Below are 57,671 nucleotides of genomic sequence, written 5' to 3' on the forward strand. Positions count from 1 at the left end.
CGTTCACCACGGTGGGTACCGGATCGTCCTCTTTCGTGCCGTTGCCGAACGAATTGTCGCCCTGCCCGGTGGGCAGGTCGATGCCACAGCCGCCGGTGGTGGTGGAACAGTCAATGCCGGCGTTGGCCCAGTCCATGGCCTCGTCATTGACCACGAGGTTTCCATCACCGGTGTCGAAGCCGCTCCCGGCCAGGTTCGCCTGGGAGGCGGGGGCGCCGCTGAGGGCAAGTGCCAGGACAGCCACGGCCACGCCGATCTGTGCCCGAATTTTTGTTTGCATGGTTCACTTCCAGAGTCCGGGAGGAGCTTTTCATCGGACCCCCAGTGTCCGGCGGATACTGCCCAGCCAGCGTAATAGGTGCAACTGTGTACGGTGCGCCAGGAAGCGGGTGCCGCGGAGCGAATCGGCATCAGGGATGTGGATCGGCCGGGGACGGGGTCCGGGCGCAAACGCAACAGGTGCGCCTGCACGTTATGGCGCGCATAGGCGCCGGCCCGGCCTGTGGCCGGGTCCCGCGGACCGCTCTGAGTGAAATCCGTGGCGAGGAACAGTCAACCCCCGCGCATATCGTAGCCCCGGCCGGGCCGGACAACAAGCACTATCTGAAGCCCCTCTTATTGCCATCCCGCGCCGGGCGGGAGTGCCGCCGCCCCGGAGGCACACCGCCCACCAGCAGGCGCAACCAACCTATTGCCTGGGCACAGCTACCGGCCGCGCAGCACCGCCAGCCGGGTGTGGTACTCGGACTCGTCGATCTCGCCGCGCGCGAAGCGTTCCGCCAGCAGGTCCTCGGCGCTGCGTGACGGCGGGGCCTGGTAGTTCTGGTGGCCCGGCGAGCGCAGTGAGCGTGCCAGCAGGACAACGCCGGCGATGATCGCACCCCAGAAGATGAGCATGCTGATGGTCATCATGACGTAGCCCCATATGCCCATATCGCCGCTCCAGCCGTACATCATTTCGGGACCTCCGCCCATCGGGGACGGGCCCGCTGCCCGCCGTGTGTACTTCCACTATTGCCGTCAGGGGGGCGGCCGGGCAGGGGCAAAGGTCCCGCGGATCCGCAGGCGTCCGGGGGAACCTGCGGGCAGGGGGCGAAGCCAAATGCCTGCTAAAAGCGGTTGCGCCGGAGCAGCTTCTCCACCCCGACCACTACGGACGCCAGCACGGCAATGCCCAGGATCCGCAGCCACGACTCAGCGCTGATGGGCGCCGTGTGGAAGAGACCGTTCATCGCGGGCGAATAGGTAATGGCGACCTGCCCGGCGGCCTGGGCCAGGACGCCCAGGACGATCCAGCGGTTGCTGAAGAAACCGATGCGCCAGGCGGACCGGGTGAAGGAACGGCAGCTGAACAGGTAGAACAACTCAACCGCGACGAAGAGGTTGACGGCGGCAGTCCGGGCCTCGGCCACGGAAGCCCCGGCGGCCACCTCCAGTCCGAAGATCCACCAGGTGCCGCCCACCAGCAAGGCGGAGACCAGCAGGACGCGGAGGGTCAGCGCCCATGTCAGGAGCGGCCTGGCCGGGTTCCGCGGCGGCCTGGACATCAGCCCGGGTTCCTTCGGCTCGAAAGCGAGCATCAGGCCCAGGGCCACGGCGGTGGTCATGTTAATCCACAGAATCTGTGTGGGCAGGATCGGCAGGGTGGAGCCCAGGAGGATCGCTGCCAGGATCACCAGGCCTTCGCCCATGTTCGTGGGCAGCGTCCAGATGATGAACTTGGTGAGGTTGTCGAAGACGTTGCGCCCCTCTTCCACCGCCGCTTCGATGGTGGCGAAGTCGTCATCGGTCAGGACGATGTCGGCCGCCTCCTTCGCCACCTCCGTCCCGGATCGTCCCATGGCGATTCCCACGTCGGCCTGCCGGAGCGCGGGAGCGTCATTGACGCCGTCGCCCGTCATGGCGGCCACATGGCCGCGCCCCTGCAGCGCCCCGATCAGCCGTAGCTTTTGCTCCGGCGAGACGCGGGCGAACACGCTGGCCTTTTCAACCGCTGCAGGGAGCGCTGCGGGGGACAGCGACTCGATGTCGGCGCCGGTGAGGGCGGTGCCGTCGTCGCGGGAGGCTGTCAGGCCTACGGCTGCGGCGACGGACACCGCCGTGCGCAGATGGTCGCCGGTAATCATCTTCACCGCGATGCCGGCCTGGTGGCAGGCGGCCACTGCAGTGGCGGCCGCCTGGCGCGGCGGGTCGTGCATGGCCTGCAGCCCGGTCAGCGACAGCCGCCCCCGAAGATGTCCATCCGTCAGCGGGCCGGGTGGGCCGTCCGGCAGCAGCGCCGCCGCGGTAGCCAGGACCCTTAGTCCGGTCCCGGCGAGCCGGTGGGCCTCGGCAAGGACCTCCGTGCGCTGGAGGGCTACCTGCCGGCCGCCGGCGTCCAGCTGGCTGCCGCATAAGTCCAGGATCCTTTCCAGTGAGCCCTTGGCCAGGACGGTGGCTCCGCCGTCCGGCGCTCCGCAGTGGACAGTGGCCATGTACTGCCGCTCGGAGGTGAATGCCAGCGTCGCTGTCCGCGGTGCCTCCGCCAGGAACGCCGGGCCGTCCACGCCGCCCTTGCCCGCGGCCACGAGCATGGCGGCCTCCGTGGGGTCGCCCTTGGCAGCCCAGGCGCCATCCTCGTGCACCACGGCGGAATCGTTGCATACGGCACCGGCCAGCAGGGACCAGCGCAGTGCCTCGTCACGCACCCCACGCTGTGCAGCGTCGTCCGGCCCGGCGGCGGGACACACCGCGCCCTCGGGTCCGTAGCCGGAGCCGGTGACCTCATAGCTTCCGGCCGGGGTCCACAGCCGCCGGACTGTCATCTGGTTTTCGGTGAACGTTCCGGTCTTGTCCGAGCAGATCACCGTGGTGCTGCCCAGCGTTTCAACGACCGGAAGGCGCCGCACCACGGCGCGGCGCCGGGCCATGCGCCGTACTCCGATGGCCAGGGTTACAGTCACTGCGGCCGGCAGGCCTTCCGGGATGGCGCCCACGGCGAGCGCGACGGCGGCCGTGAACGTGAGTGCGGCAGGCTGCCCCCGCGCCACGCCGGCGACGAACGCGACGGCGGCGAGCGCCAGGATTGCGACCGTGAGGGTCATGCTGAACCGGGCGAGTTTTTGGGTCAGGGGCGTGGCCAGGGACTTCACCGAACCCATGAGCCGGTGGATTTCGCCGAGCTCCGTCTCCCCTCCGGTGGCCACGGCAACGCCCGCGCCGGTACCGGCCGTGACCAGGGTGCCGCTGTAGGCCATATTCCGGCGGTCAGCCACCGGGGTGCCGGGCGGCAGGGTCACAGGATCCTTGGCCACGGGTTCGGATTCCCCGGTAAGGGCGGATTCGTCCACCTTCAGCCCCGCCAGCCGCACCAGCCTCAGGTCCGCCGGGATCTTGTCGCCCGCCTCCACCAGCACCAGGTCACCGGGTACCAGGTCCCCGGAGGGGACTTCCATTCGGTCCCCGGACCGGATGACGGTGGCCGGCGTGTGGACCAGGGACGCCAGGGCATCGAGGGCGGCTTCCGCCCGGACCTCCTGGACCAGTCCCACCAGGGTATTGATGAGCACCACGGCCAGGATGACGCCCGAATCCAGGTACTCGCCCAGGACCATCGTGACCGCGGCTGCTGCCAGCAGGACGTAGATGAGCGGGTTATTGAACTGGCGGAGGATTTTCCGCAGCAGCCCGCCATCGTCCACCGGAGGCAGCACGTTGGCGCCGAACCGGGCCCGCCGGGCGGTGACCGCTGCGTGGTCCAGTCCGCTTTCGGCATCGGTCTCCAGCAACAGCAGCACTTCGTGCGCCGGCAGGCCGTGGTGGGCCGCCTCGTTGCCATTGAAGTCGCTCAACCGCAGAACTCCGGTTCCATCCCTGCGTCCTCCTTAGCCGCCTTCAGGGCGTCGGCAGATGCGGGCCTACCCGTGCGGGCTTGTTTCCGGGGTATGGACCACCAGCACCGGGCAGTGGGCGTGCGCCACCAGGGCAGATGTGACCGAACCCAGCAGCATGCCGCCAAAGCCGCCGTGGCCCCGCTTGCCCACTACCACCAGGTCTGCGTGGCGGCTCGCTTCGATCAATGCGTCGCGCGGGTGCCCACGCACCAGGTGCGGATGAACATTCGACGGCGTGTCCCCGTCAAACGCAGCGGCCATCGCCTTCCGGAGGACAGCCCGCGCCTCCTCCTCGAATTCTTCGAAGCCCACGGCTACGTAGCCGGCGTACGCCTGCGGGTAGTCCCAGTATGCGGTGGCGTCCACCTCCGCCTGCAAGGCGGCAGCCAGCATGTGGCCCTGCCGCAAGGCCTCAAGGGAGGCATCAGATCCGTCCACGCCCACCAGGATGCGCTGGAACGGCTGTCCGCTACCCATGGCGGCCTATTCGAATCCGGCCCGGGTCACGTCATCGAGCGATGTGTGCCAGGCCATCGGGGCGGTCAGGTTGAAACGCCGTCCGGTGATTGAATCGGGGGTGATGCGGATCAAGTGCTCCTGGCCCACACCCTGCCAGGGGAACAGCCCGCGGCGGATCTGGTTGAGTTCCTCGCCGGTGGAGAGGGTGTCTTCCGCCCTGCCCTTGACCACAACGCTCCACGCGAGCCCAAATTCGGCGCTGAGGGCGTCCGCCTCCAGTGCCACCACGCTGTCCGCGGTTAAGGCCTGCTGCTTGGTGCCGGCGCCGGTACGGAACACGAGCGTGCGGCCGTCCACTGTGAAGTTCACGGGAAAGACGTCCGGATGTCCATCGGCAAGCACCGCCAGGCGGCCAACCTTGGCTTCCGCCAAGAGTTTCCAGCACTCGTCCGGGTCCAGGATTTCCGCTTCGGGAACCAAGTTCTTATTGCTCATGCCGCGAGCCTACGGGGGAGCGCTGTCCGGAAACAGGGCCCAAAGACCCGCATGGCAGTATGCCGGGCGGCTGCGTCTCTCCTAGACTCATCAGAGAGGATCGTTCGGGCTCCGCTGGATGGCGGCAACAGGAGGTCAGGTGTGGGCAACGAACTGCCATGGAGTTCTCCCATGACCAGGAAGGCCGAAGACCTCCTGCGCGAATTCGTGGCCAGGGCAGATGAGCTCCTGGATTCCCAGGAACGGATCAACGGCCTGCTCGCCGCCGTGGTTTCGCTGGCCGAGGACCTCAGCCTGGAGGCAGTGCTGGACCGCGTGGTCCAGTCCGCCTGTGTGCTGGTGGGCGCCAAGTACGGTGCGTTGGGCGTGATCGGGGAGGACCGGAAGCTCAGCCACTTCATCACCGTCGGCATCGACGAGGACGGTATCCGTTCCATCGGGGACTTCCCTACAGGACACGGTGTCCTGGGCCATCTGATCCGCGAACCCCGGCCCCTCCGGCTTCATGACCTCGGGGCCCATCCCATGGCTTCGGGCTTCCCGGCCAACCACCCGCCCATGAATTCGTTCCTGGGTGTCCCGGTGCGGGTACGGGACGCCGTGTTCGGCAACCTCTACCTCACGGAGAAGAGCGGCGGGCAGGATTTCAGCCCCGAGGACGAGGACCTTGCCGTGGCGCTCGCAGCTGCCGCCGGCGTGGCCATCCAGAATGCCCGGCTCTTCGAAGACAGTGGCCGGCGGCAGCGGTGGCTGGAAGCGGGCATGGAGCTCAGCAACCGGCTGATCACCGCCGGCGCCCCGGCAGACGCACGCACGCTGGACCAGGTGGCGGAAGCGGCCCTGAAGGTCTCAGCCTCGGCACTTGCGGTGATCGCCGTCGCCGGGTCCGACGGCGTACTTCGCTGCCGCTCCGCGCTCGGCGAGCAGGGGATGCAGTCCGGGCAGGAAATCGGATCCCCGGATGTAGTGGAAACCGTCATGGCGACGGGGGAGTCGCGGCTGGTCCGGGATCCCCGCATGGTTTTCGGCGAGGGTGCCGCGGAAAAGCTGGGGCCCGTGCTGGTCTGTGGTCTGGGCCACCGGGGAACAAACAACGGGGTGCTGCTCCTGGCCCGGCCCAAAGGCGCCGCCAGCTTCAACCAGGCGGACATCGACTCCAGTTCCCTTTTCGGCAGCAGGATCGGTGTTGCCCTTGACCTGGCTCATGTGAATGCGCTCCGCGAGCAGAACCTCCTGTTCACGGACCGGGAACGCATTGCCCGGGATCTTCACGACCTGGTGATCCAGCGGCTGTTTGCGGCCGGGCTGAGCATCCAGAGCCTGCGCCGCTACACCGCCGATCCGGTGGCGCATGAACGGATCGCCGCCGTCACCGGCGAACTTGATGACACCATTCGGGAACTCCGCGACACCATCTATTCGCTGCGCACCGGTGAGGTGGAGCGGGAGCCCCTGACCCGCCGCGTCCTCCGCGTTGTCCAGGAGGGCTCGCGCGGGCAAGCCGTCCGGCCCCAGGTGGCCTTCGCCGGTCCGGTGGACAGCTCAGTGCCGGAGGACGTGGCCGGCCATCTTCTGTCCGTGCTCTCGGAAGGGCTCAGCAACGCACTGCGGCACTCCGAGGCGGACGCAATCTCCGTTTCGCTCACCGCCGGCGGCGGCGGCGTGGACCTGGTGGTGGAAGATAACGGAAAGGGCTTCGACCCGCCGGAAGGCGAAAGCGGCCTGGCCAACATGCGCAGCCGGGCGGCGCTGCTGGGGGGATCATGCACCATCGACAGCACGCCCGGAGCCGGGACGCGGATCCGTTGGTCCGCTCCCGTCAGCTGACCTGCGGTCCGGTCCTGCCCTATCCGCTGGTCCTGGTGACGTAAACGGCCGCCTGGGTGCGGCGCTCGAAGCCGAGCTTGGCCAGGATGGAGGACACATAGTTCTTGACGGTTTTTTCGGCAAGGAACAGCTCTTCGCCGATCTGGCGGTTGGTCAGTCCGCGGCCGATGAGCGCCAGCACCTTCTTTTCCTGGGCGCTGAGGGCCTCGAGTCGTGGATCGGATGGAGCCTCGGTGAGCCCGTCGATAATCTGTTGCTCGACGCCCGGGGCGAAGAGCGATTCGCCGGCGGCTGCCCGCCGGATGCCGTCCAGGAGCGCGTCGCTCCGGATCTGTTTGAGGATGTAGCCGGATGCGCCGGCCAGGACCGCGCCGCGGAGGGCCTGTTCGTCGTCGTAACTGGTCAGGATCAGGCAGCGGAGACTTGGATCCAGGGACCGGACATCGCGGCAGACCTCGATGCCGGTGCCGTCCGGCAGGCGCCCGTCAAGGACCGCGATGTCGGGCTGGAGGGCCGGGATGCGGCGCGTGGCTTCGGCGGCGGAACCGCTTTCGCCTATCACAGTGAATTCCTCCCCTTCGAGGAGGTCCTTCAGTCCCTGCCGGACGAGCTCGTGGTCATCGAGGATGAACACCCGGATGCCCCCTTGCTGTCCTGCCGGTCCGGCCTGTCCCGCATCCTGCCTGTGCACGTGGTGCTCCCGTTCTTCCTGCCGGTCCATGCACACCGTGTGCACGGCCCTGATGGGCATGCAGTCCATTCTTCCCTTCGGAACGGGCTCCCGGTAGGGACCAAAGACCGCACCTGCGTGTCCAGGCTGCCAGGCGGGCTGCGGCTCCTGCAACCGGCTTCACGGTGCGCTCTTTCCGAGTCTGATCCGTGGCAGGATCAGGTATGCCTGACCGCCTGATGCTTCTGGACACCGCGTCACTGTACTTCCGTGCCTTCCATGGCCTGCCGGACACGCTGCGGCGCTCCGACGGAACTCCCGTGAACGCCGTCCGGGGCCTCCTCGACATGATCGCCCGGCTGGTGGCCGATTTCCGGCCAAACCACCTGGTGGCGTGCTGGGATGACGACTGGAGACCGCAGTGGCGCGTCAACCTGATCCCGTCCTACAAGGCCCACCGGGTGGCCCGGGCCCGGCCAAATGAGCCGGATCTTGAAATTGTCCCGGCGCAGCTGGAACAGCAGCTGCCCATGATCCGCACCGTGCTTGGCGCGGCAGGAATCGCCGTTGTGGGCGCGCCCGGGTTCGAGGCGGACGACGTCGCCGGCACCTATGCCAGCCACGCGGAAATGCCGGTGGACGTGGTCACGGGGGACCGCGACCTGTTTCAGCTTTGCGATGACGAGCGGCAGGTCCGCGTCCTTTACACGGCGCGCGGCATGAAGAACCTGGAGGTCATGACCGAGCTGTCCGTCGTGGAAAAGTACCGGGTGCTGCCCCGCCAGTATGCCGACTTCGCTACCCTGCGCGGCGACGCCTCGGACGGGCTGCCCGGCGTGGCCGGAATCGGCGAGAAAACCGCGGCGTCGCTGCTGCTTCGCTACGGCACGGTCGAGCGGCTGTTGGAAGCGGCCGCCGCGCCGGCAAGTCCGGTTGCGGCTCCCGTGCGGGCCCGGCTGGCTGCCGCGGCCGGGTACCTGAAGGCGGCACCCGCCGTCGTCCGGCTGGCCCGGGACGTGCCACTGCCCGGCCTGGAGGACGCCGGCGCGGCACTCAAGCCCCTTCCGGCGGACCGCCTGCGGGAACTTGAACGCCTTGCTGGAGAATGGAACCTGGGCGGTTCGGCGGGGCGCCTGATTGCAGCCCTGTCGCGGTTGGAGCAATAGGTAGTAAGCTTGCTGATCAATACCGTGGTGGCTGAGTGGCCGGCACGGGGAAACTTACGGACGCAGGGGGACGCCCATGGACCAGGACAGCGCTCCTGCAGTTGTGCCACGGCCTGCCGGCCGGGTGTTGGCGCCGGGCGGCCGGCGGGCCGCCCTCGCCTTTCTCGCCCTTCTCGCAGCGGCCGCCATCGCCATGGCAGCCATTCCGGCGCTGCGCAACGCTGAACCGAACGATACGGCCCTTCGCGGTCTCCAGATCCGCGTCCTTGCCCTCACCCAGGCAGCCGCCGAGAACCGGATAGACGGCGCCCTGGACGCCCTGGCTGCGCTCGAGCGCGACCTTGACGAGGCCGCCAGTTCCGGGCTCATTTCGGATGCCCGCTTCAAGGGCATCGACGCGGCGCTTGAGGCTGTTCGGGCGGACCTGATGCGGGAGGCCGACGCCGGAGCTGCCGCCGCCAAGGCCGCCGTCGCAGCCGTGTCTCCCACCCCCACTCCGACGCCCGCCACAGCACCCCCGGCACCGGCTCCGGTTCCTGAACAGCCGGTAGTGGTGCAGGAACCGGCACCGAACCCGGCAGCCAAGCCGGGGCCCCCTGCCGATGCCCAGGAACCCAAGGGCAAGGCGAAGGGCGCCGGAAAGCCCTGACTGCGTCCCGGGCAGGCAGAATGGACGGATGACTCCCGTGCGCCAGGACAGCCCAGCCCGGGGCGCGGCTCCCTTTGACCTCGACACCATCGGCTCGGGACTCGCCTTCGCCGGTTCCCTGCCTGCGTTGGCTTCCGCGCTGGCGGCGGGAGAGGGGGACGGAACCGGCGCCGCCGCTGTGGTCCAGGCCCCGCCCGGGACCGGAAAGACCACCCTGATCCCGCCGCTCCTGGCTAACCTGTCGCCGGACACGCGGGTGGTGGTCACCCAACCGCGGCGCGTGGCAGCACGGTCGGCGGCCCGGCGGCTCGCCGCCCTGGACGGCAGTACCCTCGGCAGCCGAGTCGGCTACGCGGTGCGCGGCGAGCGCAATGCAGGTCCCCAAACCCGGGTCGAGTTCATCACCCCCGGCATCCTGCTTCGCCGGCTCCTGGCGGATCCCGGCCTGGACGGCGTAGGTGCCGTGGTCCTGGATGAAGTCCACGAACGCGGCCTGGACACTGATCTCCTGATCGGCATGGTGGCCGAGGTCCGCGCCCTCCGCGGCGACCTCGCCGTCGTCGCCATGTCCGCCACCCTGGACGCCGGCCGGTTCGCCGCGCTCCTGGCAGGGGACGACGGCGGCGCCCCGGTCCCAGTCGTCGGCTGCCCTTCCGTCCTGCACCACCTGGAAACCCGCTGGCGTCCTGCACCCGGTCCACGGCTGGACGGCCGCGGCGTGGCGCGCGCGTTCCTGGACCACCTGGCCGCCACCGCCGCGGACGCCCACGCGCAGGCGCTGGCGGCCGACGGCAGCACCGACGCGCTGGTCTTCCTGCCCGGCGCGCGGGAGGTGGCACACGTGGCCTCGGCGCTCCGCGGAAGAACGGGCGGCACCACGGACATCCTGGAACTCCACGGGCAGGCGGGCGCCGCAGAACAGGACCGGGCGGTTTCCGGCCGGACGCCCGGCGGCCGGCCCCGGATCATCGTGTCCACGGACCTGGCGGAATCCTCGCTGACCGTCCCCGGAGTCCGGCTGGTGGTGGACTCCGGCCTCACCCGCGAGCCCCGCCGGGATGCGGCCCGCGGCATGAGCGGGCTGGTGACCGTCTCCTGCTCGCAGGCATCCGCAGTGCAACGGGCCGGCCGTGCGGCGCGGCAGGGTCCGGGCACCGTGGTGCGCTGCTACAGCGACCAGGCGTTCGGCGCGGCTCCCGCCCACGTCACGCCCGAAATCGCGACTGCGGACCTGGCGGGGGCCGCCCTCGTGCTGGCATGCTGGGGCTCCCCGCGCGGTGACGGACTCGCGCTGCCGGATCCGCCGCCGGGACCCGCGATGGACGAGGCCATGGAGCTGCTCCGGGAACTCGGCGCCGTGGACGCCGGCGGGCATGCCACCGCCCACGGCAGGCTCCTGGCCGGCATCCCCGCCGACCCCAGACTCGCCCGTGCCCTCTTGGATGGCACGCCCGTGGCAGGTGCCCTGGCAGCGGAGGTTGTTGCTGTCGTGGCCGGGGACCACAGGGCGGCCGGGGCCGACCTGGTCAGGCTGCTGAGCCGGCTTCGTTCCGACAACGGACCAGAAGGCCGCAGGTGGGCAGATGAAGCGCGCCGCCTCCGCGAAGTGGCGCGGCGGGCGGGGGAGCGTCGGGGGACCGGAGCCTCCGGTGACACCGCCGCCCTGGTGGGTGCCGTCGTCGCGCTTGCCTACCCGGACCGCGTCGCGCGCCGGGTGCCGGGCGACGGGCCCGAACGGTACCTGCTGTCCTCCGGCACGCGCGCGGGGCTGCCGGCCGGCAGCAGCCTTGCCGGGCACGAGTGGCTGGCCGTTGCAGAGGTAGCCCGGGCAGAGGGACGGGACGCGGCAGGTACAGGCGCCGTGATCCGCGCGGCGGCACCCCTCGGTGCGGATGCCGCCGAGTCCTGCGCTGCGCATCTGTTGTCCGAAGAGGTGGAAGCGGAAGTGGTCCAGGGCAAGGTTGCCGCCCGCCGGATCAGGCGCCTTGGCGCCATCGTGCTGGCGTCCACGCCGGTCCGCCCCTCGCCGGAGCAGGGGCGTGCCGCAGTGGCCCGGCTGCTGAGGCGGGACGGCCTGGGGTCACTGGAATGGTCGACGGCGGCAGCGGCCCTTCGCCGCCGGCTCGCCTTGCTGCGCCGCGAACTGGGGAAGCCGTGGCCGGTCGTCTCGGACGAGGCCCTGCTGGCGGATCCCGATGCCTGGCTGGGGCCGGAACTCGAAGCACTGGGCGGCGGTGCGGCTTTCGGATCCGTTGACCTGACTGACCCGCTCCGCCGGCTGCTGCCGTGGCCTGAGGCCGCCGCGTTGGACCAGCTCGCCCCCGAGTGGCTCACCGTCCCCAGCGGCTCACGGATCCGCGTGGACTACCCCGAGGCGGGGGACCTGGACGCCCGTCCCGTGGTGGCCGTCAAGCTGCAGGAATGCTTTGGCCTGGCGGAGACGCCGAGGGTCGCGGGAGGGAAGGTGCCTGTCCTGTTCCATCTCCTGTCGCCCGCGCGGCGGCCGCTGGCGGTCACCGACGACCTGCCGTCCTTCTGGTCCGGCCCCTACGCCCAGGTCCGCGCCGAGATGCGGGGGCGCTATCCGCGGCATCCGTGGCCCGAGGATCCGTGGTCCGCGCCCGCAACGGCCCGGACAAACCGGCGGAGATAGCCTGGTCCTCCTCCCCGCCCACGGGTGCCTCCTGTCCCGCCGGCCAGCGCGGGGTGAAGTCTTCGATACACAGCCGAAACCTGCAATCGATGCGTTGAAACATGCCCCCGTTACGCTCGTTGGCACCCGGACGTTGCCGTCCGGACCCAACATGGAAGGACAACGGAATGTTTCTCTTGAACAGCAGCAACTTCCTGACGGACGCCGGGGCAGGGCGGGACGATCAGCCGGCCGGCAGTGGACAGGCCGGCTCTGCCGAAGGGCGGATCACCTCGGCCGCCTGGGAAGGCTGGTGGTACGACGGCGCAGCCTGACCCCTGGCACGGTGCGCCCGGCTCAGGCTGGACGGGCGATGAACTCCGCCACCGGCGCAGCCAGGGACGCGCCAATTTCTTCGGCCGGCCGTTTCCGGCCGGCTGCCGCAAAGGAGTGGTCGCCGCCGTCGATCCACTGCAGGACGGCGCTGGTCCCGATCCGTGAGACAACGTCCTCGAGGATCTGCGGGGTGGCAAAGGTATCCCGGGTGCCCTGGAGGAAGAGCATGGGCAGCGTGAGCCCGTACAGGTGTTCGTCCCGCAGCTTCCCGGGCTTGCCGGGGGCGTGCAGCGGGTAACCCAGATACACCAGCCCCGCGGCGGGCATCCCTTCGGCCACCGCCATGGAGGCCATCCGCCCGCCGAACGATTTGCCTGCTGCCCACACCGGTCCGGTGTCGCCGTGCTGCTCTGCCTCCTTCGCCGCCGCGGCCATCACCGCACGCCAGGTTGCAACGGCTGCGGGCGGGCGGTCCGGGAAGCGCCGCCCTGCTTCGCGGTACGGAAAGTTGAACCGCAGGGTTGCCAGGCCCAGATCGTTGAGCCCTGCCGTGAATCCGGCCAGGAAAGGATGGTCCATGCCGGCTCCGGCACCGTGGGCCACAACGAGGGTGGCCGTCGGCGCCGCGGGGCGCTCGTAGGCAACGGACACTGTTGCCTCGCCCGCCGGCAGCGGGATGTGCAGTTCGGTCAGGGGCATGCCTCCATCATGCCGGACGGGGCGGGGTGTACGTTGTCCCCATGGCGAGCGAACAGACCACCATCACCGTTCCGGGCCCCAATGGGGAGCGCGAGGTACGCATTTCAAGCCCGGCCCGGGTCCTCTGGCCGGAGCTTGGCATCACCAAGCTTGACCTGGCCCGGTACGTAAGTGACGTCGGCGAAGCCTTCATCGCGGCCAACGGCGGCCGGCCGGTCTCGCTGCAGCGGTTCTCCGACAATGTGGACGGCGAGCAGTTCTTTTCCAAGAACCCGCCCAAGGGTGCACCGGAGTTCATCCGGTCGGTCAAGGTGGTGTACCCCAGCGGCCGGTCGCATCCGCAGCTGGTCATGGACGAACCGGCCGCCGCGGTCTGGGCTGTCCAGATGAACACCATCGTGTTCCATCCGTGGCCGTCCCGCGCCGACAACACGGACAATCCGGACCAGCTGCGGATCGACCTCGATCCCCAGCCCGGCACCGGATTCGAAGAGGCAGTCCCCGCAGCCCTGGTCCTGAAGGATGTCCTGGCGGAGGCCGGGCTCACCGCTTTCATCAAGACCTCAGGGAACCGCGGCCTGCACGTCTACGCGCCCATCCGGCCCGACCGGGAGTTCCTGGACGTCCGGCACGCCGTCATCGCCGCTGCCCGCGAAGTGGAGCGGCGGATGCCGGAGAAGGTCACCACGGCCTGGTGGAAGGAAGAACGCGGCACCAAGGTGTTCCTGGACTACAACCAGGCGAACCGTGACCGCACCATTGCCGGCGCCTACAGTCCCCGTGCCCTGCCGCACGCTCCGGTGTCCTGCCCAATTACGTGGGAGGAACTGCCGGACGCGGACCCCCGCGATTTCACGGTGCAGACCGTCCCCGGGCGGCTAAGGACCGTGGGGGACCCCTGGGCCGGCTTCGGCGATAAACCGGGCAGGATCGACACGCTGCTCGAATGGTGGGAACGCGACAGCAGCAGCGGGCTGGGCGAACTGCCTTTCCCGCCGGACTATCCCAAGATGCCCGGGGAGCCGCCCCGGGTCCAGCCCAGCCGGGCCAGGAAGCAGGACTAGCAGGACCTCACTCGAACCTGGACGGATCTCCCGTGCCACGGCGCACCACATCTGCCACACCGCTGGAGAAGTCCACCACCGTGGTGGGTTCGGCTCCGCAGTCGCCGGCGTCGATGACGGCGTCCACCACGTGGTCCAGGCGTTCCTTGATTTCCCAGCCCTGCGTCAGTGGATCCTCCTCGTCCGGCAGCAGCAGGGTGCTGGAGAGCAGCGGTTCGCCCAGTTCGGCCAGCAGCGCCTGCACCACCCGGTTGTCAGGAATCCGGACGCCCACCGTCTTCTTCTTCGGATGCAGCAGCCGCTTGGGCACTTCGCGGGTGGCCGGCAGGATGAAGGTGTAGCTGCCCGGGGTGACGGACTTGATGCTGCGGAACACGTCGTTGCCGATGTTGACGAACTGGCCCAGCTGTGCGAAATCCCGGCACACAAGTGTGAAGTGGTGCTTGTCATCCAGTTGCCGGATGGCCCGGATGCGGTCCAGCGCATCCTTGTTGCCCATTTGTGCGCCCAGCGCATAGCAGGAATCCGTGGGGTAGGCGATCAGTCCGCCGTCGCGCACTATCTGGACGGCCTGCGCGATGGCGCGAGGCTGCGGGTCCTGGGGGTGAACGTCAAAGTATCTGGCCATGGACAGAGCCTACGTCTCCCGCCCCCTGAAGCGCAGCCCGCCCCTACCCACCGCGTGCATGATGGGGCAGGATGTTGTCTGGTTCCATCAGTGCAGCACCCGTTTCCAGATCAAGGAGATCCGCATGCCCACCACACTGAACCCTTACCTCGGCTTTCGCGACAACGCGCGGGAGGCGATGACGTTTTACCAGTCCGTGTTCGGCGGAGAGCTGACGGTGAGTACCTTTGCGGATTTCCAGGCCAGCAAGGACCCGGCCGAGGCGGACAAGGTGATGCACAGCATGCTGACCACCACCCAGGGCATGGTGCTGATGGGCGCTGACACGCCCAACAGCATGGAACACACGCCGGGGTCAGCAATTTCCATCTCGCTCAGCGGCGACGACGAAGTGGAACTGCGCGGCTACTACGAGAAACTCTGCGCGGACGGCGGCTCGGTCACGGTCCCCATGGAGCGCGCCCCCTGGGGCGACATTTTCGGCATGTGCACGGACCGGTTCGGCATCGCGTGGCTGGTCAATGTCAACAACGGGCAGGCCTCCGCGGGCGCGTCCTGACCCCCGTGACAACCATCCAGTACTTCGTGGGCGCATCCCTCGACGGGTTCATCGCCACGCCCGACGACGGGCTGGACTGGCTCCTGCAGTTCGACGGATTCGACGGCGGCCAGGAAAGTTACGACTCCTTCATGGCCGGCGTCGGCTGCCTCGCCATGGGGCGGAGCACCTATACCTGGCTGCGGAAGCACGGCCCGGAGGTTTGGCCGTATCCCGGCATTCCCTGCTACGTCTTCACCCGGCACGAGCATGCCGCCCCGCCGGATTCGAACATCACCTTCGTGCGCGGTGACGTCCGCGAATTCGTGGATGACCTGAAGCAGGACGCACGCGGGCGGAACGTGTGGGTCATGGGCGGCGGGAACCTCGCTGCGCAGTTTGCCGAGGCCGGCCTGCTTGATGAGCTGATCGTGTCCCTGGTTCCTGTGGTACTGGGCGAGGGCAAGCGCCTCCTGCCCATGGCGGGCCCGACGCCGCCGCTTGAGCTGGCTGCCTCACGCACCATGGGCAGGGGCGTGGTGGAGTTGCGGTACCGCCTGCGGGCGGGCTAACCGGCCGGTCGCTGACCGGTGGGCCTACGTTCACCCGTTGGATTGTCCCGCAGCAGGTTGGTGATCCGCGCCGTCGAGAGCCGCCTGCCGGCGCTGTCCGTCACCACTATCTCGTGCGTGGCCAGGGTGCGGCCCAGGTGGATGGCCCTGCACGTGCCGGTGACGGTGCCCGTGGAGATGGAGCGGTGGTGCGTTGCGTTGACCTCGATGCCGACGGCGTGGCGGTCCGGACCGGCGTGCATGGCGGAGGCGAAGGAACCGAGCGTTTCGGCCAGCACCACGTGGGCGCCGCCGTGCAGGATTCCTGCCACCTGGGTGTTGCCCTCTACCGGCATGGTGGCCACGGAAAGTTCGGGGTCCATTTCCACGAAGCGGATACCCATCTTCACCACCAGCGGGCCGATGCCGTAGCGTCCCAGCCAGCCGTGCAGGTGCTCGGGAACGCCGGCGGCGGCCAGCTCTGCCGCGAAGGGGCCGGGCGTGAAATTGTCCATCATGGCAACTAGGCTGGCACCTGTGAGTGAAACAACCAAACCGGCCCCCTTCCCCTCCCAGACCCTTCAGGAAGAGCCTGCTTCGCAGGGAACTCCGGTTTCAGCGACCGACGCCCCCGTGGTCCCGATGACGGGCCAGCCGCGGCTCCTGGTCCTGGACGGCCACTCCATGGCGTTCCGGGCATTCTTCGCCCTTCCGGCAGAAAAGTTCTCCACCTCGAACGGCCAGCACACCAACGCCATCCACGGTTTCACCTCGATGCTGATCAACCTGATCAAGGAACAGCAGCCCACCCACATCGCGGTGGCATTCGACGTCTCGGATGAGACTACGCACCGCAAGGCCGACTACAGCGAGTACAAGGGCGGCCGGAACGAAACCCCGCGCGAGATGAGCGGGCAGATCGACCTCATCGCCCAGGTCATGGAGGCCTGGGGCATCAAGACCATCAAAATGCCGGGCTACGAGGCGGACGACATCCTGGCCACCCTCGCGGCAATGGGTGAAAAGGCCGGCTTCGAAGTGTTGCTGGTTTCCGGCGACCGGGACGCCTTCCAGCTCATCACCGACAACGTGTTCGTGCTGTACCCCAAGAAGGGCGTCAGCGACATTCCGCGCATGGACGCCGCCGCCATCCACGCCAAATACTTCGTGGGACCCAACCACTACTCGGACCTTGCCGCCCTGGTGGGGGAGACGGCGGACAACCTCCCCGGCGTGCCCGGCGTGGGCCCCAAGACCGCCGCCAAATGGATCAATCTTTACGGCGGGCTGGAAGGGGTGCTGGAAAACCTCGATGCCATTGGCGGGAAAGTGGGCGATGCCCTCCGCGAGAACGTGGAGAACGTCAAGCGCAACCGCCGGCTGAACCAGCTGCACACGGACCTTGAACTGCCGGTCACCCTCGAAGACCTTTACCAGCCCCGCCCGGACCAGGCAGCCCTGGAAGACCTGTTCGATCAGCTGGAATTCAAGACGATCCGCAGCAGGCTTTTCGCCCTTTACGGCGACGACACCGCGCCTGCGGCTGAGCGCGAATCCATCGACACGCCCGCGTACGCCACCCCGGCTTCCGCCGCTGAGCTTCAGGCATTCCTGGCGGCGGGCACAGGGCAACGCTCAGCCCTGGCCGTTGACCTGGTCCCCGGCCGGATCGGCGAGGACGCCGCCGCAGTGGCCATCGTCCGCCCCGACGCGGCGGTGTACCTGGACCTGGCGGCCCAGGACGCGGAGACCGAAAGTGTGCTGGCAGCCTGGCTCCGGGATCCGGAGGCTCCCAAGGTCATGCACGGATTCAAGGCCGCACTGAAGGCACTTACTGCCCGCGGCCTGGAACTCGAAGGCGTTGTGGATGACACCTCCATCTCCGGATACCTGATCCAGCCGGACCGCCGGACGTACGAGCTCGCGGAACTTGCCCAGCACCACCTGAACGTCGGCATCCCGTCCGCAACGGCAAAGGCGGGCCAGTTGGAACTGTCCTTTGACGGGGACGATGCCGCCGCCGCGGACGCGCTGGTCCAGGCAGCCGCCGTCGTACTCTCGCTGAGCCGCTACTTCGAAGCGGAACTGAAGGAACGGCGCGCCGAGGAACTGCTCTCCACGCTGGAACTGCCGGTCAGCCGCGTGCTGGCGGACATGGAGCTGGCGGGTATCGGCATCGACATGGCCCGGATGGACGAACAGCTCGCTGACCTGTCGCGGGTGATCGACCATGCCCAGGAACAGGCGTTCGCCGCGATCGGCCACGAGGTGAACCTGGGTTCGCCCAAGCAGCTGCAGGCCGTCCTGTTCGACGAACTCCAGCTGCCCAAGACCAAAAAGATCAAGTCCGGCTACACCACGGACGCCGCCTCCCTGAAGAACCTCCTGGAAAAGACCGGGCACGAGTTCCTGGTCCAGCTCATGGCGCACCGCGAGGCCGCCAAGCTGCGCCAGATGGTGGAGTCACTGAAGAAGTCCGTGGCCGAGGACGGTCGGATCCACACCACCTACGCCCAGAACGTGGCCGCCACCGGCCGGATCTCCTCCAACAACCCCAACCTGCAGAACATCCCCATCCGCAGCGAGGAGGGCAGGCGGGTCCGCGGCATCTTCGTGGTCAGCGAGGGTTATGAGTGCCTGCTCTCCGCGGACTACTCACAGATCGAAATGCGGATCATGGCCCATCTGTCCGGGGACGAAGGGCTGATCCAGGCGTACAGGGACGGCGAGGACCTGCACCGGTTCGTCGGCTCCAACATCTTCCACGTGCCCACGGACCAGGTCACCAGCGCCATGCGCTCGAAGGTCAAGGCGATGTCCTACGGACTGGCATACGGGCTGACGTCTTTCGGCCTGTCCAAGCAGCTGGAAATCTCGGTGGACGAGGCCCGCACCCTCATGAAGGACTACTTCGACCGGTTTGGCGCCGTCCGCGATTACCTGCGCGGCGTGGTGGACCAGGCGCGGATCGACGGATACACGGCCACCATCGAAGGCCGCCGCCGCTACCTCCCTGACCTGACCAGCACGGACCGCCAGCTGCGGGAGAACGCCGAGCGCATCGCCCTGAACAGTCCCATCCAGGGATCCGCGGCGGACATCATCAAACGCGCCATGCTGGGCGTCCACGCCGAACTGCACGCGCAGGGGCTCAAGTCCCGGATGCTGCTGCAGGTCCATGACGAACTGGTGCTGGAAGTGGCCCCCGGCGAACGGGATGCCGTGGAGCGGCTGGTCACGGAACAGATGGCTGCGGCGGCGGACCTGCGGGTACCGCTCGAGGTGCAGATCGGCGTCGGTCCCAGCTGGTACGACGCCGGCCACTGACCCGACGCTGGCCCTTCCGCGGATCCGTGGCTAGGCTCGGGGCGTGGGAGATCCAGGGGTGGACTACGAAATCCGGCGGTTCGAACCGGCAACCAAGGGCAGTCCCGGCTATGCCGCCGCGGCTGCGTGGATGCAGGCTGTCGCGTTCGGTTTCCATGACGAGCGCCGTACGGACGCCCGCGTGGACCGGGGCCTGGAGATGCATCTTGTGGACCGGCGGATTCTCACGGGTGCTTACCGGACAGGGCCGGCGCCGGCCCATGCCCTGGGGCCGGACGTGCCCGTGGCCACCTTCGGCACCATGGACAAGACGCTCAACGTGGGCTTCGGCAGGCTCCTCGAAACCCGCCTGGTAACGGCCGTGACCGTGCGGACACCGCACCGCCGCCGTGGCCTGCTGCGCCGCATGATGATCGGGGAACTGGCGCTGGCCCAGGAACAGGGGCTGGCCATGGCGGCCCTCACCGCGTCCGAGGCCTCCATCTACGGGCGCTTCGGGTTCGGCGCGGCCACGTCCGAGCAGTCCATCAAGGTGGACACCCGTGCCCGGTTCGCCCTCGACCACGCGCCGATGGGCACCGTGGAAGTAGCCGACCCCAAAGTGCTGCTGGAGCTCGCGCCGCAGATATTTGAGCGTGTTCACCGCCTGACCCCGGGTTCCATCGGGCGGCACGAGTTTTACCGCCAGTTTGTCTCCGGCTCCGTCCGCCGGGAAGGCGAAGACGGGGACCCGAAGGTCCGGGCTGCCTTGCATTACGGGCCCGACGGCGGAGTGGACGGCTATGTGTCCTACCGGTTCTGCGGCTGGGACAAGGAGCCCTACACCATGGAAATCGTGGACCTGGTGGCTGCAACCCGGGACGCTTACCTGGAATTGTGGCAGTACCTTGCCGCGATTGACCTCGTGGAGCGGATCACGTGGGAGGAGGCGCCGGTGGACGACCCCCTGCCCTGGGCGCTGGCGGATTCCCGCTGCGTGGATGCCTCAACGCCCAGGGACATGCTGTGGCTGCGCATCCTGGACGTGGGGAAAGCCCTCGAAGCCCGGAAATTTTCCGCAGACGGCCGCCTCCTGCTCAAGGTGGCCGACCCTCTTGGCCTCGACGACGGAACGTTCGAGCTGAACGTCCAGGGCGGGGAAGCCACCGTCGAACGCGTTTCACCCGGTCACGAAGCCGACCTTGAGTTGGATATCTCCGCGCTCTCGTCGGTCTACCTCGGCGCCGTGCACCCGGTGACACTCACGGCCGCCGGGCGGATCCGGGAAGGCGCACCCGGAGCCGCCGCCCGCGCCGCCGCCATGTTCGCCGTCGAACGCCCCGCCCACTGCCTGACGCACTTCTGAGCCCTTTCGCTTTTGACCCGTGTTGTGCGCAGCGACTAGAATGAACGGGCGTGCACTACGCGCGCTCTTTGTAAAATCCACAAAATCAGGATGACCCGGAGGATCCGTCGGATTCACCGCGAATCGCGCCTGCGTTCCATGACGCGGGCGCGCCGGTTTGCCTGACCGACTAACTATCCACAACGGAGCCCCTACTACATGACCATCACCTCCACCGAGAAGCCCGGTACCCCCGTAGTCGCGATCAACGACATCGGTACCGCTGAGGACTTCCTCGCAGCTGTCGACGCCACCATCAAGTACTTCAACGACGGAGACCTCGTTGAAGGCACCGTCGTCAAGGTCGACCGCGATGAAGTCCTGCTCGACATCGGTTACAAGACCGAAGGTGTCATCCCCTCCCGCGAGCTTTCCATCAAGCACGACGTTGACCCCGGAGACGTTGTCTCCGTCGGCGATCAGGTCGAGGCCCTGGTGCTCACCAAGGAAGACAAAGAAGGCCGCCTGATCCTCTCCAAGAAGCGTGCTCAGTACGAGCGTGCCTGGGGCGACATCGAGAAGGTCAAGGAAGAAGACGGCGTCGTCACCGGTACCGTCATCGAGGTTGTCAAGGGTGGTCTTATCCTCGACATCGGCCTGCGCGGCTTCCTGCCCGCATCCCTCGTCGAGATGCGCCGTGTGCGCGACCTGGCTCCGTACATCGGCCAGCAGATCGAAGCCAAGATCATCGAGCTGGACAAGAACCGCAACAACGTTGTTCTGTCCCGCCGTGCATGGCTCGAGCAGACCCAGTCCGAGGTCCGCTCCACCTTCCTCAACAAGCTGGAAAAGGGCCAGGTCCGTCCCGGCGTTGTTTCCTCCATCGTCAACTTCGGTGCCTTCGTGGACCTGGGCGGCGTAGACGGCCTCGTCCACGTTTCCGAGCTGTCCTGGAAGCACATCGACCACCCGTCCGAGGTTGTCGAAGTTGGCCAGGAAGTCACCGTCGAGGTTCTCGAGGTCGACCTGGACCGCGAGCGCGTCTCCCTGTCGCTCAAGGCTACGCAGGAAGACCCGTGGCAGACCTTCGCCCGCACCCACGCCCTCGGCCAGGTTGTTCCGGGTAAGGTCACCAAGCTGGTTCCGTTCGGTGCGTTCGTCCGTGTCGAGGACGGCATCGAAGGCCTCGTGCACATCTCCGAGCTGGCTGTCCGCCACGTGGAGCTGGCCGAGCAGGTTGTCTCCGTTGGCGACGAGCTGTTCGTCAAGGTCATCGACATCGACCTGGAACGCCGCCGCATCTCGCTGTCCCTCAAGCAGGCCAACGAGGGCGTCGACGCCGACAGCACCGAATTCGATCCCGCTCTGTACGGCATGGCCGCAGAGTACGACGAAGAGGGCAACTACAAGTACCCCGAGGGCTTCGATCCCGAGTCCAACGAGTGGCTTGAAGGCTACGAGAACCAGCGCGCCGCCTGGGAGCAGCAGTACGCTGACGCCCAGACCCGTTGGGAAGCCCACAAGAAGCAGGTTGCCCAGCACGCTGCTGACGACGCCGCTGCTGCCACCTCCGGTGACAGCGACTCCGGCGCCACCAGCTACTCTTCGGAGCCCGCTGCCGAGTCCAACGCCGGTGCAGGCACGCTTGCATCCGACGAGGCCCTCGCCGCGCTGCGCGAGAAGCTGACCGGCAACTAATTGCCACCGGCCCTTCCGGGCCAACGCAGCGGACCCCCTGCCCACCGGCAGGGGGTCCGCTGCGTTTAAGGGCTGCAGGCGGTCAAAGCCCTACCGTGGCCAGGACGGTTCCGTCATCTTCCCCGGCCAGCGTGGCCCCCAGCCCGGACAGGAGCTGCTGTGCGGCCAGGTTACCGGCAAGGGTCCGGGCCCGCACCTGTGCCAGCCCCGCCTTCCGCGCCTCTGCCAGCAGCAGCGTCAGGGCCGCACCTCCGACACCGCGGGAACGGAAACTCCTGCCCAGCCAGATCCCTGCCTCGCCGGCGGGCTCCCTGCCCGTAACCTCCGTGCGTTTGAGCCGCACGGAACCGGCCACCTCGCCGCAGCACAGAACGGCCCAGGTCTTTTCGCCGGACCGACCGTCGAGCCCGTCCGCGGCAGCGCGGTGGTGGGCGCGGAACCAGGCGGTGCGTTCGGCGTTCCAGCCGGGCCCGCCCAGCGGGGGAGCCACCTCGTCCGGGGACGCGTCCCGCTTCGCGAGGGCCAGCAACGACTCCATGACGGCGTCGTCCACGTCCACCAGGGACACGTCAGGCAAGTGCGGCATCCACCCACTCCGTTCCCTCCGGGGCCAGCTCAACGCTGCCGGCTGTCAGCACCTGCAGCCGTTCCGCGGCAGCGGCGATGGCTTCGGCGTTATCGGCTACAGCCAGGCGCAGGACCGTGTCCCCGGCGCCGTAGCTGGTCCCTGCCATCACGAAGCCGGCGGCCCGGAGGTCGTTTTCCAGCCTGCCTGCTGCCGCGTGGGGTACCGCCGCGGAACAGATGCGCAGCCGGCTGCGCCGCACCAGGGGCACCAGTGAGAGCGCAGAGGAGACCGATTCCGAGTAGGCGCGGACCAGCCCGCCGGCGCCGAGCAGGATTCCGCCGAAATAACGGACGACGACGGCACTCACGTCGCTGAGGTCAGCCACCCCGGGTGCGGTCTCCCTTTTGGCCAGGGCGTCGAGCATCGGGATTCCTGCGGTTCCGGACGGTTCGCCGTCGTCGCTGGAGCGCTGGACGTCACGGTCAGGGCCGAGGATGAAGGCGGAACAGTGGTGCCGCGCGTCGTGGAATTCACGCCGGAGTCCGGCCACCAGCTCCCGGGCCTCTTCCTCGGTGCCGGCGCGGCGCAGGACCGTGATGAACCGGGAGCGCTTGACCTCGATCTCCTGCCGGAAATCCGGACCCGCTGCCAGCGTGGTGTAGGACGTGGTCCTGCTCTCTTGCGCATGCATCCGCCCCAGTCTAGGCCCCCCACCCACCGGCGCTGCATCCGGCCGGGACCTGCGGACGGTCCGGCTAGTAGGCTGGCGGCGTGTTGAAAATTGGACTGACGGGCGGGATCGCTTCGGGGAAATCGGTGGTAGCCGCCCGGCTGCGGGAACGCGGCGCCGAGCTGGTGGACGCCGACGCGCTGGCCCGCGAAGTGGTTGAGCCCGGGACCGAGGGCCTGGACCGAATCGTGCGTGAGTTCGGCAGCGGCATGATTGGCGGCGACGGCCGGCTGGACCGTGCCCGGCTCGGCGCGGCGGTCTTCGGCGATCCCGGCCGGCTCGCGGCGTTGAACGCCATCGTGCACCCCCTGGTCCGGGCCCGCGCTGCGGCGATCACGGCTGCCGCACCGGAGGACGGCGTGGTGGTCCAGGACATTCCGCTCCTGGTGGAAACCGGCCAGGGGGATGATTTCCATCTGGTGGTGGTGGTTGATGCGCCGGATGGCGTGCGGGTGCAACGGATGCGGGAGCACCGCGGGATGACCGAGGACGAGGCCCGTTCGCGGATGGCCGCCCAGGCCACTCGGGAGGACCGGATCGCGGCGGCGGACGTCGTGCTGGACAACGGCGGCAGCGTCGACGGGCTGCTGGAACAGGTGGACGCACTGTGGGATGACAGGCTGGTGCCGTTTGCCCGCAACCTGGCCACCGGCCGCCGCGCGCCCCGGACCGGCGGACCCATCCTGGCACCGCACCGTCCGGAGTGGGCCCGGCAGGCAGCCCGGACGGCGGCTCGACTGCGCGCAGCGGCCCCGGAACTCATCCTGGCCGTGGACCATATCGGCTCCACTTCGGTGCCGGGCCTGGCCGCGAAGGACGTCATCGACCTGCAGGTGGCAGTGCGGGACCTGGCCGACGCGGACACCCTCGCACCGGCGCTGGCGGCCGCCGGTTTCCCGTTGGTGCCGGGCATCGGGCAGGACGCCCCCAAACCATCGCAGTCCGATCCCGCCCTGTGGCAGAAGAGGTTCCACGCCAACGCCGACCCCGGCCGGCCGGTCAACCTCCACGTCCGGCCTGCCGGCTCTGCCGGCTGGCGCTTCGCCCTCATGTTCCGGGACTGGCTGCGGTCCGACGCGGCCGCCCTCACCCTCTACGCGAAACATAAAACGGGGCTGGCCGAGCGCTTCGCCGGCGCCGCGGATACCGAAGCCTATGCCGCGGCCAAGGAACCGTGGTTCGCCGGGGTCGCCTGGCCCCGGATGTCCGCCTGGGCCGCGGCGACCGGGTGGGAGCCGCCGTCGTACCCTCCCGCCCGGCTGTAGATTAGATTCATGAGCCTTGCGCAGGATATCAACCGTGTTGTAGCGCCCTTCGAGGTCATCAGCGACTTCAAGCCGGCCGGTGACCAGCCCGCCGCCATCGCCGAACTCACCGAACGCATCAGGAACGGCGAGAAGGATGTGGTGCTGCTGGGCGCCACCGGAACCGGCAAGAGCGCCACCACGGCCTGGCTGATCGAGCAGGTACAGCGGCCCACCCTGGTCATGGTGCAGAACAAGACCCTCGCCGCACAGCTCGCCAACGAGTTCCGGGAACTCCTGCCCAACAACGCGGTGGAATATTTCGTCTCCTACTACGACTACTACCAGCCCGAAGCGTACGTGGCGCAGACCGATACCTTCATCGAGAAGGACTCCTCCATCAACGAGGAAGTGGAGCGGCTCCGGCACTCTGCCACCAACGCGCTGCTCACCCGCCGCGATGTGGTGGTGGTGGCCACCGTGTCCTGCATCTATGGCCTGGGCACCCCCGAGGAGTACATCGCCGGGATGGTGACGCTCCGCAAGGGCGACGAGATGAACCGTGACCATCTCCTCCGGAAGTTCGTCGCGATGCAGTATGCCCGCAACGACATCGACTTCCACCGCGGCACCTTCCGCGTGCGGGGCGACACGGTGGAGATCATCCCCATGTATGAGGAACTGGCCATCCGGATCGAGTTCTTCGGCGACGAGATCGAAAACATCCAGACGCTCCACCCCGTCACCGGTCAGGTGATCCGGGACGAAGAAGAAATGTACGTTTTCCCTGCGTCGCACTACGTCGCCGGTCCCGAACGCATGGCCAGGGCCATCAAGCGGATCGAAGACGAACTGGCGGACCGGCTCAAGGTGCTCGAAAGCCAAAACAAGCTCGTCGAGGCCCAGCGGCTCCGGATGCGCACCACGTACGACCTCGAAATGATGCAGCAGATGGGCTTCTGCAACGGCATCGAGAACTACTCGGTGCACATTGACGGCCGCGAGCCGGGCTCCGCGCCGCACTGCCTCCTGGATTACTTCCCGGACGATTTCCTGCTGGTCATTGACGAATCCCACGTCACCGTCCCGCAAATCGGCGCCATGTACGAAGGCGACATGTCCCGCAAGCGGAACCTCGTGGACTTCGGCTTCCGACTGCCATCGGCCATGGACAACCGCCCGCTGAAATGGGATGAATTCCTGGAGCGCGTGGGCCAGACCGTCTACCTGTCCGCCACGCCCGGCAAGTACGAACTCGGCAAGGCGGACGGCTTCGTGCAGCAGATCATCCGGCCCACCGGGCTCATCGACCCGGAAGTGGTGGTCAAGCCCACCAAGGGCCAAATCGATGACCTCCTGGGAGAGATCAAGGAAAGGACGGAGCGGAACGAACGCGTCCTGGTCACCACCCTCACCAAGCGGATGGCCGAGGACCTCACCAACTATCTCCTGGGCCACGGCGTCAAGGTGGAGTACCTGCACTCGGACGTCGACACGCTACGCCGGGTGGAGTTGCTGCGCGAGCTGCGGATGGGCACATTCGACGTACTCGTGGGCATCAACCTGCTCCGGGAAGGCCTTGACCTGCCGGAAGTGTCCCTTGTCAGCATCCTCGATGCGGACAAGGAAGGATTCCTGCGCTCCTCCACCTCGCTGATCCAGACCATCGGCCGCGCCGCCCGTAACGTCTCCGGCCAGGTCCACATGTACGCGGACCGCATCACGGATTCGATGGCGCATGCCATCGACGAAACCAACCGGCGCCGTGCCATCCAGGTGGCGTACAACACCGAAAACGGCATCGACCCGCAGCCGCTTCGGAAGAAGATCGCTGACATCACGGACCAGCTGGCCAAGGAAGACGCCGACACGCAGGAGCTGCTCAACAACAACCGCCTGGCCAAGGGCGCCAAGAGGACCAGGTCCGCAGCCAAGGGTGCAGCCAAGGTCCGTTCCGACGGACTGGCCGCGGCGCCCGCCGAGGACCTGGTGGGCCTGATCGAACAGCTCACCGAGCAGATGCACGGCGCGGCCGCCGAGTTGCAGTTCGAAGTGGCCGCCAGGATCCGCGACGAGGTCAGCGAACTGAAGAAGGAACTGCGGCAGATGCAGGCCGCCGGGCACGCCTGAGGTAGAGTTAAGGCCACGTAGGGGAGTATCCCGAGCGCTACGATCGTCAACACGCAGGGCATGGTTGCCCCGCCGGGCGTAGCGGGCCGCCAATTCAGCACCAAGTGCGCCGGCAGGCCGGAGAGACTTACACCGCATCTCTGTACCCTGCGAAAGGCTGCCCTGTGCTTGAATTACCCGTGTGGTTCGAGGTTGGCTCGTTTGCCGTCCTCGGACTGATCCTCCTGATTGACCTTCTCCTGGTGGTCCGCCGTCCGCACGAACCCTCCATGAAGGAAGCCGGCCTGTGGGTGGCGTTCTACGTCAGCCTTGCACTGATCTTCGCCGGCGCCATGTTCTTCTTTACCGGCCCCGAATACGGCGGCCAGTTCGTGGCAGGCTGGGTCACCGAATACAGCCTCAGCATCGACAACCTCTTCGTCTTCATCATTATCATGGCCCGCTTCTCGGTACCCCGGAAGTACCAGCAGGAAGTGCTGATGGTGGGCATCATCATCGCCCTGATCCTGCGCGGCATCTTCATCATGCTCGGCGCCATCGTGATCGAGCAGTTCAGCTGGGTCTTCTACATCTTCGGCGCATTCCTCCTCTGGACCGCCTGGAAGCAGGCCCAGGATGAGGGTGAAGACGAGGAGGACCGCGAGAACCCCATGATCGCCGCCATCCGCAAGGTGATCCCCATGTCGGAGAAGTTTGACGGCAACAAGCTCCGCACCACGGTGGACGGCAAGAAGGTCTTCACCCCCATGCTGATCGTGTTCATCACCATCGGCCTCACGGACCTGCTGTTCGCAGTGGACTCCATCCCGGCCATCTTCGGCCTGACCCAGAGCCCGTTCATCGTGTTCACCGCCAACCTGTTCGCCCTGATGGGGCTGCGCCAGCTGTACTTCCTGCTCGGCGGCCTCATGAACCGCCTGGTCTACCTGAAGCACGCACTGTCCTTCATCCTCGCCTTCATCGGCGTGAAGCTGGTCCTGCACGCGATGCACGTCAACGAGCTGCCCTTCATCAACGGCGGCCAGCACATCGAATGGGCCCCGGAGATTCCCACCTTCGTCTCCCTGGCTGTCATCGTCGGCACCATCATCATCGCCGTTATCGCCAGCCTGATCAGCTCCAAGGCCGCTGCGGCCCACATTGACCCGCGGCTTGAGGAAGATGCCCGGAAGAGCCACAGCGACGTCGACTAGCCGGTTGGCTATGCTCAGAGCGTGAACATCAATACCGCTACGGCGCTGGACCCCCGCAGGGTCCAGCGCCGTACCGTTTTAATCCTCAGCGCCGCCCAGCTCCTGAGCGGGATCGGGAACGGGGCCAGCCTATCCGTCGGATCCCTCCTGGCCGTCCAGCTCTCCGGCTCGAACGCCTGGGCCGGCGCCGTCACCACCGTGATGACACTCGCCACGGCAGTGGCCGCCATGCCGCTGGCCGGCCTGGCAGAACGCCGGGGCCGCCGGGCAGGGCTCGCCACCGGAGTCCTGTCCGGAATGGCCGGAGCCATCCTGGTCATCGCCGCCACCGTAACCGGCCTGTTCGTCCTGCTGCTGGCCGGAGCGGCGCTCCTGGGGCTGGCCACCGCCGCCAACCTGCAGGCACGCTTTGCCGCGGTGGATCTCGCGGAACCGGATAAGCGTGGCCGGTCACTCGCCGTCGTTGTATGGGCAGTGACAGCCGGGGCTGTAGCGGGTCCGAACCTTATCCGTCCGGGCGCCCTGGTGGGGGAGGCCATGGGCCTTCCGGGCATTGCCGGGCCGTTCATTTTCTCCGCAGCAGGGCTGGGCCTCGCCGCACTCCTCCTGCTCGTGGGCCTGCGGCCGGATCCCCTTCTGCACGCCCTGGAACTGCGCGGCGAAGAGGCCCGTCCGCCCGGCCGCCAGAGGGGCGTGCTGAAGCGCGGCCTCGCTGCTGCCAGGTCCTCACCGTCCGCCAGGCTGGCCCTGCTCGCCGTGGTGACCGCGCACGCCGCCATGGCCGCCGTCATGTCGATGACGCCGCTGCACCTCCAGTTGCTGATGGAAGGACCGCCTGCGGCCGGGCAGGTCCATGCCCACGAAACCGGGACGGACGTGTTCGTGCTCATCGGGTTCACCATCTCGCTGCACATCGCCGGGATGTACGCGCTGTCCCCGGTGATGGGCTGGCTCACGGACCGGGCAGGACGGCTCCCCACGCTCATGCTGGGCCACGGACTGATCCTGGCGGCGGCAATCACGGCCGGGCTCGGAGCGGGCCGTCCTGGACTGGTCACCACAGGGCTGGTGCTGCTGGGGCTCGGCTGGTCGGCGGCGACCATCGCCGGGTCCACGCTTCTTGCGGAAAGCGTCGCCACCGGAGACCGCGTACTGGTCCAGGGCGTCTCGGACACGCTGATGAGCGGGGCCGGTGCCCTGGGCGCCGGGATTTCCGGACTGATCCTGAGCTGGGCAGGCTATACCGGGCTGAACGCCGGCGCTGCCGCTCTGGCCGCGGCAGTCCTGGTGGCCACCGCCCTCGCATTGCGGGGTGGAGCCAACCAGGCGTCAGCTGCCGGCTGAGCGGGCCATGCCCAGCAGCCTGGCAAAGATGCCTTCACCGTCATCGGCAATGCCGTCGTGGTGGAAGTCCCCGGTCTCCCAGACCTGCAGGCCCTTGACCCTGGCAGCCGTCTCCAGCGAAAGTTTCCGGTCCACATAGATATCGTCGGCGTAGACGGCAGCCGCCACGGGCACACTGTTGGCCGCCAGTCGGTCCAGGTCGTAAAGGTTCTTCCAGTCCTGCTTCGCCGCCAGCAACCGGGCGACGCCGGCAAGCGGTGCCAGCGCCGGATCCTGGCGGAAGTACCACGGGTACACCATTTCGCCGGTGAGCAGGAGCGGCTCGGCCTCCGGCCGGAATTCCGGGAATTCGTCCAGCACCCGCCAGGCGGCCCACCCCGTGGCCTGGCCCTGGCCGTAAATCGATTCGTGCATGAGCGCGTACAGGGGGTTGGACCGCCGCGACACCAGGCCCTGGACCTGGTCCAGGAACGTGTCCGAAAGCCTCGGCCCGGCCAGCGAACGGGTGAAGGCGTCCTCCAGGAGGCAATGGAGGCTGTCCACCCTGGTGTTGCCACCCAGCAGCGCACCGACCATCTGGAACCGCTCTACGGTGAGCGGGCCGCCGTCGGGCAGGACTTCAAGGGTGCCGCGGAGATGCTGCGCGATGCGCTCAACGATGGCCCGGTCCTCCGGGTACCAGCCGAAATACTCGGCGTTCCGGGCGGCGACGCGCTGGAACGTGGCCCGGTAGACGTCGTCGGCCGGTCCTGTGAGGGGCGCCAGGCCCCCGGTCACCAGGACCTCCTTCAGTCCCTCCGGCGCGAAGGAGAGGTACGTCAAGGCACAGAACCCGCCATAGCTCTGGCCGTAAACGGTCCACGGGCCGGCCCCGAGGGCCTTACGGATGTGTTCCGCGTCCGCCACGATGGAATCTGCCCGGAAGTGTTCAAGGTAGGCCGCCTGCTCTTCATCCCCGCCGCGCAGCGGCAGCGTGTGCCGGTCGCAAGGGGTGGACAGGCCGGTTCCCCGCTGGTCCAGCATGAGGATGCGGAACTCCCGCGCAGCGGCCTTTGCCCAGCCGCCGAGCGAACCCCAGCGGTTCCCGCGCCCGCCGGGTCCTCCCTGCAGGTAGAGCAGCCACGGCAACCGCTCCGCTTCCGCACGGCTGTGCTCTTCGGACACGTATTCGCGGGCGAAGACCGTGATGGTTTCGCCGCCCGCGGTGCCAACCGCAAAGTGGTCAAGGGGTACCCGGAATTCGTACTCAACGGTCCGCGTACCGCGGAACGCGTGCCGCGCCCGGACCCGGTGGCCGGTGTCAGCCATGCGACCCGGCGGCCACGGGGCTGCCGAACTGCGCCAGGGCGTCCCCGGCCAGCCGGAACGTCGACCACCCGTCCATGGGCCGTGCGCCCAGGCTGCGGTAGAAGTTGATGGACGGTTCGTTCCAGTCCAGGACGCTCCATTCCACCCGGGCATAGCCGTTGCGGACAGCGGTGGCAGCCAAATGCTGCAGCAGGGCCTTGCCGTGGCCCTCGCCGCGTGCTGCCGGGCTCACGTAGAGGTCTTCCAGGTAGATCCCGTGCACGCCTTCCCAGGTGGAATAGTTCAGGAACCAGAGGGCGAAGCCTTGAACCTCGCCCTCGGCGTTTTCCGCCATGGTGGCGAAGACGCGGGGGTTGTCCCCGAAGAGCACCCCGTGCAGCATTTCGGGAGTGTTCCGGACTGCGTCCGGCTCCTTCTCGTAATGCGCCAGCTCGTGGATCATGCGAAGAATGGCGGGGACATCATGGGGCGTTGCGGGTCGGATGGCACTCATTCCCTGAGCTTACCAACGGGACTGTCCCCTCAGAGCCGGTTGACGTCCGTCACCCGGACCACCGCGGTGCCCGTCTCATCGGAGGCCGCGAGGTCCACCTCTGCGGAGATTCCCCAGTCGTGGTCCGCGGCGGGGTCGTCGAAGATCTGCCGCACCTTCCAGACGCCCGGTTCCTCTGTGATGATGAGCAGGCCCGGCCCGCGTGCGGCCGGTCCGGTGCCGATGTCATCATGGTCATCGAAGTAGTCGTCCAGGGCGTCCTCCCAGCGGCCGGCATCCCAGCCTGCGGCGCCGTCCAGTTCTCCCAGGGCCCCGGCGTCCTCGTCCGCGAAGAGTTCCACGCGGCGGAACATCTCGTTGCGGACCATCACACGGAACGCCCGGATGTTGGACGTGAGCGACGGCGGGGGAGGCGGCGGCGCGTCATGCGGCGTGGGTGCCGCTCCGGAGGCCAGTTCCTCCCACTCATCCAGGAGGCTGGAATCCACCTGGCGGACCAGCTCTCCCAGCCAGGCCGTGAGATCCTCAAGGTCTTCGCGCAGCATGTCCTGGGGAACCGTTTGCCGCAGCGCCCGGAACGCATCCGCCAGGTACCGCAGCACAATGCCCTCGGAGCGGGCCAGCCCGTAGAACTGCACGAACTCCCCGAAGTTCATGGCGCGCTCGTACATGTCACGGACCACCGACTTGGGTGCGAGCTCGAAGTCGCCCACCCACGGCGCGGCCTTCCGGTATACCTCGAACGCCTCGCCCAGCATTTCCGCAAGCGGCTGCGGGTACGTCACCTCATCCAGCATGGCCATGCGCTGGTCGTACTCGATGCCGTCCGCCTTCATGGCGGCCACGGCTTCGCCGCGGGCCTTCTTTTGCTGGGCGGACAGGATCTGGCGCGGCTTCTCCAGGGTCGCCTCAATCACGGACACCACATCCAGGGCGTACGACGGCGACTCCGGGTCCAGGAGTTCAAGTGCAGCCAGTGCGAAGGGGGACAGCGGTTGGTTGAGTGCAAAGTTCGGCTGGAGGTGGACAGTCAGCCGGACGGTCCGGCCGTCCGGGCCCTGCTCGCCCGCCGGGATCCGTTCCACCACTTCAGCTGCCAGCAGTTCGCGGTAGATGCCCAGGGCCTTCTTCATCAACCGAAGCTGGGCAGGCCTGCTTTCATGGTTTTCCGTCAGCAGCCGCCGAGCGGCGGCGAACGGGTCGCCGGGGCGCTCCATCAGGTTCATGAGCATGGCGTGCGTCACGGTGAAGCTGGAGGCCAGAGGGTCCGGGACGGACTCCACCAGCCGTTTGAACGTGGGTTCGCCCCAGGAGACAAAGCCCTCCGGCGGCTTCTTCTTCACCACCTGGCGCAGCTTCTTCTGGTCATCCCCGAACTTGGCCACTGCCTTGGCCATGGCCCGGACATTCTCGGTGACGTGCTCCGGCGCCTGGACCACCACCGTCCCCGCCGTGTCGTATCCAGCCCTGCCGGCCCGCCCGGCAATCTGGTGGAACTCACGGGAGTTAAGCAGCCGGGTGCGTACGCCGTCGTACTTGCTGAGGGCAGTGAGGAGGACGGTGCGGATGGGCACGTTGATGCCCACGCCAAGCGTGTCCGTACCGCAGATAACCTTGAGCAGTCCGGCCTGGGCCAGTTGCTCCACCAGCCGCCGGTATTTCGGCAGCATGCCCGCGTGGTGCACGCCAATCCCGTGGCGGACCAGCCGGTTCAGGGTCTTGCCGAAACCGGCCGCGAACCGGAAGTTGGCAATCAACTCTGCGATCTTGTCCTTTTCCTCACGGGTGCAGACGTTGATGCTCATCAGGGTCTGGGCGCGGTCAATCGCCTCGATCTGGCTGAAGTGCACCACGTAGACCGGCACCTGCCTGGTGGAGAGCAGCTCCTCCAGCGTCTCGTGGACGGGGGTCTCGTGGTAGTAGTAGTGCAGCGGAATGGGCCGCTCCGCGGAGCTCACTGTGGTGGTGGCGCGGCCCGTCAGCGCCGTGAGGCCTTCCTCGAACCTGCTGACGTCGCCCAGCGTGGCGGACATCAGGAGGAACTGCGCCTGGGGGAGCTCCAGCAGCGGAACCTGCCAGGCCCAGCCGCGCTGCGGGTCCGAGTAGAAATGGAACTCGTCCATGATGACGGCGCCAAGGCTCGCGGCCGCGCCTTCGCGCAAGGCGACGTTTGCCAGGATTTCCGCGGTGCAGCAGATGATCGGCGCGTCCTGGTTCACCCCGGAATCGCCGGTGATCATCCCCACGTTCTCGGCGCCGAAAATTTCGCACAGGGCAAAGAACTTCTCGGAAACCAGCGCCTTGATCGGCGCGGTGTAGTAGCTCCGCTCACCGCGTGCCAGGGCCTGGAAGTGCGCTGCGATGGCAACCAGAGATTTACCGGATCCAGTGGGTGTTGCGAGAATGACGTTCGCCCCGGTGGCCAGCTCCATGATGGCTTCATCCTGCGCCGGATAGAGGGCGATTCCGCGGCTTTCGGTCCATTCGACGAATCCCGTGTAGAGGAGGTCGGGGTCGACGGCGGCGGACGGGTTCAGGGCGGACAGTCGGGGCAGCTGGTCAACGAGTTTCATTGGTTTCCAGCTTAGTGCCCTGCCGCAGCGCAGAATCCGCGCCCGGCCACGCTAGGCTACGCCGTAGCCTACGCATCGACCACCGTGGAGACAGCCGTGAAATGGGATCCAGCCAAGTACGTCCAGTTTGGCGGCCACCGCGACCGGCCCTTCTTCGACCTCGTTGCCAGGATCGGGGCCGGGCAGCCCCGCAGGGTGGTGGATCTCGGCTGCGGTCCCGGAAACCTCACCGCCTCCCTGGCCGGGCGCTGGCCGGAGGCGGACATCGTGGGTGTGGACTCGTCGGCGGAGATGCTGGACCGTGCCGCGCCACTGTCCAGGCAGTTCCCATCCCTGCGTTTTGAACTGCGCGACATTACCGCCTGGGAACCCGCGCCCGGAACGGACGTGGTGGTCAGCAACGCTGCGCTGCAGTGGGTCCCCGGCCATAGGGACCTGATGCGCCGCTGGCTGGCCAACCTGGCCCCGGGATCGTGGTTCGCCCTCCAGGTGCCGGGCAACTTCGGCGCCCCGTCCCACGTGCTGATGCGTGAGCTGGCGGCGTCGCCCGCTTGGGCTTCCCGCCTGGATGGAGTATTGACGGGAGGCGAGTCCGCGGGCAGTGCCGCCGACTATCTGGCAGTCCTGCTGGATGCCGGCTTCACCGCCGATGCCTGGGAGACCACCTACCACCAGGTCCTGCCAGGGCCGGACCCGGTGCTGGAGTGGGTGCGCGGAACAGCCCTGCGGCCAGTCCTCGCTGCGCTGTCTGCCAAAGAGGCTGCCAGGTTCGAGGACGAGTACGCGGCTGCGCTGAGGAAGGCGTACCCTCCCACCAGGCACGGGACCGTGTTCCCCTTCCGCCGGGTCTTCGCGGTTGGCCACAAAGAGGGGTGGGTCCATTCGTTGGATGATGTTGACGGCCCGAGTAATGTGGTGTGACAGCCGGCCGAACTTAACCCGGCCAACAATCACGGTATGGGCGTTCCAGGGGGCCAACGCCCGGCCCGGCGGCCACCGTCCCCCAGTGGAGGCAACTTGCTGATCGGGTTGATGGGGCGGATGCTCAAGGGCCAAAAGATCCCTGTTGCCGCCATTGTTCTGCTGCAGCTGGTCCAGGCCGCCGCCAACCTCCTGCTGCCCACGGTCAATGCAGCCATCATCGATGACGGCATTGTTGCCGGCAACACCGCTGTGATTTCCGGGCTTGGCCTGGCCATGGCCGCCGTCGCGGCACTACAGGCAGCAGCCGCCATAGCCGCGGGTTACCTCGCGGCCGTGGTGGCCATGCGGATCGGACACCGCCTGCGGGCAGAGACATTTGCCCGCATACAGACGCTTTCCACCCAGGACATTGCTGCCTTCGGCACCCACAGCCTCGCTACGCGGGCTACAAACGATGCGCAACAGATCCAGGCGTTTGCCGTACTCGCCTTCACCATGCTGGTGGCGGGTCCCGCCATGGGCGTAGGCGGCATCATACTGGCACTGCAACAGGACGTGGCGCTGTCGGGAGTGGTCATCGCCGTCGTGCCGGTCCTCATGCTGGTGATGTACCGGATCGTGCGCCGCCTTGTTCCGCTGTACCGCGAGGGGCAGGAACTGCTGGACCGGGCAGGCGGAATCCTCCGGGAGCAGATCATCGGCGCCCAGGCCATTCGGGCCTTTGTCCGCCAGGGCCACGAAATCCGCCGTTTCGGGCGGACCAACAGCAGCCTCACTGCGAACAACCTGCAGTCCGCGCTGCTGGTGGCAGGCATGCTTCCGCTGATCATGCTGGTGGTCAACCTGTCTTCGGTTGCCGTCGTGTGGTTCGGCGGCCACCGGATCCAGTCGGGGGAGATGAACCTTGGGGCGCTCACTGCCTTCATCTCCTATATCCTGCAGATCCTGCTGGCCATCATGATGTCCATGTACGTGCTCATGACAGCACCGCGGGCGTCTGTCAGCGCTGAGCGCATTGGGGCGGTCCTGGCGGCCGAGCCGTCCGTCCGGGACGTCCCGCTCCATGCCAGCGACCGTCCGGCCGGCGGCGCACCGGCGGCGGGCCCCGGCGGGCTCCTCGAGTTCCGCGGTGTGGGCTTCTCGTATCCCGGTGCCGAGGAGCCCGTGCTGGCGGACATCAGTTTCACCGCCGTCCCGGGAACCACCACAGCGATCGTCGGTTCCACCGGCAGCGGAAAATCCACCCTGCTGAATCTGGTTCCGCGCTTCCTGGACGCCACCCACGGCCGGATCTCGCTTGATGGAACCGACATACGGGAACTGCCGCTGGACACGCTCCGGGCGTCAATGTCGCTGGTTCCGCAGCATGCGCACCTCTTTACCGGCACGATTGCGGACAACCTGAGGATGGCGGCTCCAGAGGCCACCGAGGACGAGCTGTGGCAGGCCCTCGAAACTGCCCAGACAATGCGTTTCATGGCGCACCTGCCGCTCGGCCTGGACACGCCGGTCGGCCAGGGCGGCACCAACCTCTCGGGAGGCCAGCGCCAGCGTCTTTGCATTGCCCGCGCACTCCTTCGCAGCGCGCCCCTCTTCCTCTTCGACGACAGCTTTTCCGCGCTGGACTATGACACTGACACCAGGCTCCGCGGAGCGCTGGGAGGCGTGCTCGCTCCCGCTGCCGTCGTGGTGGTCGCCGAACGCATTTCGGCGGTCCGGCATGCCGACCTGATCCTGGTGCTCGACGACGGGCGGCTCGTGGCGCAGGGCACCCACCTGGAGTTGCTGGACACGTCGCCCGCCTACCGCGAGATCGCGGACTCACAACTCGCCCTGGACGGCCAGCCGTGAAGCGCCGGCCCGCGAAGCAGGCCGCCACCCTGGATACGGCCGTCAACTTCTGGCCCACCGCGGCCAGGCTCCTGGGGCTGCTCGCACCATACCGGCGTTCAATGGTCGGGGCCGTAGCTGCGACCTGCGCCTTCTCCGGACTGAACGTGGCCGCGCCGAAATACCTGGGAGACGCGACCGACGTCGTGGTTGACGGCGTCCTGAGGGGAGGCCTGGACGAGCGAAGGCTGGGGCTGCTGCTGGCACTCGTTGCGTCGATGTACATTCTCGCGTCCCTGTTCAACTGGGTGCAGGGCATCCTCACCGCCCGGTCCGTCCAGGGCCTCATGCACGGAGTCCGCGGCGCCCTGGAGGAGAAACTGCACCGCCTCCCATCGGCGTACTTCCAGGGAAGGTCCCGCGGGGACGTGCTGAGCCGGGCCACGAACGACGTGGACAACATCGCCCAGGCCCTTAACCAGTTGCTGACGCAGCTCATCATGTCGGTGCTGATGCTCTGCGGTTCGCTGGCCATGATGCTCTGGATCTCACCGCTGCTGGCCGCCATCGCCCTTGCGACCGTTCCGGTCTCCACCCTGATCACCGTGCTGGTGACGCGCAGGTCCCAGGCAAACTACGCCCGGCAATGGACGGAGACCGGCGAGCTCAACTCCCACGTGGAGGAGTTCATTTCCGGACACGAGGTCATCAAGGCCTTCGGCCAACGGGAGCGGGCAGCCGCTGTGTTTGCGCGCAGCAACGACCGGCTGGCGCGGGCGGCTGCCCGGGCACAGTTCTCCTCCGGGATGGTCCAGCCCCTGATGGTGCTGGTGTCCAACCTGAACTACATTGCGGTTGCCGTGGTGGGGGCCTTCCAGGTCATTGCCGGCGCCATGACCATCGGCGGGATCCAGGCCTTCATCCAGTTCAGCCGGCTTTTTACCCAGCCTGTCGGCCAGATTGGTGGCATGCTGACCCTCATCCAGTCCTGCGTGGCATCCGCGGCGCGGGTATTCGCGCTGCTGGACGCCGTTGAAGATCCGGCGGAGGGCCAGGCCGAGGAAGCCGTTCCGGCGGACGGGCGGATCGTGTTCGAGGACGTGACGTTTGGCTATCCCGGCGCCGGCCCCGCCGTCAGGAACCTCTCCTTTACTGCAGAGCCGGGACAGACTGTGGCGATCGTGGGCCATACCGGTGCCGGCAAATCCACGGTTGTGAACCTCCTGCTGCGCTTCTGTGAGCCGGACTCCGGCCGGATAACCCTTGGCGGCGTGGAACTGGGGGCGATCGCCCGGGACCGGCTGCGGGCCCGGTTTGGCGTGGTCCTCCAGGACGCCTGGCTGTTTGACGGAACCATCCGCGAAAACATCGCCTACGGGAATCCGGACGCTCCGGAAGAGGCCATTGTCGCGGCCGCCGAGGCCAGCCATGTGGACCGCTTTGTGCGTTCCCTTCCGGCCGGCTATGCCACCGTGCTGGAGAACGGCGGCGATCCCTTGAGCCAGGGACAGCGGCAGCTGATCAGTATTGCCCGGGCGCACCTGGCCCGGCGCGACATCCTGGTCCTGGACGAGGCGACAAGCTCCGTCGACTCCCGGACCGAACTCCTGATCCGGCAGGCGATGGAGCGGCTGCTCCACGGCAGGACCAGCCTGGTGATCGCCCACCGTTTGTCCACGGTGCGCAACGCTGATCTAATTCTCGTCATGGACCACGGACGCATCGTTGAACAGGGCACACACCGGAACCTGCTTGCCGCCAACGGCTACTACACCAGGCTCTACAACGCGCAGTTCACGCCCGGGAAGGACCGCACCGCGGCGCTGGAGGCCGGCTCTTGAGCGCCGCCGCCAGGACCGCTGCCCCGGGCTTCCCCGGTACCTGGAAGCCCAACCCCACCAGCACCGTGGCCTTGTTTGAGCAGCTTCGCCTCCAGATCATCCATCTCGTGGACAATTCAAACCTGCCCGCCGGCACCCGGCTGCCGGCGGTCCGTGCCCTGGCGGCGGAGCTGGATGTTGCACCGCACACCGTTGCCCGGGCCTACAAGGAACTGGAAGCCGCCGGGATCGTGGCAACCCGCGGAAGGAACGGCACCGTCGTCTGCGCCCGGGACGAACGGCTTGGCGGACTGTCCTCGGCCGCCGCCGCCTACGCCGCAGCTGCCAGGGCACAGGGCGCCACGTTCGCCGAGGCCGTCCAGCTCCTGGCCGCGGCATACGACGCCGGCCAGTAGGGAGACGCCGGCCAGGAGGGAGCTGAGGCCATCCTGCGTGGAGGTTCGAAGAAGTTTTCGATTAGCATGATGGAGTGCCTAAAGCCGTAGCTGAAGAAACCGCCTCCCCTTCCGTACTTTCCGCCGGTTCGGATGTTGTACCGCACCGGCCGGACCTCTCCCGGCTGGTCGTCAAGGGAGCACGCGAACACAACCTCCGCAACGTGGACCTGGACCTGCCGCGCGATGCCATGATCGTGTTCACCGGGCTGTCAGGTTCCGGAAAGTCCTCCCTGGCCTTCGACACCATCTTCGCCGAGGGCCAGCGCCGCTATGTCGAATCGCTTTCCGCCTACGCGCGCCAGTTCCTCGGACAGGTGGACAAGCCTGACGTCGACTTCATCGAGGGACTGTCCCCGGCAGTGTCCATCGACCAGAAGTCCACCAGCAAGAACCCCCGGTCCACCGTGGGCACCATTACCGAGATCTACGACTACATGCGCCTGCTCTGGGCCCGTGTGGGACGTCCCCACTGCCCCGAGTGCGGCGAGCCGGTCACCAAGCAGACACCCCAGCAGATCGTGGACCAGCTCCTCGAACTGGACGAAGGAACCCGCTTCCAGGTCCTGGCTCCCGTCGTCCGCGGCCGCAAGGGCGAGTTCGTGGACCTGTTCAAGGAACTCACGGCCAAGGGCTACTCGCGCGCCAGGGTGGACGGTGAACTGGTCCAGCTCAGCGAGCCGCCCAAGCTGGGCAAGCAGTTCAAGCACACCATCGAAGTGGTGGTTGACCGCCTTGTGGTCAAGGAAGGCATCAGGCAGCGGCTGACCGATTCCATCGAGACCGCCCTGGGGCTCGCCGAGGGCCGGGTGCTGGCCGACTTCGTCGACCTGGAAGCCGACGCCCCCGGCAGGATCAGGGCATTCTCGGAGAACCTGGCGTGCCCCAACGAGCATCCCCTCGCGATTGACGAAATCGAACCCCGGTCCTTCTCCTTCAACAACCCCTTCGGTGCCTGCGCGGCCTGCAGCGGCATCGGCACGCGCCTCGAGGTGGATGAGGAACTCATCGTTCCCAACCCGGAGCTTTCACTGTCCGAGGGCGCCATTGCCCCCTGGTCACTGGGCACCGCCACCACCGAGTATTGGAACCGGCTCCTGGAAGGCCTGGCCAAGGAAGTGGGCTTCTCCATGACCACCCCCTGGGAGAAGCTGGGCAAGGACGTGCGCCAGACCGTCCTTCATGGCAAGGACCACAAGGTCGTGGTGCAGTACCGCAACCGCTTCGGCCGCGAACGCAAGTACAGCACCGGATTCGAAGGTGCCATCCAGTACGTCCACCGCAAGCATGGCGAAACGGACTCGGACTGGGCCCGCGACCGCTACGAGGAATACATGCGGCAGGTCCCCTGCCCCGCCTGCAACGGCGCCCGCCTGAACCCGGCGTCTCTCTCCGTGCTCATCAATGGCAAGTCCATCGCGGATGTGGCTGCGCTCCCCATGCGGGAATGTGCCGCTTTCCTGAACAACCTCGTCCTGACCGGCCGTGAGGCCCAGATCGCGCACCAGGTGCTGAAGGAGATCCAGGCGCGGCTCACCTTCCTGCTGGACGTAGGACTGGAATACCTGAACCTGGAGCGGCCCTCCGCTACCCTTTCCGGTGGCGAAGCCCAGCGCATCCGGCTTGCCACCCAGATCGGCTCCGGTCTGGTGGGCGTGCTCTACGTGCTGGACGAGCCCTCCATCGGGCTCCACCAGCGCGACAACCGGCGCCTCATCGACACCCTCACCCGGCTGCGGGACATGGGCAACACCCTCATCGTCGTGGAGCATGACGAGGACACCATCCAGGTTGCCGACTGGATCGTGGACATCGGACCGGGCGCGGGGGAGCACGGCGGCCAGGTGGTCCACTCAGGTTCTTACCCGGCCCTGCTGGAGAACAAGGCTTCGCTGACAGGCGACTACCTTGCCGGCCGGAAGAAAATCGACGTGCCGGCCAAGCGCCGCAAGTACGACAAGAAGCGCGAGATCAAGGTGGTCGGCGCCAGGGAAAACAACCTGCTGAACGTGGACGCCGCCTTCCCGCTGGGGCTCTTCACCGCGGTAACCGGCGTCAGCGGCTCCGGCAAGTCCACACTGGTCAACGAAATCCTCTACAAAGTACTGGCCAACAAGCTCAACGGCGCCAAGCAGGTGGCCGGACGGCACAAGACGGTCCAGGGGCTGGAACACCTGGACAAGGTGGTCCACGTGGACCAGAGCCCCATTGGCCGTACGCCGCGCTCCAACCCGGCCACCTACACCGGGGTTTTCGACAACATCCGCAAGCTTTTCGCGGAAACCACTGAGGCCAAGGTGCGCGGCTATCTTCCCGGACGCTTCTCGTTCAACGTCAAGGGCGGCCGCTGCGAGGCCTGCTCGGGTGACGGAACGCTGAAGATCGAAATGAACTTCCTGCCGGACGTCTATGTCCCGTGCGAGGTGTGCCACGGTGCCCGTTACAACCGCGAGACGCTCGAGGTGCACTACAAGGGCAAGACCATTGCCGATGTCCTCAACATGCCCATCGAGGAGGCCGCAGAGTTCTTCGCTGCGTTCACACCCATCGCCAGGCACCTGCGGACCCTGGTGGACGTGGGACTGGGCTACGTCCGCCTCGGCCAGCCCGCCACCACCCTCTCCGGCGGTGAAGCGCAGCGCGTCAAGCTGGCCTCGGAGCTGCAAAAGCGTTCCAACGGCCGCAGCATCTATGTTCTGGATGAGCCCACCACCGGCCTGCACTTCGAGGACATCCGCAAGCTCCTCCTGGTGCTCCAGGGCCTGGTGGACAAGGGCAACACGGTGATCACCATTGAACACAACCTGGACGTCATCAAGAGTGCGGACTGGATCGTGGACCTGGGCCCGGACGGGGGCTCAGGAGGCGGGCAGATAGTGGCGTCGGGGACCCCGGAACAGGTCGCAAAGTCCACCACCAGCCACACGGCCAGGTTCCTCGCGGAAATCCTGGGCTAGCCCGCCGGCCCGGACACTGGAATATTCCTTAAGGGGAATGCGAGTTTCAGGCTTGTGTGCTCTCGTGAGAAACTAGCCCGGTGACTCAAACAACAGTGCCCGTGATCTTTGACCTGGACGGCACTCTTGTCGATCCGGCCGGTGGGATAACAGGGGGAATTTCCGCGGCCCTCGCCGAAACCGGGCTTCCCGTTCCCGCACCGGAACTCCTGGAGACCATGATCGGCCCCAGGCTCAGTGACTCGCTGTTGAATATCGCCAAGGTCCCGGCGGACAAGCTGGAGGACGTGGTGCGCCGTTACCGCGGGCACTACATGGTCAGCGGAATGGCTCAAAGCCGGCTCTACCCCGGGATCCGCGACGTGCTGGAATCCTTCGCGGCGTCCGGACGGCCCCTGGCGGTCGCCACCCAGAAACCCCAGGGTATGGCACGGAAACTGCTGGCCCTTCACCGCATCGACGGATTCTTCCGCGGCATCCACGGGGCGCCGGACGAGGAGGTTTCCTTCGATGGCGTTCCCGTCGGGAAGTCGGCAATGATCGCCGCCGCCCTCAGGGACCTGGACACCCGGCACGCGGTCATGGTGGGGGACCGGGCCCAGGATGTGGACGGCGCGGTGGCGAACGGACTCGACTGCGTAGGCGTCGCCTGGGGCTTCGCCGCCGAGGGTGAGCTTGAAAGCGCCGGTGCCGTCGCCGTCGTCCATACCCCTGCAGCCCTGCTGGAGGCTGTGGGCCGCCTCCAGGCCATCCACACCGCGGCCATGAGCGGGGTGACCAACGATGGAAATGTTTGATGCCGTTCGCTGGACCACGCGAAACCTGATCGCCGGCACCTGCCGTCCCACCGTCGAAGGACTCGAAAACGTCCCGGCAGACGGTCCGTTTATTGTCGCGCCCAACCACCTGTCCTTCTTCGACAGCGTGATCGTGCAGGCCCTCATGCCCCGGCCCGTCGCCTTCTTCGCCAAGGCAGAGTACTTCACCACCGGCGGCCTCAAGGGGAAGGCGATGAAGGCGTTCTTCGAATCCGTCGGCTCCATCCCGGTGGAGCGCGGTGAGCAGGCCGCCAGCGTCCAGGCCCTGAAGACGCTCCTGGACATCCTGGAGGCGGGCAAGGGCATCGGTATCTACCCGGAGGGGACCCGGTCCAGGGACGGCATACTGTACCGCGGCCGGACCGGCGTCGGCTGGCTCGCCCTGACCACCGGAGCGCCCGTGATTCCGGTGGGTCTCATCGGTACCGAGAACCTCCAGCGTGCCGGTGAGAAGGGCGTGCGGCCGCAGCACTTCACCATGAAGGTGGGGGAGCCGCTCTATTTCGACAGGACAGGACCGGACCACTCACTGCCGGCACGCCGTGAAGTGACGGACCGGATCATGGACGCCATTGCGGCCCTCAGCGGCCAGGAGCGGTCCACCAGCTACAACCAGAGCAAATCCGCCGGGTAGGCCCGCGGCGAACGGCGGCAAGGCACGGCCTGCCGGCTCAGTAGAATGGATAAGTGGCAAATCCAGCAAGTTACCGGCCCCGGACCGGTGAAATTCCCACCAACCCGGGGGTCTACCGGTTCAGGGACGCGCACGGCCGCGTCATCTACGTGGGCAAGGCCAAGAGCCTCCGTTCGCGGCTGAGCTCCTACTTCGCCAACCCAGCGGGCCTGATGCCCAAGACCTATGCCATGGTGCATGCCGCGAGCAGCGTGGAGTGGACCGTGGTGGGCAGCGAACTGGAATCGCTGCAGCTTGAATATACCTGGATCAAGGAATTCAAGCCGCGCTTCAACGTGGTGTTCCGGGACGACAAGACGTATCCCTACCTGGCAGTGACGATGGGCGAGAAATACCCCCGCGTCCAGGTAATGCGCGGCGACCGCCGGAAGGGCACCCGGTATTTCGGTCCCTACACGGCCGGAGCCATCCGGGAGACCATGGACACCCTCCTGCGCGTCTTCCCTGTCCGCAGCTGCAGCGCCGGCGTCTTCAAACGGGCCGAGGCCAGCGGCCGGCCCTGCCTGCTCGGCTACATCGACAAATGCTCCGCCCCGTGCGTAGGACGGATCTCGCCGGAGGACCACCGGGCCCTGGCCGATGATTTTTGCGCCTTCATGGGCGGTGAAGCCAAGCGGTTCATTGCCAAGCTGGAGAAGCAAATGGCCGAGGCCGTGGCACGCCTGGACTATGAACGCGCCGCGCGGCTCCGTGATGACATCACTGCCATGCGCAAGGTCTTTGAACGCAACGCCGTGGTCCTCGCGGAGGATACCGATGCGGACATCTTCGCCCTGCACGAGGATGAGCTCGAGGCCGCCGTGCAGGTGTTCCACGTCCGCGGCGGACGCGTCCGCGGCCAGCGCGGCTGGGTGGTGGAAAAGGTGGAGGACTCCACCACTCCGGACCTCGTCGAGCACCTGCTCCAGCAGGTGTACGGCGAAGACGGTGACACGCAGGGCCGGCTTCCCCGTGAAGTCCTGGTTCCGGTGGAACCGAGCAATGCCGCGGAACTGGCCCGGTGGCTCGGTGGGCTGCGCGGCGCGAAAGTCGATATCCGGGTCCCCCGCCGCGGCGACAAGGCCGCGCTCATGGGAACGGTGCGCGAGAACGCCGAACATGCCCTGAAACTGCACAAGACGCGCCGCGCCGGTGATCTCACCGTCAGGTCGCAGGCCCTGCAGGAACTCCAGGAGGCCCTGGACCTGCCGGTGGCCCTGCTGCGGATCGAATGCTTCGACGTCTCGCACGTGCAGGGAACCAACGTGGTGGCTTCCATGGTGGTGGTGGAGGACGGGCTCCCCAAGAAGGCGGATTACCGCAAGTTCTCCATCACCGGGGCCGCCGCTGCGGATGACACCGCCGCCATGCGGGACGTCCTGACGCGCCGGTTCCGGCACTATCTGCAGGACAAGACGGCGCAGGTGGACGGGACGGCGCAGGATGGGCCGGTGTCCGGTGCCCCCGATGCCCTCCTGGACACCACCACCCCCGCCCCCAAGGCAAAGTTCGCCTACCCGCCCAACCTGGTGGTTGTGGACGGCGGCAAGCCGCAGGTGAACGCGGCCGCCAGGGCCCTGGCGGACCTGGGCATCGACGACGTCTACGTGGTGGGGCTGGCCAAGCGGCTGGAGGAGGTGTGGCTGCCGGAGAGCGACTTCCCGGTCATCCTGCCCCGGTCATCCCAAGGCCTCTACCTTTTGCAGCGCATCCGCGACGAAGCCCACCGGTTCGCGATCTCGTTCCACCGGCAGAAGCGCGGCAAGGCCATGACCGTGTCCGCGCTGGACAGCGTGCCCGGCCTGGGCGCGGCCAAGCGCAGGGCCCTCCTGGCGCACTTCGGGTCCGTCAAGGGCATCAAGGCTGCCACAGCCGAGGAGCTTGCCACGGCCAAGGGAATCGGGCCGGCGCTGGCCGGAGCGATCGTCAGCCACTTCGCGGCCGCCGGGGCCGCGCCGGCTGCGCCCGCCATCAACATGACCACCGGCGAAATCATCGAAACTTAGCTAGGGTAAAGGCGGGGGACTGCCGGTGCGGCCACCGGCAGTAAGACGAACGGAAACGGGGACTTGATGGCAGGCACAACGGCGGAATCCGGCGCAGGGCAGGACGGGATGGAACCCGTCAAGCCACTGGAGGCGGAGCTGCTGGTGGTCACCGGGATGTCCGGGGCAGGCCGGAGCACTGCCGCGGATGCGCTGGAGGACCACGGCTGGTATGTCGTGGAAAACCTGCCCCCGCAGATGCTCGGCACCCTCGCTGAACTCGTGTCCCATGCGCCCCAGTCCATTCCGCGGCTTGCGGTGGTGGTGGATGTGCGCAGCAAGGGTTTGTTCGCTGACATCCGGGCCGCCCTGGGCGCCCTCGAGGCCAGCGGCATCACATTCCGGGTGCTCTTCCTCGATGCCAGCGACAACGTCCTGGTCCGCCGCTTCGAACAGGGCCGCCGGCCGCATCCGCTGCAGGGTGGCGGCAGGATCCTGGACGGCATCGCCGCCGAACGCGAGCTGCTCCAGGAACTCCGCGACAGCTCCGACGTCGTAATTGACACCTCCAGCTACAACGTCCACGGACTGGCAACCGCCATCACCGAGCTGTTCAGCGAGTCCGGTCCCGTTGCGTTGCGGATCAACGTGATGAGCTTCGGCTTCAAGTACGGCCTGCCCGTGGACGCCAACTACGTGGCCGACGTCCGGTTCATTCCCAACCCGCACTGGGTGCCGCAGCTGCGCCCGCACACCGGCCTGGACAAGGACGTCAGCGACTACGTCCTCGAGGCCGAGGGGGTCAAGAGCTTCGTAGACCGCTACGTGATGGCGCTGGAACCGGTGCTGGACGGCTACCGCAGGGAGAACAAGCACTACGCCACCATTGCTGTCGGCTGCACCGGCGGCAAGCACCGCTCCGTGGCCGTGGCCATGGAAATTTCGAAGAAGCTGGCGCAGTTCCCACGGGTCACCGTGACCACCACGCACCGGGACCTGGGCCGGGAATAATGGGGCTGTTTACGGGAGCCCTGCCCCTGGTGCCGGCGCCGGCCGGCGGTTTCGGCGGCCAGCAGGACAAGGGCCCCAACGTCGTTGCGCTTGGCGGCGGCCACGGCCTGTCGGCCTCCCTGTCGGCGCTGCGCCTGCTCACCTCGGAGCTCACGGCCATCGTCACGGTAGCGGACGACGGCGGCTCTTCCGGGCGCTTGCGGGAAGAGTACGGCGTCCTCCCGCCGGGGGATCTCCGGATGGCACTTTCCGCCCTGTGCGATGACACGGACTGGGGCCGCACCTGGCGGGACGTCATGCAGCACCGGTTCCAGCCGGGCAAGGGCCCGGGCGGATCGCTGGACGAGCACGCCATGGGAAATCTGCTGATCGTTACGCTCTGGGAACTGCTGGGCGACGCGGTGGGCGGGCTCAAGTGGGCCGGCGCGCTGCTGGGAGCCCGCGGCCAGGTCCTGCCGATGTCCACGGTGCCCCTGACCATCGAGGGAGAGGTGCGCGCCACCGCCCCGGACGGCAGCTCCGTCCTGCAGACGGTGCGCGGCCAGGCAAAGTGTGCGGTGGCCGGATCGCTGGAGCACGTCAGGCTGCTGCCCGAGGATGCGCCCGCATGCGTCGAGGCGCTGAGCGCCATTGAACTGGCGGACTGGGTCATCCTGGGCCCGGGGTCCTGGTACACCTCGGTCCTGCCGCACCTGTTGCTGCCAGAAATGCGCGAGGCGCTCTGCAGCACACCGGCCAAAAGGTGCCTCACCATGAACCTGGCCACGGACACCAAGGAAACCATGGGCATGTCCGCTGCGGACCACCTGCACGCGCTCCGCCGCTACGCCCCCGGCTTCGGAGTGGACGTGGTGCTGGCTGATCCGGCCTCCGTGCCGGACCGGCTGGAGTTCGAAAGGGCCGCGGGGATGATCGGTGCGGAGGTTGTCTTGGGTAAAGTAGGGGCGTCGGGTCGCCGGCCCGTCCATGACCCCCTGCGTCTGGCAACGGCGTACCAGGACATATTCGGGAACAGTTAGGAAGGTGCCATGGCACTGACAGCATCAGTCAAGGAAGAACTGTCCCGGCTGGACATCAAGAAATCCTCCGTCCGCAAGGCCGAGGTCTCGGCCATGCTCCGGTTCGCCGGCGGCCTCCACATCATCTCCGGCCGAATCGTCATCGAGGCGGAAGTGGACCTGGCGTCCACCGCGCGCCGGCTCCGCGCCGCCATTGCCGAGGTCTACGGGCATCAGAGCGAAATCATCGTGGTTTCGGCCGGGGGCCTGCGCCGCGCCAGCCGCTACGTGGTTCGGGTGGTGCGCGACGGTGAAGCGCTGGCGCGGCAGACCGGCCTGCTTGACGGCAGGGGACGCCCCGTCCGGGGGCTGCCCTCCGCCGTCGTCAACGGATCGGCGGCGGACGCCGAAGCAGTGTGGCGCGGCGCCTTCCTGGCGCACGGCTCGCTCACGGAGCCCGGCCGCTCGTCCTCGCTTGAGGTCACCTGCCCCGGTCCGGAGTCGGCGCTTGCCCTGGTGGGTGCTGCCCGCCGGCTGGACATCCAGGCCAAGGCCCGCGAGGTCAGGGGAGTGGACCGCGTGGTCATCCGCGACGGGGACACCATTGCCGCCCTGCTGACCCGGATGGGCGCCCACGACGCGCTGATGGTCTGGGAGGAACGCCGTATGCGCAAGGAGGTCCGCGCCACGGCCAACCGGCTGGCGAATTTCGACGACGCCAACCTCCGCCGCTCCGCCCAGGCAGCCGTCGCGGCGGGAGCACGCGTGGAGCGGGCGCTGGAAATCCTCGGCGACGACGTCCCTGACCACCTGAAGTACGCCGGTGAACTGCGCGTGGCACACAAACAGGCCAGCCTGGACGAATTGGGCCGCCTGGCGGACCCCGTGATGACCAAGGACGCCATCGCCGGAAGGATCCGGCGCCTGCTGGCCATGGCGGACAAACGCGCCGTTGACCTCGGGATTCCCGGCACGGATGCCAATGTGACGCCCGAAATGCTGGACGAGTAGCGGGCCCATAGAATCGAAATAATTCCGGGCGCCTGACGTCCGGATGCACAATCCGAGAGAGACCAACCGGACCGAGAGGTCCACGATATTGGAGGATTTTGTGACCGAGTACGTTTTGCCCGAACTCAGCTACGACTACGCCGCCCTTGAACCGCACATCTCCGCCCGGATCATGGAGCTGCACCACAGCAAGCACCACGCCGCCTACGTCACCGGCGCCAACAACGCCCTGGCCCAGCTGGCCGAAGCGCGCGAGAAGGGCGACTTTGCCAACATCAACCGCCTGTCGAAGGACCTCGCCTTCCACACCGGCGGCCACGTGAACCACTCCGTGTTCTGGAACAACCTCTCCCCGGACGGCGGCGACAAGCCCGAAGGTGAGCTGGCGGCGGCCATCGACGATGCGTTCGGCTCCTTCGACGCCTTCCGTGCCCAGTTCTCCGCTGCGGCCCTCGGCCTGCAGGGTTCCGGGTGGGGCTTCCTGGCCTACGAGCCCATCGGCGGCAACCTCGTCATCGAACAGCTTTACGACCAGCAGGGCAACGTGGCGCTCGGCACGACGCCGCTGCTCATGCTGGACATGTGGGAGCACGCCTTCTACCTGGACTACGTGAACGTCAAGGCTGACTACGTCAAGGCATTCTGGAACATCGTCAACTGGGCAGATGTCGCCAAGCGCTTCGAGGCAGCACGCACCAACGCCACGGGACTGATCACCCTTCCGTAGTGACACCGGCGACACCAGCGTGTAACAAACTTCACATTCGGACTTAAAACAGCCGCGATGTGGACCGTCCGCCCCCGCAGTTGCGGGGGCGGACCCAGTTAAACGTAAGATGGGTCACGGAAGGCGGTCAGCCTTCAGCAATGAGGCTGGTCGTCCTCCGGTATGTAAATTATCTCTGCCCAATGGCGTGCGGGATCTGTTAGTAGGCTTCATCGCCCGCTCAACTAGTAGTGCTTTTCGAAAGCACCAAGGAGACTGAAAAAGTGACGACCCGTATTGGTATCAACGGCTTTGGCCGCATTGGCCGCAACTACTTCCGCGCAGCACTCGCACAGGGCGCGGACCTCGAGATCGTTGCCGTCAACGACCTCACCAGCCCCGAAGCCCTCGCGCACCTCTTCAAGTACGACTCCGTGGGCGGCCGCCTGAAGGAAACCATCGAGGTCAAGGACGGCAACATCGTCGTCAACGGCAACGTCGTCAAGGTCCTGGCCGAGCGCGACCCCGCCAACCTGCCCTGGGGCGAGCTGGGCGTGGACATCGTCATCGAATCCACCGGCTTCTTCACCAAGGCCGCGGCTGCACAGAAGCACATCGACGCCGGCGCCAAGAAGGTCCTCATCTCCGCACCCGCATCGGATGAAGACATCACCATCGTCATGGGCGTGAACCACAACCTCTATGACAACGCCACGCACCACATCATCTCCAACGCCTCCTGCACCACCAACTGCCTCGGCCCGCTGGCCAAGGTGGTCAACGATGAGTTCGGCATCGAGCGTGGCCTGATGACCACCGTTCACGCCTACACCGCAGACCAGAACCTCCAGGACGGCCCGCACAACGACCTGCGCCGCGCCCGCGCCGCAGCCATCAACATGGTCCCCACCTCCACCGGCGCAGCCAAGGCCATCGGCCTGGTCCTGCCCGAACTGAAGGGCAAGCTGGACGGCTACGCCATCCGCGTTCCCGTTCCCACCGGCTCCGCCACGGACCTCACGGTCACCGTGTCCCGCGAGACCACCGTTGAAGAAGTCAACGCCGCGCTGAAGCGCGCCGCGGAGTCCGAGGAACTGCAGGGCTTCCTGACCTACACGGACGAGCCGATCGTTTCCTCGGACATCGTGGGCGACCCCGCGTCCTCCATCTTCGACGCCGGCCTCACCAAGGTAATCGGCAACCAGGTCAAGGTTGTTTCCTGGTATGACAACGAATGGGGTTACTCGAACCGGCTCGTTGACCTCACGGAGCTTGTCGCATCCAAGCTGGGCTAGGGTTAGACACATGACATCTCACACCCTCAACGAACTACTCGCTGAAGGTGTCCGCGGGCGGTACATTCTGGTTCGAAGTGACCTTAATGTGCCGCTCGACGGCTCTACAGTCACTGACGACGGCCGCATCAAGGCCTCCCTTCCAGTGCTGTCAAAGCTCACGGACGCCGGTGCCCGCGTGCTGGTAACAGCCCACCTCGGCCGCCCCAAGGGTGCGCCGGACGAAAAGTTCTCGCTCAAGCCTGCCGTGGCCCGGCTGGCCGAACTGGCCGGCTTCAAGGTCACCCTCGCCGGTGACACGGTGGGCAGCTCAGCCCGCGAAGCCGCAGCAAGGCTGCAGGACGGCGAAGCCCTCGTGCTGGAAAACGTGCGCTTTGACGCCCGCGAAACCAGCAAGGATGACGCCGAGCGGGGTGCCTTTGCCGACGAGCTGGTAGCGCTCACCGGTGACAACGGCGCCTTCGTGGACGACGCGTTCGGTGCCGTCCACCGCAAGCACGCATCCGTGTACGACGTCGCCACCCGCCTTCCGTCGTACCTGGGCGACCTGGTGCACACCGAAGTCGAGGTCCTGCGCAAGCTCACCGCCGACTCCCAGCGCCCCTATGTCGTGGTGCTGGGCGGTTCGAAGGTTTCTGACAAGCTGGCCGTCATAGACAACCTGATCGGCAAGGCGGACACTATCCTGGTGGGCGGCGGCATGCTGTTCACGTTCCTGGCGGCTGCCGGCCACAAGGTTGCCGGCAGCCTGCTCGAGGAAGACCAGATCGCCGTGGTCCAGGACTACCTGAAGCGCGCAGCCGACGCCGGCACGGAGTTCGTCGTGCCTACGGACGTGGTGGTGGCAGAGAAGTTCGCCGCCGACGCCGCGCATGAAACGGTCGCCGCGGACGCCATCGAGTCCAGCAGCTTCGGAGCCAACGGAATCGGCCTTGATATCGGACCGGATTCCGCGGCCTCCTTCGCGGAGCGGATCAAGGGCGCCAAGACCGTGTTCTGGAACGGACCCATGGGTGTCTTCGAATTCGAGGCCTTCGCCCACGGGACCCGGGCCATTGCCCAGGCCCTGACCGAAACCGGCGCGTTCACGGTGGTTGGCGGCGGCGACTCCGCAGCGGCCGTCCGTACCCTCGGCTTCGCCGATGACCAGTTCGGCCACATCTCCACCGGAGGCGGGGCAAGCCTGGAATACCTTGAAGGCAAGGAACTGCCGGGACTGAGCGTCCTCGACCGCTAACGGACGTCCGGTAACAGTCCGCCCGGCACACGATGCCGGGAGTGCATCACCTTTCGGCCGGCCGGTTGCCTCGGCAGCCGGCCGGCCGGTCCCATACCCAAGACATTTACGGAGCAAACGTGACTACGTCAACCAACGGCGCCTTCGACCGCAAGCCCTTCATCGCGGGCAACTGGAAAATGAACATGGACCACGTCCAGGGCATCACGCTGCTGCAGAAGCTCGCATGGACCCTCTCGGACGCCAAGCACGACTACGGCCGGGTTGAGGTGGCTGTCTTCCCGCCGTTCACAGATCTTCGCGGCGTACAGACCCTGGTTCAAGGCGACGACCTGGACATCGCCTACGGCGGCCAGGACCTGTCCCAGTTCGACTCCGGCGCCTACACCGGCGACATCTCCGGCCAGTTCCTTGCAAAGCTGGGCTGCAGCTACGTGCTGGTTGGCCACAGCGAACGCCGCACCATCCACCAGGAGACGGACGAGGTCCTCAACGCCAAGGTAAAGGCGGCCTTCCGCCACGGCGTTACGCCGGTGCTCTGCATCGGTGAGGGCCTGGAGATCCGCCGGGCAGGCACCCACGTGCAGCACACCCTGGACCAGCTCCGTGCCGGCGTCGAGGGACTCACCAACGACCAGGCCGCCGAACTCGTCGTCGCCTACGAGCCCGTCTGGGCCATTGGCACCGGAGAGGTGGCAGGGCCGGAGGACGCCCAGGAGATGTGCCAAGCCATCCGCGCCGAGCTTGATTCCACCTTCGGCCCCGACGTGGCAGCCAGGACGCGGCTGCTGTACGGCGGTTCGGTCAAGGCTGCCAACGCTGCCGCCATCCTCCGTGAGCGCGACGTGGACGGACTGCTCGTGGGCGGCGCCAGCCTGGACCCGGCCGAGTTTGCTAATATTGTCAGGTTCGAGAGCCACCTGGTCACGGACTAGTCCGGACCCGGTAAACGCTCCCGCATCCCAACTCCTGAAAGGCCGTCGTGGACGTTCTTCAAGTCATCCTCCAGATCCTCCTGGGCATCACCAGCCTCCTGCTGACGCTGCTCATCCTCCTGCACAAGGGACGGGGCGGGGGACTCTCGGATATGTTCGGCGGCGGCATGAGCTCCGGACTGAGCTCCTCCGGAGTGGCCGAGCGCAACCTGAACAGGTTCACCGTCATCCTTGGCGTCACCTGGGGCCTGGTTATCATCGCGCTCGGCCTGATGATGCGGTTCGCGGGAGCAGGCGACTCCTGATCCCGCACTGCACCGCACACTAACCGCACGGCTCTGCCGCCGTGCGGCGAAGCCAACTAAACTGTGGCTGTCGGATACCGACAGCCACAGTTTTGTTTAACGAGGCAGGAGAACCCGATGCTGCATCCGTCTTCCGGTTTCCGTGGTACCAGGGCCGGCGTTACCGAAGGCACAGGGTCGAGCCTGGAGAACGGGGACCCCGGCAAGTCCGTCCCGAGGATGCGTGTAACCTACACGTGCGCCAGCGGACATCTCACCCAGCCGGTATTCTGCGAACTTCCGGAGGACCAGATCCCGGCGGAGTGGGAATGCCGCCGGTGCGGGGGGCCGGCCACCAGAGACGGGCTGCCGCCGGACGCTCACGCTACGTCCGAAGAAGGCTACAAGACCCACCTGGAATACGTTAAGGAACGGCGCTCCGGCGAGGACGCCGAAGCTGTCCTGGCCGGAGCGCTGGAGAGGCTACGCGCCCGCGGCGTCCTTCCGGACGAGCTGCTGCGGGACACGTGAGGCCGCATTCTCGTCGATAAGCCACAGCGTCCGGGACGTGCCGCGTGGCCCTGCTGCCGGCACCTGGACGGGATTGGCCCCGGCAAGGGCGAGCCCCACGGCGCCGGCCTTGTCTTCGCCGGCCACCACCATCCATACTTCGGCAGCGGTGTTGATGGTGGGCAGCGTCAGCGATACGCGAAGCGGCGGCGGCTTGGGGGAGTTGCGAACCCCCACTACCGTGAGTTCCTTTTCGCGGATGCCTGCCTGCTCCGGGAAGAGCGAGGCGACGTGCGCGTCCGGACCCACGCCCAGCAGGACAACGTCCAGCCTTGGCAAGCTCCCAGGGTTCTCAGGCCTGTCGTCCGACATGTCCGCAGCGTGCTCGGCGGCGGCTGCGTCCCGAAGTTGCCGGGCGTAGTCCTCGGCAGCTTCCTCGGGGGTGGCAAAGTCGTCCGACGATCCCGGCTGATGCACGCGGTCCGGGTCCACCGGAATGTGGGACAGCAGGGCGTCAAAGGCCTGCCTGGTGTTGCGGTCGGCGTCGTCGGCCGCGACGAACCGCTCGTCGCCCCACCAGAAGTTGACCTTGGCCCAGTCCACGGCAGGAGCGGCCGGGGAATCGGCAACAGCCTTCAGCGTGCCGATGCCGACAGTGCCCCCGGTCAGGACCACGGTGGCTTCACCGTGTTTGTCCTGCACGTCGACAAGCTTGGTGATCAGGCGGGCCGCGATGGCCGCCATCAGTACGGACGAATCAGGGTGGATGCTTACTCGTGGCTCAACGCTCACTGGGTCGGACGCTCCTTAGATTGGTACGTGGCAGTCCAATAGTAATCACTTCGCCGAACACTTCGTCCGGGTCGAGCCGGCGGAGTTCCTCCGCAAGGCAGTCGCGGAGGCTCCGGCGCGGCAGCGAGATCCGCTGTGCGGGCTGGCCTGGCTGGGTCAGCTCCGCCACGGACAGGCCCGGGCGGAAGAGCTGGACGTCGCCGCCGGGACGGGTGAGCCGCACCCGGCGGATGCCCGTCCCCGCCGGATCCGCCACGATGGTGACGGGTGCCTCCAGGGTCAGGGTGAGCCACGCGGCCAGCAGGATGGTGCTCGGCGAATCCGAGGCGCCTTCGACCGCCACGGCGGTCACGGGGGAGGGATCCGCCTGGTCCAGGACGGCGGCCAGCTGGATCCGCCAGTTGGTCAGGCGCGTCCAGGCGAGGTCCGTGTCCCCGGCCTTATAGGTGCTCCGGATGTTTTCCAGCGCCGCGTACGGATCCGCCTCGTTGGCCGAATCGGTGATGCGGCGGTGGGCGATCCGGCCGATGGAGGTCTCGCACGCGTTTTCCGGTGCGCCGTGCGGCCACCAGGCCACGATCGGTGCGTCGGGCAGGAGCAGTGCCGCTACCAGGGACTCGCTCTCGTGGGCGAGTTCGCCATAGCCGCGGAGGACGATGACCTCGGAGGCTCCGGCGTCGCCGCCGACACGGATCTGCGCGTCGAGGCGGTCCGCGTGCTCCTTGCCGGCATCGGCGAGGACGATGATGCGGCAGGGGTGCTCCCGGCTGGCCTCGTTGGCGGCCTCGATGGCGTCTTCCTCCTGGCCTGACTTGGTGACCACCACCAGGGTCAGGACCCGGCCCAGGGCGATCACGCCGCCCTGCTCGCGCAGGGCCATGATCTTCTTGGAAACCTTCGAGGTGGTGGTGTCCGGCAGGTCTACAATCATGGCCTTCTCCAGGTTCGTCCGTCGCGTGCCAGCAGTTCGTCAGCCGATGGCGGTCCCCAGCTGCCCGGCGCATACGGCTCGGGCTGTTCGTTCAGCTCCGCCCAGTACTCCTCGAACGGGTCGAGGATCTTCCAGGACAGTTCCACTTCCTCATGCCGCGGGAACAGCGGCGGTTCGCCCAGCAGCACGTCCAGGATGAGCCGCTCATACGCTTCGGGGCTGGACTCGGTGAAGGAGTGGCCGTAGCCGAAGTCCATGGTCACGTCGCGGACTTCCATCTGCGTGCCGGGCACCTTGGACCCGAAACGGATGGTCACGCCCTCGTCGGGCTGGACGCGGATCACCACCGCGTTCTGGCCGAAGTCGTCCTCGCTGTGGTCGCGGAAGAGCAGGTTGGGGGCGCGCTTGAACACTACGGCGATCTCGGTGACGCGGCGGCCCAGGCGCTTGCCGGCGCGAAGGTAGAACGGCACACCCGCCCAGCGGCGGGTATGGATGTCCACCCGGATCGCGGCGAAAGTCTCGGTGGTGGAATCTGCCGGGATGCCGTCCTCCTCCAGATAGCCCTGGACCTGCTCGCCGCCCTGCCAGCCGCCGGTGAACTGGCCGCGGGCCGAATGCGCGGAAAGGTCATCCGGAAGCTTGACGGCGGCCAGAACCTTTTCTTTTTCGGCGCGCAGGTCATCGGCGTTAAAGGAAATAGGCTCCTCCATCGCGGTCAGGGCGAGCAGCTGCAGCAGGTGGTTCTGGATGACGTCGCGGGCCGCGCCCACGCCGTCGTAATACCCCGCCCGGCCGCCGGTGCCGATGTCCTCGGCCATGGTGATCTGGACGTGGTCCACGTAGTTGGCATTCCACAGCGGCTCGAACAGCTGGTTCGCAAAGCGCAGGGCCAGGATGTTCTGGACCGTTTCCTTGCCCAGGTAGTGGTCGATCCGGAACACCGCATCCGGCGGAAACACGGATTCGACGATGTCATTCAGCTGCCGGGCCGACTCAAGGTCGTGCCCGAACGGCTTCTCGATGACCACACGGCGCCACTTGTCGCCGTCGGCCTGCGCCAGGCCGTGCTTGGACAGCTGGCGGCAGACCTGCTCGAACGCCTTCGGCGGGATGGACAGGTAGAAGGCATGGTTCCCGCGGGTACCGCGCACCGAATCCAGTTCATCGATGACGTTCCCCAACCGCTCAAAGGCATCATCGTCGTCGAACTCGCCCTGCACAAAGCGGATGCCCTCAGACAGCTGGTTCCAGACCGCCTCGTCAAACGGGGTCCGCGCGTAGGCCTCCACGGAGGTCCTCACCTGGCCCGCGAAGTCCTCGTCGCTCCAGTCCCGCCGGCCGAAGCCCACCAGCGCGAAGCTGGGCGGCAGCAGGCCACGGTTGGCCAGGTCATACACCGCGGGCATGAGCTTCTTGCGGGCAAGGTCACCGGTGACGCCGAAGAGCACCAGCGAGGACGGACCGGCAATCCGGTTCAAACGGCGGTCCCGCGGATCCCGGAGCGGGTTCCGCAGCGGTTTCCCGGGACGCGCCCCGGTTGTTCTGCCGTATTCAGTTTCTGGCATTGTTCCTTCGGTGCCTTAGCTTTCGGTAGCGGATGCCCGTGCGGTGAGGGCAAGGATGATGTCCTGCAACTGTGCCACACCTGCGGCGCGGTCCGTGAGGTGCAGGCGCAGGACGGGCCTGCCGTGCTGCTCCAGGACCTGGGCGTCACCGGCCGCCTGGGCTGCGATCAGTTCACCGAAGGTGAACGGCCGGTCCGGAATTGCGAGGTCCTCAGCGGCCTGGGCCGTCACCTGGAGGAACACACCCACGGCCGGCCCGCCCTTGTGGAACTGCCCGGTGGAATGCAGGAACCTCGGGCCCCAGCCGAACGTCACGGGGCGCCCCGTCACGGCGGCCAGGCCGTCGCGGATGCCCTCCAGTGGAGCGAAGGCCAGCCGGTCGAAGTAGGCCTGGACGCTGAGGTAGCTGTCGTTGTCCAGCGTGCCCAGGAGGGCGGTGACCGCCCCTTCGGCGGTGGCGGCGTCACCCAGCCAGTCGCCGCCGCGCACCTCGATGGCGCCGTCCACGAACGCGGCCGGGGTGGGCTCAGGCTGCGCGTCCAACAGGCCGCGCGCGGCAACCTTGGCCGCCTCGACGTCGGGCTGGTCGAAGGGGTTGATCCCCAGCAGCCGGCCCGCCACGGCGGTGGCGAACTCCCACACCATCATCTGCGTTGGCAGCCCGCCGGCGATTGCCACCTGGTTTTCGCCGGGTTCGACGTCGGCGTCCGCGGCTACCAGCCGCACCACCAGGACGTCGGGGGCGCCTGCGCCCACCTCGGGGGAGGCGGGACCGGCAACCACCGGGAGGACTCCGGTCCCCAGCTTGCCGGTGGATTCCGCGATGAGCTGTTCCGCCCAGTCGGCGAAGCCCACGATGCCGGAACCGTCCTCGGCAATAACGATCTTGTCCCGCAGCGGGATGGTGCCGCCGAGGGCCGCACCCAGGGCGAGGCCGATGTTTTCCGGGGCGTCCTCGTTGAGGATTTCCGCGGCCTCCTCGGCCTCGTCCAGGAACGCCTGGATGTCCACGCCGGCCAGGCCGGATGGAACCAGTCCAAAGGCAGTGAGGGCGGAGTAGCGCCCGCCGACGTTCGGGTCCGCGTTGAACACGGCACGGTAGCCCGCTTCACGCGATGCCTTGTCCAGCGGGGAACCGGGATCCGTCACGATGATGATGCGGCTCCTGGCATCGATCCCGGCTTCGTTGAACGCGTGCTCGAAGATCCTGCGCTGCGAGTCGGTCTCCAGGGTTGAACCGGACTTGGACGAGACCACGACGGCGGTCTGTTCCAGCCGGTCCGCCAGGGCAGCACGGACCTGGTCCGGGTCCGTGCTGTCCAGCACAGTCAGCTCAACGCCCGCCGTGCCGGCGATCACTTCCGGGGCGAGCGAGGAGCCGCCCATGCCGCAGAGGACGATGCGCGTGATTCC

General features: G+C 67.3%; 50 protein-coding genes (2 of these 50 cut by a window edge). 32 read left to right on the top strand and 18 right to left on the bottom strand.

Translation table 11 applies throughout. From position 1 onward, the window contains the following. From ACIQCM_RS00805 to ACIQCM_RS00825, 5 genes are all read right to left on the bottom strand, one after another. Positions 1-280, bottom strand: partial view of a prealbumin-like fold domain-containing protein gene (locus ACIQCM_RS00805; protein ID WP_400603981.1) — the 5' end (the start) only. It extends 1,091 nt beyond the left edge of the window; 280 of the gene's 1,371 nt are visible here — the first part of the coding sequence; its start codon is at positions 278-280; its stop codon lies off the left edge, out of view. A 425-nt stretch (positions 281-705) separates the two neighbouring features. Continuing rightward, positions 706-957: an SHOCT domain-containing protein gene (locus ACIQCM_RS00810; protein WP_400603980.1), complete on the bottom strand. Its 252-nt coding sequence runs from the start codon at positions 955-957 to the stop codon at positions 706-708. 152 nt (positions 958-1,109) lie between these two features. Then, the gene (locus tag ACIQCM_RS00815; protein ID WP_400603978.1) at positions 1,110-3,830 is read right to left on the bottom strand and encodes an HAD-IC family P-type ATPase; all 2,721 of its coding nucleotides are present in this window, start codon (positions 3,828-3,830) and stop codon (positions 1,110-1,112) included. Between the two features lie 66 nt (positions 3,831-3,896). After that, on the bottom strand, positions 3,897-4,349 hold the full coding sequence (locus ACIQCM_RS00820; protein WP_400603976.1) for a universal stress protein: 453 nt from the start codon (positions 4,347-4,349) through the stop codon (positions 3,897-3,899). A gap of 6 nt (positions 4,350-4,355) precedes the next feature. Further along, positions 4,356-4,826, bottom strand: coding sequence for a pyridoxamine 5'-phosphate oxidase family protein (locus ACIQCM_RS00825; RefSeq protein WP_400603974.1), 471 nt, complete (start codon positions 4,824-4,826; stop codon positions 4,356-4,358). A gap of 171 nt (positions 4,827-4,997) precedes the next feature. Between ACIQCM_RS00825 and ACIQCM_RS00830 the strand changes: the two genes are divergently transcribed. Beyond that, the gene (locus tag ACIQCM_RS00830; protein ID WP_400603972.1) at positions 4,998-6,653 is read left to right on the top strand and encodes a GAF domain-containing sensor histidine kinase; all 1,656 of its coding nucleotides are present in this window, start codon (positions 4,998-5,000) and stop codon (positions 6,651-6,653) included. 19 nt (positions 6,654-6,672) lie between these two features. Here the strand turns inward: ACIQCM_RS00830 and ACIQCM_RS00835 are convergent, their stop codons facing one another. Next, positions 6,673-7,287, bottom strand: a complete 615-nt coding sequence (locus ACIQCM_RS00835; protein WP_400604303.1) for a response regulator — start codon at positions 7,285-7,287, stop codon at positions 6,673-6,675. 260 nt (positions 7,288-7,547) lie between these two features. On the opposite strand from ACIQCM_RS00835, the gene ACIQCM_RS00840 reads away from it, so the two are divergent. The 4 genes from ACIQCM_RS00840 (at position 7,548) to ACIQCM_RS00855 (ending at position 12,105) form a co-directional block, all read left to right on the top strand. Next, entirely contained in the window at positions 7,548-8,489 is a 942-nt protein-coding gene (locus ACIQCM_RS00840; protein ID WP_400603970.1) for a 5'-3' exonuclease H3TH domain-containing protein, read from the top strand. A gap of 76 nt (positions 8,490-8,565) precedes the next feature. Further along, positions 8,566-9,138, top strand: coding sequence for a hypothetical protein (locus tag ACIQCM_RS00845; protein WP_400603968.1), 573 nt, complete (start codon positions 8,566-8,568; stop codon positions 9,136-9,138). A 28-nt stretch (positions 9,139-9,166) separates the two neighbouring features. Then, on the top strand, positions 9,167-11,791 hold the full coding sequence (gene hrpB, locus ACIQCM_RS00850; protein ID WP_400603967.1) for an ATP-dependent helicase HrpB: 2,625 nt from the start codon (positions 9,167-9,169) through the stop codon (positions 11,789-11,791). Between the two features lie 167 nt (positions 11,792-11,958). Continuing rightward, the gene (locus ACIQCM_RS00855; RefSeq protein ID WP_400603966.1) at positions 11,959-12,105 is read left to right on the top strand and encodes a hypothetical protein; all 147 of its coding nucleotides are present in this window, start codon (positions 11,959-11,961) and stop codon (positions 12,103-12,105) included. A gap of 22 nt (positions 12,106-12,127) precedes the next feature. Here the strand turns inward: ACIQCM_RS00855 and ACIQCM_RS00860 are convergent, their stop codons facing one another. After that, a complete protein-coding gene (locus tag ACIQCM_RS00860; protein WP_400603965.1) occupies positions 12,128-12,805 on the bottom strand; it encodes an alpha/beta family hydrolase in 678 nt (225 codons plus the stop codon). 41 nt (positions 12,806-12,846) lie between these two features. On the opposite strand from ACIQCM_RS00860, the gene ligD reads away from it, so the two are divergent. Next, positions 12,847-13,869, top strand: coding sequence for a non-homologous end-joining DNA ligase (gene ligD / locus ACIQCM_RS00865; RefSeq protein ID WP_400603963.1), 1,023 nt, complete (start codon positions 12,847-12,849; stop codon positions 13,867-13,869). Positions 13,870-13,876: 7 nt separating this feature from the next. Here the strand turns inward: ligD and ACIQCM_RS00870 are convergent, their stop codons facing one another. Then, on the bottom strand, positions 13,877-14,497 hold the full coding sequence (locus tag ACIQCM_RS00870) for an L-threonylcarbamoyladenylate synthase (protein WP_400603961.1): 621 nt from the start codon (positions 14,495-14,497) through the stop codon (positions 13,877-13,879). 124 nt (positions 14,498-14,621) lie between these two features. On the opposite strand from ACIQCM_RS00870, the gene ACIQCM_RS00875 reads away from it, so the two are divergent. Beyond that, on the top strand, positions 14,622-15,056 hold the full coding sequence (locus ACIQCM_RS00875) for a VOC family protein (protein WP_400603959.1): 435 nt from the start codon (positions 14,622-14,624) through the stop codon (positions 15,054-15,056). Between the two features lie 5 nt (positions 15,057-15,061). Further along, on the top strand, positions 15,062-15,607 hold the full coding sequence (locus ACIQCM_RS00880; RefSeq protein ID WP_400603958.1) for a dihydrofolate reductase family protein: 546 nt from the start codon (positions 15,062-15,064) through the stop codon (positions 15,605-15,607). Here the strand turns inward: ACIQCM_RS00880 and ACIQCM_RS00885 are convergent. Next, positions 15,604-16,104 carry a hotdog fold thioesterase gene (locus ACIQCM_RS00885; RefSeq protein ID WP_400603956.1) on the bottom strand — a complete coding sequence of 167 codons (501 nt, stop codon included), beginning with the start codon at positions 16,102-16,104 and terminating at the stop codon, positions 15,604-15,606. The genes ACIQCM_RS00880 and ACIQCM_RS00885 overlap by 4 nt on opposite strands. A gap of 166 nt (positions 16,105-16,270) precedes the next feature. Between ACIQCM_RS00885 and polA the strand changes: the two genes are divergently transcribed. The 3 genes from polA to rpsA all read left to right on the top strand — a co-directional run bounded on the left by polA (position 16,271) and on the right by rpsA (position 21,935). After that, entirely contained in the window at positions 16,271-18,913 is a 2,643-nt protein-coding gene (gene polA / locus ACIQCM_RS00890; protein ID WP_400604301.1) for a DNA polymerase I, read from the top strand. A gap of 43 nt (positions 18,914-18,956) precedes the next feature. After that, on the top strand, positions 18,957-20,258 hold the full coding sequence (locus ACIQCM_RS00895) for a GNAT family N-acetyltransferase (protein ID WP_400603954.1): 1,302 nt from the start codon (positions 18,957-18,959) through the stop codon (positions 20,256-20,258). A gap of 198 nt (positions 20,259-20,456) precedes the next feature. Then, on the top strand, positions 20,457-21,935 hold the full coding sequence (rpsA, locus tag ACIQCM_RS00900; protein WP_400603952.1) for a 30S ribosomal protein S1: 1,479 nt from the start codon (positions 20,457-20,459) through the stop codon (positions 21,933-21,935). Positions 21,936-22,017: 82 nt separating this feature from the next. On the opposite strand, the gene ACIQCM_RS00905 is transcribed toward rpsA, so the two are convergent. Both ACIQCM_RS00905 and ACIQCM_RS00910 read right to left on the bottom strand, forming a co-directional pair. Then, entirely contained in the window at positions 22,018-22,521 is a 504-nt protein-coding gene (locus ACIQCM_RS00905; RefSeq protein WP_400603950.1) for a GNAT family N-acetyltransferase, read from the bottom strand. After that, positions 22,505-23,194 carry an IMPACT family protein gene (locus ACIQCM_RS00910; protein WP_400603949.1) on the bottom strand — a complete coding sequence of 230 codons (690 nt, stop codon included), beginning with the start codon at positions 23,192-23,194 and terminating at the stop codon, positions 22,505-22,507. The genes ACIQCM_RS00905 and ACIQCM_RS00910 overlap by 17 nt, the downstream gene beginning before the upstream one ends. Positions 23,195-23,274: 80 nt before the next feature. Here ACIQCM_RS00910 and coaE point away from each other — a divergent pair, with 80 nt between their 5' ends. The 4 genes from coaE (at position 23,275) to ACIQCM_RS00930 (ending at position 29,144) form a co-directional block, all read left to right on the top strand. Then, positions 23,275-24,498 (top strand): dephospho-CoA kinase, encoded by a 1,224-nt coding sequence (gene coaE / locus ACIQCM_RS00915; protein WP_400603947.1) that lies wholly within the window; start codon positions 23,275-23,277, stop codon positions 24,496-24,498. Positions 24,499-24,507: 9 nt separating this feature from the next. After that, a complete protein-coding gene (gene uvrB / locus ACIQCM_RS00920) occupies positions 24,508-26,607 on the top strand; it encodes an excinuclease ABC subunit UvrB (protein WP_400603945.1) in 2,100 nt (699 codons plus the stop codon). Positions 26,608-26,771: 164 nt separating this feature from the next. Then, the gene (locus tag ACIQCM_RS00925; RefSeq protein ID WP_400603943.1) at positions 26,772-27,800 is read left to right on the top strand and encodes a TerC family protein; all 1,029 of its coding nucleotides are present in this window, start codon (positions 26,772-26,774) and stop codon (positions 27,798-27,800) included. A 21-nt stretch (positions 27,801-27,821) separates the two neighbouring features. Further along, the gene (locus ACIQCM_RS00930; RefSeq protein WP_400603942.1) at positions 27,822-29,144 is read left to right on the top strand and encodes an MFS transporter; all 1,323 of its coding nucleotides are present in this window, start codon (positions 27,822-27,824) and stop codon (positions 29,142-29,144) included. Here the strand turns inward: ACIQCM_RS00930 and ACIQCM_RS00935 are convergent. From ACIQCM_RS00935 to ACIQCM_RS00945, 3 genes are read right to left on the bottom strand one after another with little or no spacing between them, the layout of a single operon-like run. Continuing rightward, complete coding sequence (locus ACIQCM_RS00935; RefSeq protein WP_400603940.1) at positions 29,130-30,452, bottom strand: alpha/beta fold hydrolase; 1,323 nt, start codon at positions 30,450-30,452, stop codon at positions 29,130-29,132. The genes ACIQCM_RS00930 and ACIQCM_RS00935 overlap by 15 nt on opposite strands. Then, complete coding sequence (locus tag ACIQCM_RS00940; protein WP_400603939.1) at positions 30,445-30,945, bottom strand: GNAT family N-acetyltransferase; 501 nt, start codon at positions 30,943-30,945, stop codon at positions 30,445-30,447. The genes ACIQCM_RS00935 and ACIQCM_RS00940 overlap by 8 nt, the downstream gene beginning before the upstream one ends. A gap of 29 nt (positions 30,946-30,974) precedes the next feature. Beyond that, positions 30,975-33,518 (bottom strand): DEAD/DEAH box helicase, encoded by a 2,544-nt coding sequence (locus ACIQCM_RS00945; RefSeq protein ID WP_400603937.1) that lies wholly within the window; start codon positions 33,516-33,518, stop codon positions 30,975-30,977. 96 nt (positions 33,519-33,614) lie between these two features. Here ACIQCM_RS00945 and ACIQCM_RS00950 point away from each other — a divergent pair, with 96 nt between their 5' ends. From ACIQCM_RS00950 to ACIQCM_RS01030, 17 genes are all read left to right on the top strand, one after another. Next, complete coding sequence (locus ACIQCM_RS00950) at positions 33,615-34,439, top strand: trans-aconitate 2-methyltransferase (RefSeq protein WP_400603936.1); 825 nt, start codon at positions 33,615-33,617, stop codon at positions 34,437-34,439. 96 nt (positions 34,440-34,535) lie between these two features. Further along, on the top strand, positions 34,536-36,293 hold the full coding sequence (locus tag ACIQCM_RS00955) for an ABC transporter ATP-binding protein (RefSeq protein WP_400603934.1): 1,758 nt from the start codon (positions 34,536-34,538) through the stop codon (positions 36,291-36,293). Between the two features lie 101 nt (positions 36,294-36,394). Then, positions 36,395-38,113: an ABC transporter ATP-binding protein gene (locus tag ACIQCM_RS00960; RefSeq protein ID WP_400604299.1), complete on the top strand. Its 1,719-nt coding sequence runs from the start codon at positions 36,395-36,397 to the stop codon at positions 38,111-38,113. Further along, complete coding sequence (locus ACIQCM_RS00965; RefSeq protein ID WP_400603932.1) at positions 38,110-38,508, top strand: GntR family transcriptional regulator; 399 nt, start codon at positions 38,110-38,112, stop codon at positions 38,506-38,508. The genes ACIQCM_RS00960 and ACIQCM_RS00965 overlap by 4 nt, the downstream gene beginning before the upstream one ends. Before the next feature lie 74 nt (positions 38,509-38,582). Further along, positions 38,583-41,504 carry an excinuclease ABC subunit UvrA gene (gene uvrA / locus ACIQCM_RS00970; RefSeq protein ID WP_400603930.1) on the top strand — a complete coding sequence of 974 codons (2,922 nt, stop codon included), beginning with the start codon at positions 38,583-38,585 and terminating at the stop codon, positions 41,502-41,504. Positions 41,505-41,584: 80 nt separating this feature from the next. Beyond that, positions 41,585-42,301 carry an HAD hydrolase-like protein gene (locus ACIQCM_RS00975; RefSeq protein WP_400603928.1) on the top strand — a complete coding sequence of 239 codons (717 nt, stop codon included), beginning with the start codon at positions 41,585-41,587 and terminating at the stop codon, positions 42,299-42,301. Continuing rightward, a complete protein-coding gene (locus tag ACIQCM_RS00980) occupies positions 42,288-42,956 on the top strand; it encodes a lysophospholipid acyltransferase family protein (protein WP_400603926.1) in 669 nt (222 codons plus the stop codon). The genes ACIQCM_RS00975 and ACIQCM_RS00980 overlap by 14 nt, the downstream gene beginning before the upstream one ends. A 53-nt stretch (positions 42,957-43,009) precedes the next feature. Then, complete coding sequence (gene uvrC / locus ACIQCM_RS00985) at positions 43,010-45,001, top strand: excinuclease ABC subunit UvrC (RefSeq protein WP_400603924.1); 1,992 nt, start codon at positions 43,010-43,012, stop codon at positions 44,999-45,001. Positions 45,002-45,067: 66 nt separating this feature from the next. Further along, the gene (rapZ, locus tag ACIQCM_RS00990; protein WP_400603922.1) at positions 45,068-45,991 is read left to right on the top strand and encodes an RNase adapter RapZ; all 924 of its coding nucleotides are present in this window, start codon (positions 45,068-45,070) and stop codon (positions 45,989-45,991) included. Continuing rightward, positions 45,991-47,010: a uridine diphosphate-N-acetylglucosamine-binding protein YvcK gene (gene yvcK / locus ACIQCM_RS00995; protein ID WP_400603920.1), complete on the top strand. Its 1,020-nt coding sequence runs from the start codon at positions 45,991-45,993 to the stop codon at positions 47,008-47,010. Before rapZ ends, yvcK begins: the two co-directional genes overlap by 1 nt. Positions 47,011-47,019: 9 nt before the next feature. Then, on the top strand, positions 47,020-48,000 hold the full coding sequence (gene whiA / locus ACIQCM_RS01000; protein ID WP_058267256.1) for a DNA-binding protein WhiA: 981 nt from the start codon (positions 47,020-47,022) through the stop codon (positions 47,998-48,000). Between the two features lie 100 nt (positions 48,001-48,100). Continuing rightward, entirely contained in the window at positions 48,101-48,727 is a 627-nt protein-coding gene (locus ACIQCM_RS01005; RefSeq protein WP_400603918.1) for a superoxide dismutase, read from the top strand. Positions 48,728-48,990: 263 nt separating this feature from the next. After that, positions 48,991-50,001, top strand: coding sequence for a type I glyceraldehyde-3-phosphate dehydrogenase (gene gap, locus ACIQCM_RS01010; protein WP_400603916.1), 1,011 nt, complete (start codon positions 48,991-48,993; stop codon positions 49,999-50,001). A 10-nt stretch (positions 50,002-50,011) separates the two neighbouring features. After that, positions 50,012-51,238 (top strand): phosphoglycerate kinase, encoded by a 1,227-nt coding sequence (locus ACIQCM_RS01015; protein ID WP_400603914.1) that lies wholly within the window; start codon positions 50,012-50,014, stop codon positions 51,236-51,238. Positions 51,239-51,357: 119 nt separating this feature from the next. Further along, on the top strand, positions 51,358-52,173 hold the full coding sequence (tpiA, locus tag ACIQCM_RS01020; protein ID WP_400603912.1) for a triose-phosphate isomerase: 816 nt from the start codon (positions 51,358-51,360) through the stop codon (positions 52,171-52,173). A 47-nt stretch (positions 52,174-52,220) separates the two neighbouring features. After that, positions 52,221-52,478 carry a preprotein translocase subunit SecG gene (secG, locus tag ACIQCM_RS01025; RefSeq protein WP_377215808.1) on the top strand — a complete coding sequence of 86 codons (258 nt, stop codon included), beginning with the start codon at positions 52,221-52,223 and terminating at the stop codon, positions 52,476-52,478. A gap of 117 nt (positions 52,479-52,595) precedes the next feature. Beyond that, complete coding sequence (locus ACIQCM_RS01030) at positions 52,596-52,988, top strand: RNA polymerase-binding protein RbpA (RefSeq protein WP_400603910.1); 393 nt, start codon at positions 52,596-52,598, stop codon at positions 52,986-52,988. Here ACIQCM_RS01030 and pgl read toward each other — a convergent pair. The 4 genes in view from pgl to ACIQCM_RS01050 are tightly spaced (at most 15 nt apart) and all read right to left on the bottom strand, a layout consistent with a single transcriptional unit that may run on beyond the window. After that, entirely contained in the window at positions 52,941-53,759 is an 819-nt protein-coding gene (gene pgl, locus ACIQCM_RS01035) for a 6-phosphogluconolactonase (RefSeq protein ID WP_400603908.1), read from the bottom strand. The genes ACIQCM_RS01030 and pgl overlap by 48 nt on opposite strands. Then, the gene (locus ACIQCM_RS01040; RefSeq protein ID WP_400603906.1) at positions 53,749-54,690 is read right to left on the bottom strand and encodes a glucose-6-phosphate dehydrogenase assembly protein OpcA; all 942 of its coding nucleotides are present in this window, start codon (positions 54,688-54,690) and stop codon (positions 53,749-53,751) included. Before ACIQCM_RS01040 ends, pgl begins: the two co-directional genes overlap by 11 nt. Next, positions 54,687-56,258, bottom strand: a complete 1,572-nt coding sequence (zwf, locus tag ACIQCM_RS01045) for a glucose-6-phosphate dehydrogenase (RefSeq protein WP_400603903.1) — start codon at positions 56,256-56,258, stop codon at positions 54,687-54,689. The genes ACIQCM_RS01040 and zwf overlap by 4 nt, the downstream gene beginning before the upstream one ends. Before the next feature lie 15 nt (positions 56,259-56,273). Continuing rightward, on the bottom strand, positions 56,274-57,671 hold the 3' portion of the coding sequence (locus ACIQCM_RS01050; protein ID WP_400603901.1) for a glucose-6-phosphate isomerase. The gene runs 234 nt beyond the window's last position; 1,398 of the gene's 1,632 nt are visible here — the last part of the coding sequence; its start codon lies beyond the right edge, outside the window — the gene reads right to left on this strand; it ends in the stop codon at positions 56,274-56,276.

The organism is Pseudarthrobacter sp. NPDC092439 (assembly GCF_044754945.1).
GTDB lineage: Bacteria > Actinomycetota > Actinomycetes > Actinomycetales > Micrococcaceae > Arthrobacter.

What these genes read in the sequence shown, in the direction of transcription:
- ACIQCM_RS00810 (WP_400603980.1), bottom strand. Translation starts at nt 957, where the DNA reads ATGATGTACGGCTGGAGCGGCGATATGGGCATATGGGGCTACGTCATG.
- ACIQCM_RS00820 (WP_400603976.1), bottom strand. Translation starts at nt 4,349, where the DNA reads ATGGGTAGCGGACAGCCGTTCCAGCGCATCCTGGTGGGCGTGGACGGA.
- ACIQCM_RS00825 (WP_400603974.1), bottom strand. Translation starts at nt 4,826, where the DNA reads ATGAGCAATAAGAACTTGGTTCCCGAAGCGGAAATCCTGGACCCGGAC.
- ACIQCM_RS00830 (WP_400603972.1), top strand. Translation starts at nt 4,998, where the DNA reads ATGACCAGGAAGGCCGAAGACCTCCTGCGCGAATTCGTGGCCAGGGCA.
- ACIQCM_RS00840 (WP_400603970.1), top strand. Translation starts at nt 7,548, where the DNA reads ATGCCTGACCGCCTGATGCTTCTGGACACCGCGTCACTGTACTTCCGT.
- ACIQCM_RS00845 (WP_400603968.1), top strand. Translation starts at nt 8,566, where the DNA reads ATGGACCAGGACAGCGCTCCTGCAGTTGTGCCACGGCCTGCCGGCCGG.
- hrpB (WP_400603967.1), top strand. Translation starts at nt 9,167, where the DNA reads ATGACTCCCGTGCGCCAGGACAGCCCAGCCCGGGGCGCGGCTCCCTTT.
- ACIQCM_RS00855 (WP_400603966.1), top strand. Translation starts at nt 11,959, where the DNA reads ATGTTTCTCTTGAACAGCAGCAACTTCCTGACGGACGCCGGGGCAGGG.
- ACIQCM_RS00860 (WP_400603965.1), bottom strand. Translation starts at nt 12,805, where the DNA reads ATGCCCCTGACCGAACTGCACATCCCGCTGCCGGCGGGCGAGGCAACA.
- ligD (WP_400603963.1), top strand. Translation starts at nt 12,847, where the DNA reads ATGGCGAGCGAACAGACCACCATCACCGTTCCGGGCCCCAATGGGGAG.
- ACIQCM_RS00870 (WP_400603961.1), bottom strand. Translation starts at nt 14,497, where the DNA reads ATGGCCAGATACTTTGACGTTCACCCCCAGGACCCGCAGCCTCGCGCC.
- ACIQCM_RS00875 (WP_400603959.1), top strand. Translation starts at nt 14,622, where the DNA reads ATGCCCACCACACTGAACCCTTACCTCGGCTTTCGCGACAACGCGCGG.
- ACIQCM_RS00885 (WP_400603956.1), bottom strand. Translation starts at nt 16,104, where the DNA reads ATGATGGACAATTTCACGCCCGGCCCCTTCGCGGCAGAGCTGGCCGCC.
- polA (WP_400604301.1), top strand. Translation starts at nt 16,271, where the DNA reads ATGGCGTTCCGGGCATTCTTCGCCCTTCCGGCAGAAAAGTTCTCCACC.
- rpsA (WP_400603952.1), top strand. Translation starts at nt 20,457, where the DNA reads ATGACCATCACCTCCACCGAGAAGCCCGGTACCCCCGTAGTCGCGATC.
- ACIQCM_RS00905 (WP_400603950.1), bottom strand. Translation starts at nt 22,521, where the DNA reads ATGCCGCACTTGCCTGACGTGTCCCTGGTGGACGTGGACGACGCCGTC.
- ACIQCM_RS00910 (WP_400603949.1), bottom strand. Translation starts at nt 23,194, where the DNA reads ATGCATGCGCAAGAGAGCAGGACCACGTCCTACACCACGCTGGCAGCG.
- uvrB (WP_400603945.1), top strand. Translation starts at nt 24,508, where the DNA reads ATGAGCCTTGCGCAGGATATCAACCGTGTTGTAGCGCCCTTCGAGGTC.
- ACIQCM_RS00935 (WP_400603940.1), bottom strand. Translation starts at nt 30,452, where the DNA reads ATGGCTGACACCGGCCACCGGGTCCGGGCGCGGCACGCGTTCCGCGGT.
- ACIQCM_RS00940 (WP_400603939.1), bottom strand. Translation starts at nt 30,945, where the DNA reads ATGAGTGCCATCCGACCCGCAACGCCCCATGATGTCCCCGCCATTCTT.
- ACIQCM_RS00945 (WP_400603937.1), bottom strand. Translation starts at nt 33,518, where the DNA reads ATGAAACTCGTTGACCAGCTGCCCCGACTGTCCGCCCTGAACCCGTCC.
- ACIQCM_RS00960 (WP_400604299.1), top strand. Translation starts at nt 36,395, where the DNA reads ATGGTCGGGGCCGTAGCTGCGACCTGCGCCTTCTCCGGACTGAACGTG.
- ACIQCM_RS00980 (WP_400603926.1), top strand. Translation starts at nt 42,288, where the DNA reads ATGGAAATGTTTGATGCCGTTCGCTGGACCACGCGAAACCTGATCGCC.
- rapZ (WP_400603922.1), top strand. Translation starts at nt 45,068, where the DNA reads ATGGCAGGCACAACGGCGGAATCCGGCGCAGGGCAGGACGGGATGGAA.
- yvcK (WP_400603920.1), top strand. Translation starts at nt 45,991, where the DNA reads ATGGGGCTGTTTACGGGAGCCCTGCCCCTGGTGCCGGCGCCGGCCGGC.
- whiA (WP_058267256.1), top strand. Translation starts at nt 47,020, where the DNA reads ATGGCACTGACAGCATCAGTCAAGGAAGAACTGTCCCGGCTGGACATC.
- ACIQCM_RS01015 (WP_400603914.1), top strand. Translation starts at nt 50,012, where the DNA reads ATGACATCTCACACCCTCAACGAACTACTCGCTGAAGGTGTCCGCGGG.
- ACIQCM_RS01030 (WP_400603910.1), top strand. Translation starts at nt 52,596, where the DNA reads ATGCTGCATCCGTCTTCCGGTTTCCGTGGTACCAGGGCCGGCGTTACC.
- ACIQCM_RS01040 (WP_400603906.1), bottom strand. Translation starts at nt 54,690, where the DNA reads ATGATTGTAGACCTGCCGGACACCACCACCTCGAAGGTTTCCAAGAAG.
- zwf (WP_400603903.1), bottom strand. Translation starts at nt 56,258, where the DNA reads ATGCCAGAAACTGAATACGGCAGAACAACCGGGGCGCGTCCCGGGAAA.